This is a genomic window from Vibrio sp. 10N.261.51.A3, from assembly GCF_041471965.1.
Classification (GTDB): Bacteria; Pseudomonadota; Gammaproteobacteria; order Enterobacterales; family Vibrionaceae; genus Vibrio; species Vibrio crassostreae_C.
This window is the reverse complement of record NZ_JBFRPK010000032.1, coordinates 1-57,671: the sequence shown is the minus strand read 5'-3', so window position 1 is coordinate 57,671 and position 57,671 is coordinate 1. Positions and strand designations below refer to the sequence as shown.

The 57,671-nt window shown below is 44.5% G+C and carries 48 protein-coding genes and 2 pseudogenes (1 of these 50 running past the window's edge); 33 read left to right on the top strand and 17 right to left on the bottom strand.

All coding sequences use genetic code 11. From position 1 onward, the window contains the following. Positions 1–777 carry the 3' portion of a CinA family nicotinamide mononucleotide deamidase-related protein gene (locus AB4371_RS09510; RefSeq protein WP_372149532.1) on the top strand. 462 nt of this gene lie to the left of the window's left edge, so the window shows 777 of its 1,239 coding nt (coding positions 463–1,239); its start codon lies beyond the left edge, outside the window; it ends in the stop codon at positions 775–777. A gap of 174 nt (positions 778–951) precedes the next feature. Here the strand turns inward: AB4371_RS09510 and AB4371_RS09505 are convergent, their stop codons facing one another. From AB4371_RS09505 to AB4371_RS09495, 3 genes are read right to left on the bottom strand one after another with little or no spacing between them, the layout of a single operon-like run. Beyond that, the gene (locus tag AB4371_RS09505; protein ID WP_017060997.1) at positions 952–1,797 is read right to left on the bottom strand and encodes a DmsC/YnfH family molybdoenzyme membrane anchor subunit; all 846 of its coding nucleotides are present in this window, start codon (positions 1,795–1,797) and stop codon (positions 952–954) included. Position 1,798: 1 nt separating this feature from the next. Continuing rightward, positions 1,799–2,419 carry a DMSO/selenate family reductase complex B subunit gene (locus tag AB4371_RS09500; protein ID WP_004733360.1) on the bottom strand — a complete coding sequence of 207 codons (621 nt, stop codon included), beginning with the start codon at positions 2,417–2,419 and terminating at the stop codon, positions 1,799–1,801. An 11-nt stretch (positions 2,420–2,430) separates the two neighbouring features. Then, positions 2,431–4,869 (bottom strand): DmsA/YnfE/YnfF family dimethyl sulfoxide reductase, encoded by a 2,439-nt coding sequence (locus AB4371_RS09495; protein WP_372149530.1) that lies wholly within the window; start codon positions 4,867–4,869, stop codon positions 2,431–2,433. Positions 4,870–5,067: 198 nt separating this feature from the next. Between AB4371_RS09495 and AB4371_RS09490 the strand changes: the two genes are divergently transcribed. After that, positions 5,068–5,634: a molecular chaperone TorD family protein gene (locus AB4371_RS09490; protein ID WP_010438111.1), complete on the top strand. Its 567-nt coding sequence runs from the start codon at positions 5,068–5,070 to the stop codon at positions 5,632–5,634. Next, on the top strand, positions 5,634–6,149 hold the full coding sequence (napF, locus tag AB4371_RS09485) for a ferredoxin-type protein NapF (protein WP_010438113.1): 516 nt from the start codon (positions 5,634–5,636) through the stop codon (positions 6,147–6,149). Before AB4371_RS09490 ends, napF begins: the two co-directional genes overlap by 1 nt. 172 nt (positions 6,150–6,321) lie before the next feature. Here the strand turns inward: napF and yfaE are convergent, their stop codons facing one another. The 4 genes from yfaE to ubiG form a co-directional block, all read right to left on the bottom strand. After that, complete coding sequence (gene yfaE, locus AB4371_RS09480) at positions 6,322–6,600, bottom strand: class I ribonucleotide reductase maintenance protein YfaE (RefSeq protein WP_010438115.1); 279 nt, start codon at positions 6,598–6,600, stop codon at positions 6,322–6,324. Then, positions 6,600–7,733 (bottom strand): class Ia ribonucleoside-diphosphate reductase subunit beta, encoded by a 1,134-nt coding sequence (gene nrdB / locus AB4371_RS09475; protein WP_004733365.1) that lies wholly within the window; start codon positions 7,731–7,733, stop codon positions 6,600–6,602. The genes yfaE and nrdB overlap by 1 nt, the downstream gene beginning before the upstream one ends. 103 nt (positions 7,734–7,836) lie before the next feature. After that, a complete protein-coding gene (gene nrdA, locus AB4371_RS09470) occupies positions 7,837–10,119 on the bottom strand; it encodes a class 1a ribonucleoside-diphosphate reductase subunit alpha (RefSeq protein WP_102333640.1) in 2,283 nt (760 codons plus the stop codon). Between the two features lie 508 nt (positions 10,120–10,627). Beyond that, positions 10,628–11,371 carry a bifunctional 2-polyprenyl-6-hydroxyphenol methylase/3-demethylubiquinol 3-O-methyltransferase UbiG gene (gene ubiG / locus AB4371_RS09465; RefSeq protein WP_372149528.1) on the bottom strand — a complete coding sequence of 248 codons (744 nt, stop codon included), beginning with the start codon at positions 11,369–11,371 and terminating at the stop codon, positions 10,628–10,630. A 258-nt stretch (positions 11,372–11,629) separates the two neighbouring features. On the opposite strand from ubiG, the gene gyrA reads away from it, so the two are divergent. Together gyrA and AB4371_RS09455 are read left to right on the top strand one after the other, a co-directional pair. After that, positions 11,630–14,290, top strand: a complete 2,661-nt coding sequence (gyrA, locus tag AB4371_RS09460) for a DNA topoisomerase (ATP-hydrolyzing) subunit A (protein WP_102398204.1) — start codon at positions 11,630–11,632, stop codon at positions 14,288–14,290. Between the two features lie 174 nt (positions 14,291–14,464). Next, on the top strand, positions 14,465–15,094 hold the full coding sequence (locus AB4371_RS09455; protein ID WP_372138468.1) for a tetratricopeptide repeat protein: 630 nt from the start codon (positions 14,465–14,467) through the stop codon (positions 15,092–15,094). Between the two features lie 25 nt (positions 15,095–15,119). On the opposite strand, the gene AB4371_RS09450 is transcribed toward AB4371_RS09455, so the two are convergent. Together AB4371_RS09450 and nrfA are read right to left on the bottom strand one after the other, a co-directional pair. Beyond that, the gene (locus tag AB4371_RS09450) at positions 15,120–15,464 is read right to left on the bottom strand and encodes a rhodanese-like domain-containing protein (protein ID WP_017063559.1); all 345 of its coding nucleotides are present in this window, start codon (positions 15,462–15,464) and stop codon (positions 15,120–15,122) included. Between the two features lie 125 nt (positions 15,465–15,589). Next, a complete protein-coding gene (nrfA, locus tag AB4371_RS09445; RefSeq protein WP_372149524.1) occupies positions 15,590–17,020 on the bottom strand; it encodes an ammonia-forming nitrite reductase cytochrome c552 subunit in 1,431 nt (476 codons plus the stop codon). A gap of 481 nt (positions 17,021–17,501) precedes the next feature. Between nrfA and nrfB the strand changes: the two genes are divergently transcribed. The 15 genes from nrfB to AB4371_RS09370 all read left to right on the top strand — a co-directional run bounded on the left by nrfB (position 17,502) and on the right by AB4371_RS09370 (position 32,341). After that, positions 17,502–18,086, top strand: a complete 585-nt coding sequence (gene nrfB / locus AB4371_RS09440) for a cytochrome c nitrite reductase pentaheme subunit (protein WP_372149522.1) — start codon at positions 17,502–17,504, stop codon at positions 18,084–18,086. Between the two features lie 3 nt (positions 18,087–18,089). Beyond that, positions 18,090–18,776, top strand: coding sequence for a cytochrome c nitrite reductase Fe-S protein (nrfC, locus tag AB4371_RS09435; protein ID WP_048613593.1), 687 nt, complete (start codon positions 18,090–18,092; stop codon positions 18,774–18,776). 2 nt (positions 18,777–18,778) lie between these two features. Then, the gene (gene nrfD, locus AB4371_RS09430) at positions 18,779–19,753 is read left to right on the top strand and encodes a cytochrome c nitrite reductase subunit NrfD (RefSeq protein WP_372149520.1); all 975 of its coding nucleotides are present in this window, start codon (positions 18,779–18,781) and stop codon (positions 19,751–19,753) included. A 128-nt stretch (positions 19,754–19,881) separates the two neighbouring features. Next, positions 19,882–21,786, top strand: coding sequence for a heme lyase CcmF/NrfE family subunit (locus AB4371_RS09425; RefSeq protein ID WP_372149518.1), 1,905 nt, complete (start codon positions 19,882–19,884; stop codon positions 21,784–21,786). Next, a complete protein-coding gene (locus AB4371_RS09420; RefSeq protein ID WP_372149516.1) occupies positions 21,779–22,333 on the top strand; it encodes a DsbE family thiol:disulfide interchange protein in 555 nt (184 codons plus the stop codon). The genes AB4371_RS09425 and AB4371_RS09420 overlap by 8 nt, the downstream gene beginning before the upstream one ends. Beyond that, positions 22,330–22,770 carry a heme lyase NrfEFG subunit NrfF gene (nrfF, locus tag AB4371_RS09415; protein ID WP_017060981.1) on the top strand — a complete coding sequence of 147 codons (441 nt, stop codon included), beginning with the start codon at positions 22,330–22,332 and terminating at the stop codon, positions 22,768–22,770. Before AB4371_RS09420 ends, nrfF begins: the two co-directional genes overlap by 4 nt. A gap of 89 nt (positions 22,771–22,859) precedes the next feature. Continuing rightward, the gene (locus AB4371_RS09410) at positions 22,860–23,036 is read left to right on the top strand and encodes a hypothetical protein (RefSeq protein ID WP_017063565.1); all 177 of its coding nucleotides are present in this window, start codon (positions 22,860–22,862) and stop codon (positions 23,034–23,036) included. 249 nt (positions 23,037–23,285) lie between these two features. Next, positions 23,286–23,882 (top strand): GTP cyclohydrolase II, encoded by a 597-nt coding sequence (ribA, locus tag AB4371_RS09405; RefSeq protein WP_009848836.1) that lies wholly within the window; start codon positions 23,286–23,288, stop codon positions 23,880–23,882. A 176-nt stretch (positions 23,883–24,058) separates the two neighbouring features. After that, positions 24,059–25,318 carry an imelysin family protein gene (locus tag AB4371_RS09400; protein ID WP_372149514.1) on the top strand — a complete coding sequence of 420 codons (1,260 nt, stop codon included), beginning with the start codon at positions 24,059–24,061 and terminating at the stop codon, positions 25,316–25,318. 111 nt (positions 25,319–25,429) lie between these two features. Beyond that, positions 25,430–26,818 (top strand): di-heme oxidoredictase family protein, encoded by a 1,389-nt coding sequence (locus AB4371_RS09395; protein WP_372149512.1) that lies wholly within the window; start codon positions 25,430–25,432, stop codon positions 26,816–26,818. A 158-nt stretch (positions 26,819–26,976) separates the two neighbouring features. Beyond that, positions 26,977–28,038: an imelysin family protein gene (locus AB4371_RS09390; RefSeq protein ID WP_372149511.1), complete on the top strand. Its 1,062-nt coding sequence runs from the start codon at positions 26,977–26,979 to the stop codon at positions 28,036–28,038. Continuing rightward, the gene (locus tag AB4371_RS09385) at positions 28,028–29,116 is read left to right on the top strand and encodes a DUF1513 domain-containing protein (RefSeq protein WP_372149509.1); all 1,089 of its coding nucleotides are present in this window, start codon (positions 28,028–28,030) and stop codon (positions 29,114–29,116) included. Before AB4371_RS09390 ends, AB4371_RS09385 begins: the two co-directional genes overlap by 11 nt. Positions 29,117–29,196: 80 nt before the next feature. Further along, the gene (locus tag AB4371_RS09380; protein WP_017066831.1) at positions 29,197–30,735 is read left to right on the top strand and encodes a murein L,D-transpeptidase; all 1,539 of its coding nucleotides are present in this window, start codon (positions 29,197–29,199) and stop codon (positions 30,733–30,735) included. A 198-nt stretch (positions 30,736–30,933) separates the two neighbouring features. After that, a complete protein-coding gene (locus AB4371_RS09375; protein ID WP_017060953.1) occupies positions 30,934–31,482 on the top strand; it encodes a YcbK family protein in 549 nt (182 codons plus the stop codon). A gap of 205 nt (positions 31,483–31,687) precedes the next feature. Continuing rightward, entirely contained in the window at positions 31,688–32,341 is a 654-nt protein-coding gene (locus AB4371_RS09370; RefSeq protein ID WP_017060954.1) for an MBL fold metallo-hydrolase, read from the top strand. A gap of 114 nt (positions 32,342–32,455) precedes the next feature. On the opposite strand, the pseudogene AB4371_RS09365 reads toward AB4371_RS09370, so the two are convergent. After that, positions 32,456–33,253, bottom strand: a pseudogene (locus AB4371_RS09365) (DUF2982 domain-containing protein); the annotation flags it as partial. 220 nt (positions 33,254–33,473) lie between these two features. On the opposite strand from AB4371_RS09365, the gene AB4371_RS09360 reads away from it, so the two are divergent. From AB4371_RS09360 to AB4371_RS09325, 8 genes are all read left to right on the top strand, one after another. Then, on the top strand, positions 33,474–33,866 hold the full coding sequence (locus AB4371_RS09360; RefSeq protein WP_017063571.1) for a hypothetical protein: 393 nt from the start codon (positions 33,474–33,476) through the stop codon (positions 33,864–33,866). A 553-nt stretch (positions 33,867–34,419) separates the two neighbouring features. Next, positions 34,420–35,514: a TRAP transporter substrate-binding protein gene (locus tag AB4371_RS09355; protein ID WP_017060957.1), complete on the top strand. Its 1,095-nt coding sequence runs from the start codon at positions 34,420–34,422 to the stop codon at positions 35,512–35,514. Positions 35,515–35,711: 197 nt separating this feature from the next. After that, positions 35,712–36,257, top strand: a complete 546-nt coding sequence (locus tag AB4371_RS09350) for a TRAP transporter small permease subunit (RefSeq protein WP_372106116.1) — start codon at positions 35,712–35,714, stop codon at positions 36,255–36,257. Between the two features lie 9 nt (positions 36,258–36,266). Then, the gene (locus AB4371_RS09345) at positions 36,267–37,550 is read left to right on the top strand and encodes a TRAP transporter large permease subunit (protein WP_372149507.1); all 1,284 of its coding nucleotides are present in this window, start codon (positions 36,267–36,269) and stop codon (positions 37,548–37,550) included. Between the two features lie 104 nt (positions 37,551–37,654). Beyond that, positions 37,655–39,010, top strand: a complete 1,356-nt coding sequence (locus AB4371_RS09340) for a cache domain-containing protein (protein WP_372149505.1) — start codon at positions 37,655–37,657, stop codon at positions 39,008–39,010. Continuing rightward, positions 39,003–39,641 carry a response regulator gene (locus AB4371_RS09335; RefSeq protein WP_372149504.1) on the top strand — a complete coding sequence of 213 codons (639 nt, stop codon included), beginning with the start codon at positions 39,003–39,005 and terminating at the stop codon, positions 39,639–39,641. The genes AB4371_RS09340 and AB4371_RS09335 overlap by 8 nt, the downstream gene beginning before the upstream one ends. Positions 39,642–40,065: 424 nt before the next feature. After that, positions 40,066–41,637: a BCCT family transporter gene (locus AB4371_RS09330; protein WP_017060963.1), complete on the top strand. Its 1,572-nt coding sequence runs from the start codon at positions 40,066–40,068 to the stop codon at positions 41,635–41,637. Positions 41,638–41,960: 323 nt separating this feature from the next. Beyond that, a complete protein-coding gene (locus AB4371_RS09325; protein ID WP_017070254.1) occupies positions 41,961–43,844 on the top strand; it encodes a methyl-accepting chemotaxis protein in 1,884 nt (627 codons plus the stop codon). 71 nt (positions 43,845–43,915) lie between these two features. On the opposite strand, the gene azu is transcribed toward AB4371_RS09325, so the two are convergent. The 4 genes from azu to trxB all read right to left on the bottom strand — a co-directional run bounded on the left by azu (position 43,916) and on the right by trxB (position 49,261). Continuing rightward, complete coding sequence (gene azu, locus AB4371_RS09320; RefSeq protein ID WP_372097763.1) at positions 43,916–44,368, bottom strand: azurin; 453 nt, start codon at positions 44,366–44,368, stop codon at positions 43,916–43,918. A gap of 273 nt (positions 44,369–44,641) precedes the next feature. Further along, positions 44,642–46,363, bottom strand: coding sequence for a heme ABC transporter ATP-binding protein/permease CydC (cydC, locus tag AB4371_RS09315; protein ID WP_372058016.1), 1,722 nt, complete (start codon positions 46,361–46,363; stop codon positions 44,642–44,644). Beyond that, a complete protein-coding gene (gene cydD / locus AB4371_RS09310) occupies positions 46,356–48,140 on the bottom strand; it encodes a heme ABC transporter permease/ATP-binding protein CydD (protein ID WP_017063579.1) in 1,785 nt (594 codons plus the stop codon). The genes cydC and cydD overlap by 8 nt, the downstream gene beginning before the upstream one ends. A gap of 161 nt (positions 48,141–48,301) precedes the next feature. After that, positions 48,302–49,261: a thioredoxin-disulfide reductase gene (gene trxB, locus AB4371_RS09305; RefSeq protein ID WP_372149502.1), complete on the bottom strand. Its 960-nt coding sequence runs from the start codon at positions 49,259–49,261 to the stop codon at positions 48,302–48,304. 278 nt (positions 49,262–49,539) lie between these two features. Here trxB and AB4371_RS09300 point away from each other — a divergent pair. After that, positions 49,540–49,614, top strand: a pseudogene (locus tag AB4371_RS09300) (regulator); the annotation flags it as partial. Positions 49,615–49,825: 211 nt separating this feature from the next. Here the strand turns inward: AB4371_RS09300 and AB4371_RS09295 are convergent. Continuing rightward, complete coding sequence (locus AB4371_RS09295; RefSeq protein WP_372125607.1) at positions 49,826–50,419, bottom strand: hypothetical protein; 594 nt, start codon at positions 50,417–50,419, stop codon at positions 49,826–49,828. 123 nt (positions 50,420–50,542) lie between these two features. Beyond that, positions 50,543–51,226, bottom strand: a complete 684-nt coding sequence (locus AB4371_RS09290; RefSeq protein ID WP_372149500.1) for a hypothetical protein — start codon at positions 51,224–51,226, stop codon at positions 50,543–50,545. A gap of 949 nt (positions 51,227–52,175) precedes the next feature. Here AB4371_RS09290 and AB4371_RS09285 point away from each other — a divergent pair. Both AB4371_RS09285 and AB4371_RS09280 read left to right on the top strand, forming a co-directional pair. Beyond that, the gene (locus tag AB4371_RS09285) at positions 52,176–52,832 is read left to right on the top strand and encodes a 2OG-Fe dioxygenase family protein (RefSeq protein WP_372102927.1); all 657 of its coding nucleotides are present in this window, start codon (positions 52,176–52,178) and stop codon (positions 52,830–52,832) included. Beyond that, on the top strand, positions 52,816–54,051 hold the full coding sequence (locus AB4371_RS09280) for a cysteine desulfurase-like protein (protein ID WP_372102892.1): 1,236 nt from the start codon (positions 52,816–52,818) through the stop codon (positions 54,049–54,051). The genes AB4371_RS09285 and AB4371_RS09280 overlap by 17 nt, the downstream gene beginning before the upstream one ends. 155 nt (positions 54,052–54,206) lie before the next feature. Here AB4371_RS09280 and AB4371_RS09275 read toward each other — a convergent pair whose 3' ends face one another. Further along, on the bottom strand, positions 54,207–54,878 hold the full coding sequence (locus tag AB4371_RS09275) for a type 1 glutamine amidotransferase domain-containing protein (RefSeq protein ID WP_372149497.1): 672 nt from the start codon (positions 54,876–54,878) through the stop codon (positions 54,207–54,209). 215 nt (positions 54,879–55,093) lie between these two features. Between AB4371_RS09275 and AB4371_RS09270 the strand changes: the two genes are divergently transcribed. Together AB4371_RS09270 and AB4371_RS09265 are read left to right on the top strand one after the other, a co-directional pair. Further along, on the top strand, positions 55,094–55,978 hold the full coding sequence (locus tag AB4371_RS09270; RefSeq protein WP_372102888.1) for a LysR family transcriptional regulator: 885 nt from the start codon (positions 55,094–55,096) through the stop codon (positions 55,976–55,978). Positions 55,979–56,282: 304 nt separating this feature from the next. Further along, on the top strand, positions 56,283–57,575 hold the full coding sequence (locus AB4371_RS09265; protein ID WP_372149495.1) for a diguanylate cyclase: 1,293 nt from the start codon (positions 56,283–56,285) through the stop codon (positions 57,573–57,575). The last annotated feature ends 96 nt before the right edge of the window (positions 57,576–57,671 follow it).

Here is a 57,671-nt window from a genome sequence, read left to right as displayed (position 1 = left end):
AGTGAATTCAAGCGCATGGTGACGTTTGAGATTCTTCCTGACTTGTCGTGTACCTACCCTCAAGTGGTTGCCTCTGAATGCAGTCGACTGTTTACGTTTGGTTTGTCTGAGTCCGGTATCTCTGATGTTTTGGATCAACTAAAGCTGCCAGAAGGTTATGAACTTGGTTATCGCTCTTATCTGCCGTTCATTGAGGTCAAACTGTTTGGTCCTAAGGCAGACTTAGAAACTCGCGTTAAGCTTCTGCAGATGGTTTACAAGCTGCTAGAGAGTAATGTCGTTAGTGTTGATGAGCCGATGATTGACCATATTGGACACATCATGGCGGAAAAAAAGAAGACGTTATCTGTGTCTGAAGTGTCGACCAAAGGTTCACTGTCAGCGTGGCTGCAATTGAATGAGCAGATAGAAGATTGCTTCGGACACTCATGGGTGATGGCTGAGCCAAAAGAGAGCGAACTTGAAAAGAGCGATCCATTAGCCGCGACCTTTGCGCTGGCTGGAGCAACAAGAGATAAGTGTGGAACTGAATTGGCTTTGGTGACTGGTAAGCTGGAAGGCAACACATTCAGCGTTGCATTGTCGACTGAAGCAGGCGAGTGGGGGCAGGTACTTGAGTTTTATCGTCAGTACTCGCGTGAAGACCAACGCAACGTGATTAAGACCGTTGCCGCCGATATGCTGAGAAGGCATTTAGATAACAAACCGATGTTTGGTACTTATTCTTCGGTTAAGCGATTAAAAGACATGTTTATTCCAGCGGCTATCATTAAGTAGCTATGTAAGCTAACGATGTAAGCGAACTCGCTAAGTCTGTATTAAAAACGCTAGAAAAAACGAAATAAAAAGGCCCAACATCTAAATAGGTGTTGGGCCTTTTGTTTATCTAGCCTTCTAGATAACCAAACAAGCAGCGATGTTTACACGCAACTCATGTCTGTAATAACTCGATTACAAACCGCTTGTCATATGTAGGCTGTAGAACAAACCACGGCCGATTAACTCTGAAGCCAAGAACAATACTAGTGCTAAGCCAAGGTTAACTGGGTTCACTTTTGCTTTGTTCAGCATAGGTAGAATCCAAATCAACAAGCTTGCCATTAGCAGTGCCACTTGAAGAATCACATAGCTACCTAAACCATCGACTAACTCAGACGCTTTTGCCGCTGAAGTTTGGATGTCTCCGATTAGGTTCAGTTTTCCTACTGTCACAAGCAAGCTGATAGCAACAGCGATAACAGCCAACATGGTGATGTTACGGTCAACCGTAAAGCGGCTGTCGTTTGCGAATACAATCACGAACTGAGATAACAGCAAGCCACCCACAACCATCGTCATGATGAAGCTCAGTGGTGTGTAGATGTTGTCCCACGTCGGTACTGTGTTGATCATGTATACGTTGATCATCGCGTACATGAAGATAACACCCAGTACCATCGCGCCAACCATCAGTGCTTTCTGGATAGCAACGCCACCTTTCTTGACTACCGACAGTAACCATTGCAGGCCACCGACAGCGAAGAATGCCGCACCGAAGAACACTTCGTTAGACAACCAAGCCGAACCTAGCTGATTAAAAGCGTTAAACGCGCGCAGTGGAGAGCCAAGGTGCGTTGTCGAGAACATGAAGCCAAGCCCCATCAGTACCCATAGGATAAACATTGGAACCTTGTAGCTGTTCAGCTTCTCTTCGTCATGACCAAGTACCAGTGCACGTGCGCCAATCAGTAAGTAACCACCAACCGCAGTTTGCGCCAGCACCGTAAAGAAGATTAAAGACCACTCATGAAAAATCATCTTACACCTCCTTCGGGTTTGCTAGGTGACCGCTGGTATCGCCAGTCGGCTTCGCGTTTTTGTTCAGCTTAATCACGATGTTTGGTAGCGTTTCTGTTGAAGATGGCAGTGGAGCCACATCCGCACCAGAGCCGTACTTCTCGCGAAGTGTATTGATTTCACCAAACTCCAATGCACGAAGTGGGCAAGACTCAACACAGATAGGCTGTTTGCCTTCAGAAACACGTTGGTAACAACCATCGCATTTCGTCATATGACCTTTCTTAGCATTGTATTGTGGTGCGCCGTAAGGACACGCATTGCTACAGTGCTGACAACCAATACATACGCTCTCATCAACCACAACCAAACCGTCTTCATCACGTTTGTGCATTGCGCCCGAAGGACACACTTTCACACACGCTGGGTTGGTACAGTGGTTACAAGCGATAGAAAGGTAGTAAGAAAAGACATCTTTCTGAACCCAGGTATCGCCATCTTGAGTGAAGCCACCACCGGCATATTCGTATACGCGACGGTAGTTCGTTTTGATGTCTAGATCGTTATAATCTTTACAAGCAAGCTGACAGGTTTTACAACCCGTGCATTTACTTGAATCAATGTAAAAGCCGTATTGTTTCATTCCAACCTACCTTATGCTTTCTTTAGCGCTTTGATTTGAACTAGGTTTGTATGCTGAGGGTTACCCTTAGCAAGTGGGCTCGGGCGCTGAGTCGTCAGCACGTTGATAGAGCCTGCATGGTCGATCTTCTGACCATCTGGTGCGTACCATGCACCTTCGCCTAGTGCGACAACTCGAGGAAGAATCCTAGGTGTCACTTTCGCTGGAATATGTACTTCGCCACGGTCGTTGAAAATACTCACCATGTCGCCGCTTTCAATACCACGTTCTTTTGCATCGATTGGGTTGATCCACAACTCTTGCGGTGCTGCTGCTTTGATTTCTGCAACGTTGCCGTAAGTCGAGTGAGTACGAGCCTTGTAGTGGAAACCGGTTAGCTGAAGTGGGTACTTCTCTGCTAGTGGGTCGTTATGACCTTCGAAAGAGTCCGCGTAAATCGGAAGTGGGTGAATCACTTCGTCTTCTTTCAGCTTCCAAGTCTTCGCGATATCAGCCAGTTGCTCTGAGTAGATCTCGATCTTGCCACTTGGTGTGGTCAGTGGGTTCGCTTCAGGATCTTTACGGAAATCTTCATAAGCGATGTAGTGGTGGTCGTAGCTACGTTTGTAGATACCCAGCTCTTTCATCTCTTCGAAGGTTGGCAGTGTTGGATCGTTCTTACGAGTTTCTGCGTAAAGGTGCTCAATCCATTGCTCTTGAGTACGGCCTTCGGTGAACTCTTTTTCTACGCCCATTCGTTTCGCAAGCTGAGTACACATCTCGTAGATAGATTTCGCTTCAAACTGAGGCTCAATCGCTTTCTGCGCGTAGATGAAGTAAGGCATGTTCGCCGCTTTACCGTCCATACACCAGTCGTCTTGCTCAGACGTTGTTAAGTCTGGCAGGATGATATCGGCGTACTTCGCTGAAGACGTCATATGGTTATCAACCACGACAATCATTTCACACGCACTTTCATCTTGAAGAATCGCGTGAGTCTTGTTGATGTCTGAGTGTTGGTTAATGATGCAGTTACCTGCGTAGTTCCAGATCATCTTGATTGGGTTCTTAAGGCGCTCTGCACCGCGAACACCATCAGTGATGTCGGTCATTTCATGGTGACGGTAAATCGCGTCTGTCCACATGAACATTGAAATAGACGTTTCAACTGGGTTTGGCACAGTAGGGAAGCGGACAAATGGAATGTTGATGTCGCTTTCACGAGCGCCTGTTGAACCGCCTGATACGCCCACAGAGCCAGTGAGCAGTGACAGCATCGCGATTGCACGACACGCTAGTTCACCGTTCGCAGTGCGTTGTAAGCCCCAACCTTGGTGAATCGCACATGGTTTCGCTGTGCCCATTTCACGGCCAAGCTTAACTATGGTGTCAACTGGAATACCCGTGATCTTAGAAGCCCATTCTGGTGTCTTCTCTACGCCATCTTCACCTAAACCTAGGATGTAAGATTTGTAGTCGCTGTTTTTAGGCGCTGATGCAGGAAGGGTCTTCTCATTGTAACCTACGCAGTATTTGTCTAGGAACGGTTGGTCGACAAGGTCTTCAGTGATCATCACGTGTGCAAGACCCGCTACCAATGCCGCATCTGTAGAAGGACGAATTGGGATCCATTGATCTTCACGGCCACCGGCAGTATCGGTGTAGCGAGGGTCGATGATGATCGTTCTTGCGTTTGATTTGTTTTTGCTTTCAACGTAGTGGTGGATCTGGCCGCCACCAGACATACGCGTCTCAGCAGGGTTATTACCAAACTGAATATTAAGTTTAGTGTTCTCTAAATCAGAGAAAGAGTTGTTGTTTGCCCAACCGCCGTAGGTGTAGCTCAAGCCTTTCGTGATTTGCGCTGTTGAGTAGTCACCGTAATGGTTTAAGTAACCACCACTTAGGTTCATTAGACGAGCAATCAGCGTTTGAGCTGGTGGCCAAGACTTAGTTACCGTACCACCAAGCGTACCTGTGCCGTAGTTTAGGTAGATAGTGTCGTTACCGTAATCTTTGATAAGGCGTTGCATAGTGCCAGCGACTTCATCAAAAGCCTCTTCCCAGCTAATACGCTTAAACTTACCTTCACCACGTTTACCCACACGTTTCATTGGGTATTTCAGGCGATCTGGGTTGTAAACACGGCGGCGCATAGAGCGACCACGTAGACATGCACGCACTTGGTGATGACCGTATTCGTCAGTACCCGTGTTATCTGTTTCTACGTATTTGATTTCACCGTTTTGTACATGCATACGTAGTGGACAGCGAGAGCCGCAGTTTACTGTACATGCACTCCATACGATTTTCTCATCCACATTCTCAGCAACCGCAGCCGCTACTGGTTTGGATTTGAAAGGTAAAGCGATACCGCCCGCAAGTGCGGCTGCACTACCTACTGCAGAAGAAGCTTTCATGAAGCCTCTTCGAGTAAGGTTCATTACCCCAGATTCTTTCTTATTCGTCATTCTAAGATGCCTTTTGCTATTGATGGCTAGTACTTTATAGGTAGTTTGTTCTTTATTTTTTTATTTTGGATTGTTGATTGATTGGCATCAAATAAGAGCGAAATTTAAATCTTATGAATCGAATGTATAAAATAGATCAAAGAATTAAATCGTCTTATTTATATAATTATCTTTAAACCTATAACGGTATAAATAATAATGATTATCGATACGCATAAATTATTGGGTTCGCTATTTTATCAAGCGACAAGTAAAGAACAGTTGGTCACCATTGTTGAAGCTTTGGTTGAGAGCGAAGTGCTCTCTGAAGAATGCTTGCAGGCATTGAGAAGTGAAGATGAAGATGCGCTCGCAGCAGAGTTCAGCCGCTTGTTCGAAGGTGTGGGAGACATGCCAGCTCCGCCTTGGGGGTCTGTGTACCTAGATAAAGACCGTGTGGTGTTTGGTGCATCGACTGTGGAATATCGACAGTTTCTAGAATTAAACCAAATTGAATTGGATACAGGTTTAAGAGAGCCAGAAGATCAATTTGGTTTAATGTTATTCGCTCATGCGTATTTGTTAGAAAATAATAATATTAATTCAGCTCGTGAATTGCTTGAGTGTCACTTATTACCTTGGTCTTCTACTTATTTAGATAAATTAAATACAGCATCAGATTTATCATTTTATAAGAAGCTATCAAGTGATGTAATAAATTGGCTTAATCAATTAACATCTGAATATAATTTAAACGTTGCCACTAAAAAGTTATATATCGACTAATGTCTGAGCAAATAAATTCGAATAGGCGTGGTTTCTTAACTCGACTCTCTAAGCCAGTTAAAGCTGCTGCAAGTTATGAAGAGAAATCACAGCGCTTACATGCTAGACCACCTAGGGCTGTCGATGAGGTGCTGTTTGAGCGTCTTTGCGACAGTTGTGGACTGTGTGAGCAAGCGTGTCCGAATAGCGTGATTGAGACGCTAGAGGGTAGTGCGCTGTTGAATTTGGATTACAACAGTTGTTCTATGTGTAACAAATGCACTGAAGTGTGCCTAACTGGCGCACTTCATCCAACGGTCACGCCTTATATCGACCTCAAGCCGAGCTTTGCTGATAGCTGCAATAATTACATGCAAATGGACTGTTCAGCATGCCAAACTGCGTGTTCAGCAGGTGTGATACACATTGAAGTAGGAGAGTTGCCTACAGTGGACAAAGATAAGTGTAACGGCTGTGGAGAGTGCCGAAGCGCTTGTTATATTGGCTCTGTGACTCTTAACCTGACTCAGCAATAAACGTTTGGTTTTGTATGACACAAGCGAACAGGAAGATTTTGGTTGAGTGATAGACGAGTTGTTTCAGATACCTAAAGACATAAACAGAAAAGGGTCCGCACTCCTAAAGGAAGCGGACCCTTTTTAATTCTTATTGACGATATTCGAACAAAGCGACCTAAAGCCAGTTGGCTTATGCGCGTTTTTGCTTGTTTCTGTGAATAACGTTACTCAGCGATAGCTCAGTCTTTGCTTTACAGATACAAGGTAATATTTCATTACCTTGCGTGTAAGCCATAGCAAAACCAACGTACTCGACTTCCCCAGAATCCAACGTGCAACGACAAGCGCCACAATGCCCATCTCGGCAGTTGTATTCTGGCTCTAACCCAGCTTGTTCCATTGTTTCCAATAGAGTGTTTGAAGGGTTAGATTCAATCGAAGTCAGCTTGTTGATTTTGATTGTTGGCATTACAGCTCGAATCCTTCAAAGTCGTCAGCTTTTACTTCGTTGTCGATCTGACCAACTAGGTAAGAACTGATTTCAGCTTCTTGTGGAGCAACTTGTACGTTATCTGAAGATAACCATGCGTTGATCCATGGGATTGGGTTCGACGTTGCTTCTGGGTAAGCAGTACCTAAACCAACCGCTTGCATACGGATGTTAGTGATGTACTCAACGTATTGGCAAAGAATGTCTTTGTTCAGACCAATCATAGAGCCATCTTTGAATAGGTATTCTGCCCACTCTTTTTCTTGCTCTGCTGCTTCTTTGAATAGGTCGAAACACTCTTGCTTACACTCTTCAGCGATTTGCATGAATTCGAAGTCATCTTGGCCATTACGCAGTAAGTTAATCATGTGCTGTGTACCAGTAAGGTGAAGAGCTTCATCACGAGCGATTAGCTTGATGATCTTCGCGTTACCTTCCATTAGCTCACGTTCAGCGAATGCGAATGAACATGCAAAACTCACGTAGAAACGAATCGCTTCTAGTGCGTTTACAGACATTAGACATACGTAAAGCTTCTTCTTCAGGTCGTGAAGTGAAATCTTAACGTCTTCGCCGTTAATGTTGTGGTTGCCTTCGCCGTAGCGGTGGTAGTCAGCCGTCAGCTTGATTAAATCATCGTAGTAAAACGCGATGTCTTTCGCACGCTTCAGGATCTCTTCGTTTTCAACGATGTCGTCGAATACTACACCTGGATCATTGACGATGTTACGGATGATATGTGTGTAAGAACGAGAGTGAATCGTTTCAGAGAAAGACCAAGTCTCAATCCAAGTTTCAACTTCTGGTAGAGATACCAGTGGAAGTAGGGCAACGTTAGGGCTGCGGCCTTGGATAGAATCTAGAAGCGTTTGGTACTTCAAGTTAGAGATGAAAATGTGCTTTTCATGCTCAGGAAGCTTGTTGTAGTCGATACGGTCGCTAGATACGTCTACTTCTTCTGGACGCCAGAAGAAAGAAAGCTGCTTCTCGATCAACTTTTCGAAGATTTCGAATTTTTGTTGGTCGTAACGTGCAACGTTTACCGACTGACCCAAGAACATTGGTTCTTTTAGTTGGTCATTTTTTTGCTGAGAAAAAGTACTGTAAGCCATAAATGCCTCAAATCCTTTAAAGACCCGTAATAAAACGGGCCCTGTTAATGCTTTAAACCCAGAGAAGATAACTCTTCTCTGGGGTCTTAATGTTTATTGCGGTTTAGATCTTACAACCGCCGCCTTCACAATCTTCTTCCGGCACTTGAACTGCATCGCCTTGGTCGTCTTTAGCACCATCACGAGTGTTATGGTAGTAAAGCGTCTTAACACCGTACTTGTACGCTGTAAGTAGGTCTTGAAGCAGCTTCTTCATTGGTACTTTACCGCTGTCGTAAACACTTGGATCATAGTTAGTGTTTGCAGAGATAGCTTGGTCAACGAATTTTTGCATGATACCCACTAGGTGCAGGTAACCATCGTTCGAACCAATGTTCCAAAGTAGCTCGTAGTTCTCTTTAAGATTTAAGAAGTCAGGAACCACTTGCTTAAGGATGCCGTCTTTCGATGCTTTCACTGATACGTAACCACGTGGTGGCTCGATACCGTTAGTTGCGTTCGAGATTTGAGACGAAGTCTCAGAAGGCATAAGCGCTGTTAGCGTAGAGTTACGCAGACCGTGCTCCATGATCTCTTCGCGTAGCGTGTCCCAATCGTAGTGCAGTGGCTCTTCACATACTAAGTCGATATCTTTCTTGTAAGTATCGATTGGCAGTAGGCCTTTCGCGTAGTTGGTCTCGTGGAAAGATGGGCAACGGCCTTGTTCTTTCGCCAGTTCAACAGACGCTTTTAACAAGTGGTATTGAATTGCTTCAAAAGTACGGTGAGTCAGACTGTTTGCGCTGCCATCAGAGTACTTCACGCCGTTTTTCGCTAGGTAGTATGCGTAGTTGATGACACCCACACCTAGAGTACGACGGTTCATTGTCGACTTGCGTGCTGCTGGAAGTGGGTAGTCTTGGTAATCAAGCAATGCATCAAGTGCACGAACAACCAGTTCAGAAAGCTCAGCAAGGTCGTCTAGCTCGTTGATTGCGCCTAGGTTAAACGCTGAAAGCGTACATAGTGCAATTTCACCTTCGTCATCTTCTACGTTAGAAAGTGGCTTAGTTGGTAGCGCGATTTCTAGACATAGGTTCGACTGACGAACAGGAGCCACTTCAGAATCAAACGGGCTGTGTGTATTACAGTGGTCAACGTTCTGAATGTAGATACGACCAGTAGAAGCACGCTCTTGCATTAGCAGAGAGAAAAGCTCAACGGCTTTAACCGTTTCACGCTTCACTGAAGGATCGTTTTCGTACTTAACGTATAGCTCTTCAAAACGGTCTTGGTTTTCGAAGAACGCATCGTAAAGGCCAGGTACGTCTGAAGGTGAGAACAGGCTGATGTTGCCACCCTGAACTAGGCGAGAGTACATAAGCTTGTTCAGCTGTACGCCGTAATCCATGTGACGAACTCGGTTCTCTTCAACGCCGCGGTTGTTTTTCAGTACTAATAGAGACTGAACTTCACCGTGCCATAGTGGGTAGAATACCGTTGCTGCACCGCCACGAACACCACCTTGAGAACAACATTTTACTGCTGTTTGGAAGTATTTGTAGAAAGGGATACAGCCCGTGTGGAACGCTTCACCATTACGGATTTCAGAACCAAGCGCACGGATACGACCTGCGTTGATACCAATACCAGCACGTTGAGATACGTAACGAACAATTGAGCTTGCTGTCGCGTTGATAGAATCAAGGCTGTCACCACACTCGATCAGTACACAAGAACTGAATTGACGAGTAGGCGTACGTACACCAGACATGATCGGTGTAGGTAGAGAAATCTTAAACGTAGACGATGCGTCGTAAAAACGTTTGATGTAGTCAAGACGAGTCGATTTCGGGTATTTAGCGAATAGACACGCAGCAACTAAAATGTAAAGGAACTGAGCACTCTCGTAGATTTCTTTCGTTACACGGTTTTGCACGAAGTATTTACCTTCGAGCTGCTTAACCGCTGCGTAAGAGAAGTCTAAGTCACGTTTGTGGTCGATGTACTCGTCAAGCTCTTCGAATTCAGCTTTCGTGTAGTCTTCCATAAGGTGGCTATCGTATTTACCCATATCAACCAGTTTTGCAACGTGGTCATACAGTGCAGGCGGCTCGTATTCGCCGTACGCTTTTTTACGTAGGTGGAATACAGACAGACGTGCTGCTAGATATTGGTAATCAGGAGTCTCTTCAGAGATTAAATCCGCTGCTGACTTGATGATAGTTTCATGAATGTCAGTAGTGGTGATGCCATCGTAAAACTGAATGTGAGCTTTCAATTCTACTTGTGATACAGAAACATTGTGCAAGCCTTCAGCTGCCCATGTAATCACGCGATGGATCTTCTCTAGATCGATCGTTTCTTTGCGCCCGTTACGCTTGGTAACAGTAAGTTGTTGGTTCATTCTGCTTAATTTCCCTAACAAAACTGAACAAGGCCGTGTTTTTGTGTATTTCTGTGTAATTTTTGTAAATTACGTTTCGGCTTTGTGATCTTGGTCTACCCATACATTGTAGTTCAAACACAACATATAGGGGTCATTTGTTTGTTGGGTTACAAGATAGTGCTACAACTGATATTTTTCAAGGTAAAGAAATGGGGTTGCTTGTGGATAAGTGGTGGATTGAAAAAAAACTGTAAGTGACCACTAACTGATGAGGTTATATGTGACTTGATTGTATAAAAGTCGGCTTTTAATGATGCTTTATTTTTGCACGCCCATAAAAAAAAATTCCTTGATCTTTGGCCAAAATGGGCGATTGATTTTAGGCGATTAAATTTAAATCGAGGTGGTCAAAATGGAAGCTAGCGCACGAAATTTAGACTGAAAAAAGTCGCAAAGTTATGGTAATTGCAACTCTTTTCATTCGTCCTTTTTACAAAAGGTTTTACGGTAGGGCTACCGATATTTTTTAGCCAAAGTTTTGCGTGTGGACGATGTAGTTTACGTCTACATTTGTGCCTAAACGATAAGTGTCCGTAAGAGGATTGTAGTGCAGCCCTGTAATCCCTAGTTCTTGCAGCGGAGTGTTATCGACCATCTTGATAAGTTCAGCAGGGCGAATGAACTTCTCGTGTTCATGAGTGCCTTCTGGAACGATCCTCAATAGCTTCTCTGCACCAACAATCGCAAACAAGTAAGATTTGAAGTTACGGTTCAAGGTAGAGAAGAACACGTGACCACCCGGTTTCACTAATTTTGAACATGCACTAATCACAGATTGTGGATCAGGAACGTGCTCTAGCATTTCCATACATGTCACCACATCGTAAGTTTGTGGATTCTGTTCTGCATGGTCTTCGATGGTGCTCTGGATATAATCGAGCTTGGTGCCAGTTTCCAATGCGTGAAGACGTGCCACTTCTAGCGGTTCTTTACCCATATCTAGGCCAGTGACTACTGCGCCCTCAACAGCCATGCTTTCAGCCAAAATGCCGCCACCGCAGCCAACATCGAGGACTTTCTTACCAAATAAACCTTCGGTCTTTTCTAGCACGTAATTTAGGCGCAGTGGGTTGATTTGATGTAGAGGCTTAAACTCGCCTTCCAGATCCCACCAGCGCGACGCCATGTCTTCGAATTTCTTGATTTCTGCTGGGTCTACGTTCTGTGATTTAGTCATAATCGGCATTTCCAAGTTAAATAATGCATCCATGAAATTGCAGGCATTATAACTTGCCTTTTCGCGCTGACCAGAAGATCTACAATTTTGCTAGTTTATTGGATGTAAAGTGACCATGTTTCAGCAAGATATGATGCGGAGGTGCAATTTCTCATCAATTGATTGGCTACAAGGGTCACAAGATGGTAAAAGGAGAGGGAAAGTGATGCCTCCGTAGGTAAATTTGTGTTATATTTTTCGGTCTTATACGTATTCAAAAATACGATCTGACTATAGAGGGAAAATGGCTCTATGAGCGATCTAGCGAAAGAGATCACGCCCGTAAATATTGAAGATGAGCTTAGAGGTTCATACCTAGACTACGCGATGTCCGTCATCGTTGGTCGTGCCCTTCCAGATGTGCGTGATGGCCTAAAACCTGTACACCGCCGCGTTTTGTTCGCGATGAATGTACTAGGTAATGATTGGAACAAACCATATAAAAAGTCTGCTCGTGTAGTAGGTGATGTAATCGGTAAATACCACCCACATGGTGATAGTGCTGTATACGATACTATTGTTCGTATGGCGCAACCGTTCTCACTGCGTTACATGCTAGTTGATGGCCAAGGTAACTTTGGTTCTATCGATGGCGACTCCGCGGCTGCAATGCGTTATACCGAAGTTCGTATGGCGAAAATTGCTCACGAGCTCCTGGCTGACCTTGATAAGGAAACTGTGGATTACGTACCGAACTACGATGGTACAGAACAAATTCCAGCAGTACTTCCTACAAAAATTCCTAACCTATTGGTAAACGGTGCTTCTGGTATCGCAGTAGGTATGGCTACCAACATCCCACCACATAACCTTGGTGAAGTTGTTGATGGCTGTTTAGCATTTATCAATAATGAAGATATCACTATTGATGAGCTAATGGACTATATCCCTGGTCCTGACTTCCCAACAGCAGCACTTATCAGTGGTCGTAAAGGCATCGTAGATGCTTACAAGACTGGCCGCGGTAAGGTTTACATGCGTTCAAAAGCGGATATCGAAGTAGAGAAGAATGGTAAAGAAACCATTATCGTTACTGAGATCCCCTACCAAGTAAACAAAGCTCGTTTGATCGAGAAGATTGCTGAACTGGTTAAAGATAAGAAAGTAGAAGGCATCAGTGCACTGCGTGACGAGTCTGATAAAGACGGTATGCGTATTGTTATTGAATGTAAGCGTGATGCAGTAGGCGAAGTGGTTCTTAACAACCTATACGCTCAAACTCAACTGCAAACGACTTTCGGTATCAACATGGTTGCGTTGAATAACGGTCAACCACAGTTGTTCAACATCAAAGACATGCTTAAGTGCTTCGTAGACCACCGTCGCGAAGTTGTGACTCGTCGTACTATCTTCGAATTGAAGAAAGCACGCGACCGTGCACACATCCTTGAAGCATTGTCTCTAGCACTTGCTAACATTGATGAAATCATTGAACTGATCAAGAGCGCGCCAACACCAGCAGAAGCTAAAGTTGGTTTAGTGTCTCGTGGTTGGGATCTTGGTAACGTTGCTTCAATGCTTGAGCGTGCAGGTACTGATGCGGCTCGTCCTGATTGGTTAGAAGACCAATACGGCATCCGCGATGGTCAATACTTCCTAACGGAAACACAAGCACAAGCAATTCTAGAACTTCGTCTTCACCGCCTAACAGGCCTTGAGCACGAGAAGATTCTAGACGAGTACAAAGCCCTTTTAGAAGAAATCGCTGAGCTAATGCACATTCTTGCAAGCACTGAGCGTTTGATGGAAGTTATCCGTGAAGAACTTGAAGCAGTACGTGAAATCTATGGCGACGAGCGTCGTACAGAAATCACAGCGGCAGTTCATGACATCGACATGGAAGAGCTGATTGCTCAAGAAGACGTTGTAGTAACGCTTTCTAACGCAGGTTACGTTAAGTACCAAATCCTAAGCGACTACGAAGCTCAGCGTCGTGGTGGTAAAGGTAAGAGTGCAACTAAGATGAAAGATGAGGATTACATTGAGCGTCTGCTTGTTGCTAATACTCACGATAACATCCTATGTTTCTCTACTCGTGGTAAGACATACCGTCTGAAAGTTTACCAACTACCATTAGCAAGTCGTACTGCTCGTGGTAAGCCTATCGTGAACATTCTTCCTCTAGAAGAAGGTGAACGTATTACGGCTATCCTGCCTGTTTCTGAGTTCTCTAACGAGAAATTCATCTTCATGGCAACGGGTGACGGTACAGTTAAGAAGACATCACTGGATCAATTCGCAAACGTACGCGCTAACGGCCTAATCGCAGTTAACCTACGTGACGACGATTCACTGATTGGCGTTGACATCACTAACGGTGATAGCGACATCATGCTGTTCTCTAAATCGGGCAAAGTTGTTCGCTTTAACGAGGACAAAGTACGTGCAATGGGCCGTACTGCCTCTGGTGTTCGTGGTATGAAGCTTCCAGAAGACGATCAAGTGGTTTCACTGATTGTTCCTTCTAACGAAGGCGATATCTTAACTGTGACTCAAAACGGTTACGGTAAGCGTACTGAGCTAGCTGAATACCCAACAAAAGGCCGTGCAACGCAAGGTGTAGTATCTATCAAAGTCTCTGAACGTAATGGCCCAGTCGTTGGCGCTGTTCAAGTTGAAGAAGGCGATGAAATGATGATGATCACCGACGCAGGTACACTAGTACGTACTCGCGTAGCGGAAGTAAGCCAAGTTGGTCGTAACACTCAAGGTGTAACACTGATTCGTACTGCTGAAGACGAGAACGTTGTAGGTCTACAACGTATCGACGAAGTAGAAGAAGCTGAGATTGTAGAAGGCGAAGCTGAAGAGGCTGGTGCTGAAACTATTAACGCTGACGTTGCTGAATCAAGCGAAGAGCAAGCATCAGATGCTTCTGACTCTGAAAGTGATAGCGAGCAAGACACTGAGTAATCTCGATTACGCTAAGTAATTAAGCTTATCATTGAAAAAACCGAGCCTAAGTGCTCGGTTTTTTATTGCCTGTGGTTTGTGGAAAATCGTTAAATGCCAATAGCTATAACTTGATCAAGTTTGCTTTGTGGTGAAAGAGGTAGAGTGAATGGGCGGATAAAAAGGGAGAGTAAAATGGATATCTGGTTACTGGTTGCTTTGTTATTGATGAGCCTATTTTTGGTGGTGATTGTCGTTGCATCAAACAAAAACAGTCGTAGCCTTAAGGGGAACCTTCTTATATCACTCACCGCAGTGCTACTCAGTGGTATTATCTGGTTTCAAATGAAGCAAGAGCTGCCTCAGCCTCCTTCCAATGACAACGAAAATTACACCACAACAGATTTCGAAGATGAGCTGCAGCAAAGACTCAAGCAAGATCCGAATCAATCCGACTTGTGGTTTAAGCTTGGTGGTGTGTATATGCAGAAAGGGGAGTTTGATGCAGCGTTCACCTGCTATGACTACGCGATTCGATTAGATCCTCAAGCACCTTCCGGGCTTTATGCTGCCAAAGCAACTGCACTTTACTATCTTAGCTCTCAAGCTATGAGCGATGACGTGAATGCGTTATTGGATCACTCAATGCAGCTTGATCACAATGATCGTACGGCATTGATGCTGATTGCGACCGATCACTTCATCAGCATGCGCTACCAACAAGCGATCGATGCTTGGACTCAAATTCTCGATTCTAACCAGAAAGGCATTGATCGTGTCTCTATCATCCATTCGATCAACCAAGCTAAGCAAATGATCCGTTAAACGGGCACTATCTGTAATTTCGAGATTATTTGCTTTCTTGCATCTCAATTAAACCGCCAGCGTTGTGGATCTGTGTAAACCCTTGAGCTTTCAAATACTGGTAAGCTTGTCCTGAGCGGTTACCACTGCGGCAATACAAAACGATAGGTTGAGCTTTGTCTATGCTGGCAAAGTGCGTAGCGACTTCAGAAAGAGGGTAGTTAATCGCATTGTCCAGATGACCTTGCTTGAACTCTCCTGGTGTCCTGACATCAACGACCAGCGCACCTTCCTCAATCATTTCCCACCCTGTTTCTGCTCGTTCTGAGGCGTGAAGTCCTGAACTTGTTAATGCGATGCATAATGCCGAAAGCGAAAGTAAGTGCTTCATTCTTTGTTCCTTGAATTAGCTAAAAGGTAATGTGAAATTGGGACGGTTGAGTGCGCCCAAATCTAAAAAACCAGCCACACCTTTACAGTGTGACTGGTTTTATCTTATTGGTCTATTTGAAGGAACTAGTATTCGTAGTTAGCTTCACGCTTTTCAGCTTGCTCTTCCCATTTAGGAACAACCGTGTCTAAGAAGTGTTGTTTCTCAGCGTTCATCTTATCCATGTCCATTCCAAGCGCTTTTTGAGCCGCTTCTTTGGTCGAGATGTCTGGAATCTCGATTGGATCAGTGATGCCTTTCTTCGCTAGTAGACGAATAATCTTCGTACGAGCATCGGCTGCGCGGTCAACGGCAGTACCTAGCACTTCTAGAGCGATTTCAGGAGCGTGCATATGAACGCCATGAGACGCAATAGCGTAGTCCCAACGCCATTGAGCGTGACGGATATCCAGTAGGATAGGTTCCATCTCTTGCTCGGTTGCACCAGCCTCCCATGCCGCGCCTGCTTCAAAGTGAGCGGCAACGATTTGTTTCTCAGCGGTCAGCTTCATGTTTAGCACTTGCGCTTTACGGCTTGAAACGATGTTACGCATGGTTTCTTTAGATTGAGTGTGACAGTTTGCACACGTATCTTCGAAGCGGTCGAATGGGTTACCCACTTTATGGTCGGTATAAACGGTGCCATCTTCTTTGGTCACTTTCGGCATATGACAGTCAACACAAGCAACTTTGTTTTTGCCGTGAATGCCTTCACGCCACGTTTCATAGCCAGGGTGCTGTGCTTTTAGCATTGGCGCTTTAGATACTTTGTGCGTCCAATCTTTAAAGCCGATTCCATCGTAATACTCTTCCATTTGCTCAACACGAGTCCCTTTGTCCCAAGGGAATTTCACGCCTTTTGTTGGCCCTGTGAAGTAGTATTCCACATGACATTGAGCACAAACGGAAGCTTGTTGATCTAAGCGACCTTGGTCTTCAAACTTCTTACCAATCGCATCGAACGCACGTTCAACATAAGGACGCGTCACCTTCAGTGCTGGCTCACCATTTTTAAAGCCTTCGCTTTGGGTATCGTGACAGTCTGCACAGCCAATAGGATTCACAATCTCGTTGCCAAGACGTGCCCATTTACCTTCAAAGTAACCGTCTTCGCCACGCTCTTCGATAACACGTGCTACGTCTGGGCTTTTACAGCTCCAACACGCCATTGGCATTGGACCTGAGCTTTCGTCGGTCGGACCGCCAGTACGCAAGGTTTGTCTTACATCGTCAATCGCATAGAAGTGGCCGCGCGCTTTGTTGTAGTCTTTTGCGAACCCGTAGCCAGCCCACATGATAACCATGTTGGGATCTTCTTTTAGTGCGTCTTCAATGGTTTCGCTTTCTGAAGTTTGTCTCCATGAATGATATTGATCTGGGTGGTTTTGCTCGAACTGATCGTTACGAGGATCGCCAATTTCTTTTTGTTCAGACGCAGCAAAACTGGTCGCGCTTGCTAATGACGCGCTAACCATTAATAGTGCTGTGACCGAATTACGTATCCAATGCTTTTTCACAGTGATATCTCCAATATACTGATTTTTATACCAAGCGTTGTGAGTTTGCTATTCAAATTAAGAACTGGAGAATTCCTGTTTATATTAATTCATAAACAAACACATTTTGTTACGTGTTGGATATAGATTGTCCCAGATCAATTAATGGCAGTGACCTTAGTCACGTTGAAGTTTATATAACCCTAAAGTGGTATTGGTGGTTAGTTTAATTAGAATTTAACTGAGAATTATTATCATATATAACAATCAATTACCTAAATTGACCATGATATAAATAGGGTGATTGCGTTCACAGATTAACCTATCGAAATTTCGTATTACCCAATTAGAGGTATATTCTAACTATAGAAAGCGTTGTGGCTTATCCAAAATAAGAATTGATATCATTTAAACGGTAATAATATCGTTTAAGGGTACTTTTGTTTAACCGGAATATTATTTAGTTGAGAGTTAAATAATGCCGGTATAAGGAAAGGATAAAATGGGCAATATTAAATTGGCCATAGTCATAATGCTTAAATCCCTTCTAGCATTCTGCCTCTATGGTTATTCCATTCATGCTGTTGCTGAGCCTGCTGTTACGCCAGTAGGGGAATCAACAAGACATGAAGTCGAATTAATCCGTGACAAAGACTACAAGTGTGTTCAGTGCCATAAAGATTCAAAAGAAACGGTATTGGGTTCACATGGTGAAAGTGCACACGCTTTGCTTGGCCGTGAAGTAAATTGTACCGACTGTCATAGTTCTATTAGCCCCGACCACCGCGAAGGCGCGCCTAAAGTGGTGAAGTATCGTGAGGCTCAATCACAACCAGGTACCGACAAGGTTTACCTAGATCCTAGCTTAATTTTAGATGCCAATAGCCAGTGTATCGATTGTCACAAGCCTGATGATCTGCGCGAAGCGAGCTGGACCCACGACGTTCATACGCAAAACTTAACGTGTTCAAACTGCCATGATGTTCATGCGACAGAAGCAAAGGTGTTGGGCTTAGATAAGAAGCAAACCATCAAGCTGTGTGTGGATTGCCATTCAGACTTCAACCAGAAGAAAGAAGGGGAGTAATCTATGAGCTGCTCAAGAAGAAACTTTTTAGCTGGCGCAGGTGCCGTTATTTTTACCACAGGTGTTGCGGGAACGGCGGCGGTGACAAGTCGTAAAACGTTGGCCAATGTTCAAGAGGATGGGGCTAAACGTTATGGAATGATTCATGACGAGACCGCGTGTATTGGTTGTACCGCTTGTACAGAAGCTTGTCGTGAAGTGAACAAAGTGCCTGAAGGCGTATCGCGCTTAGAGATTATTAAGAGCGAACCCCAAGGCGAATATCCAAATGTTGATTACCGTTTTACTCGTAACTCTTGCCAACATTGTGATAACGCGCCCTGCGTGATGGTTTGCCCAACAGGGGCGGCCTACAAAGATGAAAAAACCGGCATTGTCGATGTTCATCAAGAGAAGTGTGTCGGTTGTGGTTATTGCTTATTAGCTTGTCCGTATCAAGTGCGCTTTTTCCATCCAGAGAACAAATCCGCAGATAAATGTAACTTCTGCCGTGATACCAATCTTGCACAAGGGAAGTTACCGGCTTGTGTCGAATCTTGCCCGACCAATGCGTTAGTATTTGGCGATCTAAATGACCCTAAGAGTGAGATAAATCAGGTGCTTAAATCTGAGGTGGTTTACAGAGATAAAGCTTATCTCGGTACTCAGCCAAAACTCTATAAAGTGCCACACCAAAAAGGGGAGATCTGATTATGAGTGCATGGGACACAGCTTTTCAGTCTGGTACCGTGGTATGGGACTGGATTATAGCTATCTATCTATTTCTCGCGGGGATGTCGGCGGGTGCCGTAATGATCTCCATTTACCTAAAACGTAAGGTCATTGAAGGCGATCCTGCTCATAATGGTGTGTTAAAGGCGACCGCTTTTCTTGCGCCATTTGGGATCATTTCAGGCCTACTGATCTTGGTTTTCCACCTGACAAAACCGTTATCCTTTTGGAAGATCATGATCTTCTATAATCCGACGTCTGTGATGTCGATGGGTGTGATCTTATTCCAAGTGTATATGGTGATCTTATTTCTTTGGATCGGCATTATATTTAGAGATCAAATCGTCGTATTTTTAAATGACCAAACATGGTTAAAAGGACGACTCGATTTCGTCGGTAACTGGATTGGCAAATTAGAAGTGTTTGAGAGTGCTTTGGAAATATTCTTAGCTGTTCTTGCTCTAATGCTTGCCGCTTATACCGGATTCTTGCTTTCAGCTTTAAATACCTTCCCACTGTTGAATAACCCAGTGTTGCCGATTTTGTTCTTATTCTCGAGCTTATCTTCGGGAGCGGCGGCGTGTATTTTATTTGGTGTGTTGGTCTTTAAAGAATCACCTCATAGCCCGAGTATTTCATGGATCCATGGGTTCGAACGTCCGGTCGTGATGTTTGAGTTGTTTGTTCTGATTACTTTCTTTACTGGGCTTATCTTCGCTGGTGGTCAAAGTGAGCAAGCCGTATGGAACGCCATCGGCAGTGGTTTCTGGGCGAGTTGGTTCTGGTATGGAGTTATCGGTGTTGGCATGGTTTTACCGTTGTTGCTGAATGCCGTTACACCAACCTCGATCCGCCATAGCTCGGTGTATATTTTCTCGGTGACTTCACTAAGCCTAATGGGCGTATTAATGCTGCGAACTTTTGTCCTTTATGCAGGGCAGTTAACGATAGCTTAATTTCGCTCAAGTTTATTAGTGAGCAGATGTTGGATACTAAATATCTGCTTATTAATGAACATGTTCTTAATAAACATGAGATGGGTGTTCAGATCGGCTCTGCTCAAGCGGAGCCTTATTGAGGTGATATGGTCGGTTCTTTGGGGCTGTTTAGTTTGGTGTTGGTTGCTGTACTCAGCAGCATTATTGGTGTGCATTCGTTTTACCAAATGCTAAATAAACGGACGCAAAATCTAGGTTTAATCCGCAGTTTCTCTCTTTCAAGCGCGCTGTTTTCTCTCACTTCTGTCGCGTTGCTTGGCTATGCCTTTATCAGTGATGACTTCTCTATCTTATATGTAGCTGAGCATTCAAATACTCAATTACCCTCATTTTTTAAGTTAGCAGCCGTATGGGCAGGCCATGAAGGCTCCTTGTTATTTTGGGTACTGACACTCAGCGTCTGGTCTGCCGTTATCGCCTTACAAAAACAGTATTCGAATGAATACCAAAGCCGAGTGCTATGGGTGATGAATCTACTGCTCGCGATATTTGCTTGGTTCACCTTATTCGCATCAAATCCGTTTGAAATGAACACGACATTGCCGCTAGAAGGGCGTGACCTTAACCCAATGCTGCAAGATGTCGGTCTGATTTTTCACCCTCCATTGCTTTACCTTGGCTATGTCGGCTTTTCTGTGGTGCTGGCATTTGCTGTCGCGGCTTTGCTTGTTGATCCTATTGAGTTTGATTGGGTTGCCCATTGTCGCAGTTGGTGTTTAGTTGCTTGGATCTTTTTAACTGCAGGGATCATTCTTGGTTCTTGGTGGGCGTATTACGAATTAGGTTGGGGCGGCTGGTGGTTCTGGGATCCGGTTGAAAATGCCAGCTTGTTGCCGTGGCTTACTTCGACCGCTTTACTGCACAGCCTAGGCGTTGCTAAGGGCAAACAACAGTTACTGAAATGGTCTCTCAGTCTCGCTTTCATTACGTTTTGTTTGAGTATCTTAGGCACCTTCATTGTTCGTTCTGGTGTACTCACATCGGTACACGCTTTTGCCGTCGACCCAACCAAAGGTATCGCACTGCTTCTTATATTAGTTCTGGTACTGGTGAGTTCATTTTCTCTGCTTATCGTCAGAGGGGAATCTTTTGAATCAAGCCCGATTACCAGCTTCGCCAGCAAAAGCTTTTTGAGCTTAGTTGCGGTACTCATCTTTGTATTGGCCACAATCGTGGTTGTGTTCGGCACGTTTTATCCCATGATATTTGAACTGCTTGGACTGGGAAATATCTCGGTCGGTGCGCCTTACTTTAACCTCTTGATTGCACCTTTGGCTTTGCTTGCGTTGGCTGTCGTCGGCCTTGCCCCATTGCTGAGTATTAAGCCTCAAGCATCGAAAGGCGTTATTACGTTGATCGCTCTAGCATCTATTGGTCTCGGGTTCGCCTGTTACGTTTTGCAAGTAGAGAAGATTCAAGTGATGGCTCTGATGACATGGTCACTCGCATTTTGGGTTTTACTCACTCATGTGTATGGCTTGGTGGTAACACGCAGTTCCAAGTTCCAACGCAAAGTCTGGGTGATGACCTTTGCCCATGTTGGGGTTTCAGTGTTAGCGGTAGGTGCCGCGATGAATAGCTACCACTCGTTTGAGCGCAGCTATAAGTTAAGCCCGGGTGTAGAAGTCGAATTCATGGATTGGACGCTTTCTCATCGTGATACGGAGTTGTATGTCGCTTCAAACTTTACTGCAGAAAAAGCGATACTCAGCCTAGAGTCTGGCGAGCAGTGCTTTCCTATTTCGCCGGAAAGAAGACACTACCAAGTTCGAGTTATGAACATGAGTGAGCCCGCAATGAAATGGTTCTGGCATGGTGATGTTTATATCACCATGGGCGAGAAAGTCGATTCCACCGCTTACGCATTTCGTGTTCAGTATAAGGCGTATGCGCGCTGGATCTGGTTTGGTGGGCTGTTCTCCATTATCGGCGCTTTGCTCTCATTGACTCATCGTAAAAAGAAAACCGTTAAGGCGTCACAGTATGCATAACAGCGTTCGTAACAAGCTAATTACTCTAATTGCCTTAGCATTGATTGTGGTGCTGGGATTTGTCTTTGCGCTTGATAATAAGCAGCAATCGACCATGGTGTCTGAACAACAAAGGGCATTTCCAGAATTTACATCGAGTGCGTTAGTGAATAGTGAAGGCGTCAGTGGTCAGCAGGACATTACGCTCACTGATGTCACGCAACATCCTTATCAACTTGTTAATGTGTGGGCTTCTTGGTGCGGGATATGTAAAACCGAACACGCATTTTTGCTTCAACTTCACGATAAAGGTATTCCAATCGTCGGGCTCAATTATCGAGATAACTCTGGGGCTGCGATTAACGTGTTATCGAACGATGGCAACCCGTACTCAACCGTGATCAGTGACCCTCAAGGCAAGTTAGCGTTAGAGTTGGGCGTAATCGGCACACCTGAAACGTATTTGGTTGATGCCAATGGCCAGATCATTAAGAAGCTATTGGGCGTTATTAATGAAACGGTATGGAAAGATGAGCTTGCGATGTATTTTGATGGTGTGAATGGATGATGAAGTCTCTAATACAAACGTTGTTTATGCTGTCAGCGCTTTTAGTGATTAGCCTTCCGACTATGGCTGAAGATCTTTTTACTGCCAGTAATAAAGAGACGAGTATTCAAGTTGAACTGTTTGAGTTTGATAATCCAGAACAACAGCAACGTGCTATCAGCTTGGCGAAAACGTTACGCTGCCCACAATGTCAAAACCAAAATCTGATTGAATCCAACTCACCAATAGCAAAAGACTTACGTCTTGTTGTGTTCAATATGGTGAAAGCAGGGAAGAGTAATAGTGAAATTACTCAATATATGACGGAAAGATTTGGTGAGTTTGTACTTTATAAACCGGCAATGACGGCTTCAAATCTATTACTTTGGTTGCTACCGAGCCTATTACTTCTCTTATTTATATATTTATCAGTAAAAAGTGTTAGGAAGAGCTCATAAAAATTGTGTATTACTGTTTACCAACTGACCTGTATTTTGTAACATTAACCGATTATAAAGGCTAAGCACTGCTATATAAGGATGTATCTGTGGATAACGTAATCTCAAATTTAAAGAAAGAGTTCCATACTCATGTCCGATCTGATAAATGGGCAGAAAAATACAGTGCAAAGTCGAGCATTTCTACGCTTACTCAAGAAGAGTTAACCGAATTAGAGAACGCTTGGGTTCAGCTTGTCATCTGGAAGCAAACTCAAGTAAGTTGATCGTTCTGTAAAAAATCGTAGTCTTAGCCGCAACTGATTAATTTATAACCCCATGTTGGTCATCCCAATGTGGGGTTTTTTCTTATGTGAAAAATAATTGTTATATTATAACAATTTGTACGAGGTCGACCTTGAAAAAAATTGTTAACAGCCTCATAGTGTCTATCATTAGATAGTTAGCTACAAAATATTGCCTAGACATATAATGTAGTGTTGTTAAATACATCGAATTTTCAAGTGAGTATAGCTATGGCGGAAGTGCGTGCCAGAATAGATTTCAAAGTAGGGGTAACAAGCAGTATAGATGCTGAACTTCTGTCTTTTCATGGATTGAAAACAGATAAAGAGCATGTTGCTGTGATATTTAAATCAGCAGACAAGACACAAGACATACCTCTTGTTCGTATGCACTCTGAGTGCCTGACTGGTGATGTTTTCCATTCTTCTCGCTGTGACTGTGGCGAGCAGTTAGACGAAACCATTAGAATTATGGGTGAGACGGGTGGGGTGATCCTTTATCTTCGCCAAGAAGGTCGTGGTATTGGCTTGTACAACAAAATCGATGCGTACCGTCTGCAAAGCGAAGGCATGAACACCTATGAAGCCAACAACCACCTAGGTTTTGGCGATGATCTACGCGATTTTACTGAAGCTGCTGAAATGCTACGCGCCTTAGGTACTACAAAAATCCGCTTAGTCACCAACAACCCTAAGAAGATCAATGAGCTAAAATCTTTTGGTATTGAGATTGAAGAAGTGGTGAATACCTCTGCTCATATCAAATCGGGTAATGAAAGCTACCTGAAGGCAAAAGTCTCACACGGTAAGCATAATCTGGATATCTGATTAGCCTCTTTGTTACGCTTAACATAAAAATGTTTAAAGACCTCACATATGTGAGGTTTTTTTGTATTTATCTTGCAATAAAATTGTAAGTTTGTATTATTTCAATCCGTAGTGCAAATGATAATGGTTTGCACTATTACTACGAATAATAATTTAAAGCTCAACAAGGATGCTTCATGACCATTAAATCTTTAGTGACAAAAGCCGTAACTTCGTCACTCATTTTTGCCTCTGCTTCTTCTTTCGCAGCAGTAACTCAAGATCAAGTTGTAGAACATTACGCAGATATTGCGCATGCAGTGTTTGCAGATTCAGTAATTACAGCAAAAGCGTTGAACTCTTCTATTGATACCTTCTTAGCTTCTCCTTCTGCTGGCAACTTCGAACAAGTAAAACAAGCTTGGCTTGAGTCTCGCGTACCATACCAACAGTCAGAAGTTTTCCGCTTCGGCAACGCTGTTGTTGATGATTGGGAAGGCCAACTGAACGCATGGCCACTAGATGAAGGCCTGATTGATTATGTTTCGACTGATTACCAATATGAACTTGGTAACGAAGGCGCTAGCGCAAACATCGTGGCTAACAAGACTTTCCAAATTGGTCAGACTACCGTTGATGCAACCAACATCACCCCTGAGCTAATCGCAGACTTGAACGAGATCGGTGGTTCTGAAGCGAACGTAGCGTCTGGCTACCACGCAATTGAATTCCTACTTTGGGGCCAAGATTTAAACGGTACAAACAGCGGTGCAGGTGAGCGTGCTTACACTGATTTCGTTGTTGGCGCTGAGTGTACTAACGGCAACTGTGACCGTCGTGGCGCATACCTAAAAGCATCTGCTGAGCTACTTATCCAAGACCTAGAATGGATGGAAAAGCAGTGGGCTGAAGGCGAGAAAGGCAACTACCGTCAAGAGCTTCTTTCAGAATCTAGCGAGAATGGTCTTCGTAAAATGCTGTTTGGCATGGGTTCACTGTCTCTAGGTGAGCTAGCGGGTGAGCGTATGAAGGTTGCACTAGAAGCAAACTCTACTGAAGACGAGCACGATTGTTTCTCTGATAACACGCACAACTCTCACTACTACAACGAGCAAGGCATCTACAACGTTTACACGGGTCTATACAAGCGTGAAGACGGTACTCTGCTTTCCGGCCCAAGCCTGTTCGACCTAGTAGAGCAAAAAGATGAGCAAGCTGCGAAAGAGATTCAAAAGCAGTTTGACCTAGCACGTGCACAAGTAGGCGAATTAGTAACGTCTGCAGAGAAAAACAACCAGCACTTCGATCAGCTAATCGCTGCTGACAACGCTGCGGGTAATGCACTAGTAAACAAAACAATTGTTGCGCTAGTGTTTCAAACAGCGGCTATTGAGCGTGCTGCGGGTGTGATTGGCATTGATAGCCTAAACCCAGACACAGCGGATCATGAGTTCTAAGAACCCGAGCCGACACAAATGTAAGGGCTCTGATTGAGCCCTTAATTGTTTGATCCTCAAGAAAGCCACACCCACATAAAAACTAAAATCAAAAACACAGCAAGGCAATGTATGAAGTCGTATCTCTCAGCCTCACTATTAACCGCACTGTTTTTCGTATCTCCATTACACGCTCATGAAACCTACTCTGGCGGCAAAACGACCGTGAAGAAAGAAGGAGCGAACGCTTTTTCCCTTCCCGCAGCCAATCTACCAATGAGTAAGCGCTTGGATTTCAGCGTAGGTAATAGCTTCTTTAGAAACCCTTGGGTTCCTGCACCGTCATCAACCGATGCTCGTGATGGGTTAGGACCACTATTTAATACTAACGGCTGTCAAAACTGCCACATCAAAGATGGTCGTGGTCACGCGCCAGAAGAAGGAGATGAGAACGCAGTATCCATGTTGGTTCGTTTAAGCATTCCGGCTGAAACGCCTGAGCAGCGACAAGCCTTCATTCGAGATGGTGGAATTCCAGAGCCGACGTACGGCGGTCAGCTACAAGATTTTGCGCTTCAAGGTGTAAAACCAGAGGGCAAAGTGAACATTAGCTACACGGATGTTCCTGTTGAATTCAAAGACGGCACCGTCGTTACTCTGCGTAAACCCACTTTAAATATTACTGAACTTGCTTTCGGCGAGATGCATCCTAAGACCGAGTTTTCAGCTCGAGTGGCGCCGCCAATGATTGGTCTTGGTCTGCTTGAAAGTATCCCACAAGAAACGATTCTAGGATTTGCAGAGCAGCAATTTGCTGACAAGCAAGGTGTGTCGGGTAAAGCTAACTATGTTCTTGATGTTCAAACCAATGAAATGGCGCTAGGTCGTTTTGGTTGGAAAGCCGGGCAGCCAAACTTAATGCAGCAAAACGCGGCGGCATTTAACGGTGACTTAGGCCTGACAAGCCGCTTATTTCCGAATGAAAACTGCACATCAGCGCAATCAACCTGTGATGATTTTCCAAATGGTGGCGAGCCAGAAGTCAGTGACAATATCTTAGATTTTGTTGAGTTCTATTCGCAGCATCTCGCAGTACCTATTCGTCGTAATGTCGATAGCCCAGCTGTCGTACAAGGTAAAAAGCTGTTTAAAGACGCTGGTTGTCAAAGTTGTCACCAAGCTGAATTCCGCACGGCTGAGCGTGAAGGTCTGTCTGCATTATCTAATCAGTTAATTAGCCCATATACCGACATGTTGCTACACGACATGGGTGAAGGCTTAGCGGACAATCGCCCTGAGTATCTTGCGAATGGCCAAGAATGGCGTACAACACCTTTATGGGGATTAGGCTATACCAAAGAAGTGAATGGTCACACCTTCTTACTTCATGATGGTCGTGCGAGAAATGTTATGGAAGCTGTGCTTTGGCATGGTGGTGAAGCAGAAATGGCGAAACAAAACGTTTTAGCTCTTAGTAGCAGCGAGCGTGAAGCGCTATTGGCGTTCTTAAACTCGTTATAGGCTGAGTTGAATTCAGTTTAGTTAACGGCTAGTGACTTAAGAAAGCCGCTATCAAACCACTTAGCACCGCTGAACTTGTAGCAATACGAGGCCAGCGGTCGTTTCGTATTTAATGAACTCATATAATTAAAAGAAAAATTAGGAAGTAAGGTAACAGCATGACACATAAATTTTTGTTAATGCCTTTGTCGGCATTAATTATGGCAGGCTGCCAATCATCGGGTGAGCAAGCCGCTTCATCTGAGGTTAACGGTGTGTATTATCAAGCAGACACGACCGACCACATCAGTCGCAGTGTCTATCAACAAGAGTTTGATTCAGCGGTGCTATTCGCGAAGCAATCGAGCGAATTAGAAGCTCTGATGCAAGGTTACTGTGAAACGGATAACGTTGAGTTAGACGCTTTGAAAGATCAATGGCAGATCACAATGAACAGCTGGATGGCACTACAAGGCCAAGAAAGAGGCCCAACAGCAGCGCTTGAAGAGAGCTGGAATGTTCAATTCTGGCCAGACAAAAAGAACACGACGGGTCTTAAGATGCGTCAGCTAACTCAGCAGAACAAAGCTTGGACTCAAGACGAAATCGCGCAGCAGAGTGTGACCGTTCAAGGGCTAGGTGCGTTGGAATGGTCGCTTTATGACGAGCAATCGCCACTGCTTCAAGATAAAGCGCTAGGTTGCCAATCATCACAAGCGATTACTGAAAACTTAGCGATTAAGTCATCTTCGATTGCACAGGCATGGCAGGTTAACCCTTGGCTAGCGCTAGACGAGACTCGCTGGGAGTCTGAATACATCGCTTTATTGACCAACCAACTTGATTACAGCATGAAAAAACTGAGTCGTCCGATGGCTAAAATTGGTCATCCACGCCCTTACTTCTCGGAATCATGGCGCGCTCAAACCTCAATGACTCAGCTGAAATCGAACGTAGCGGCGCTAGAGAAATTGTACTTAGCAGATGGTAATGGTCTTGATGGTTTATTGAGAGAAAAGGGCTTAAATGACCTTGCCGATCGTGTAGCTGCCCAGTTCACGCTAACCTTAGATACTTGGCCTACAGACTCTAGCTTGTTTACTCTATTACAGAGCAAAGAGGGCTACCGAGAGGTGCTGACTCAATACAACAAACTAGAACGTTTGAAGTACCTGATTCATGAAGAAGTAGCGATAGAGCTTGGCGTGGTAATAGGATTTAATGCTACCGATGGTGACTGATAATACGAAAAGATCGTTACTCAAGGCTGCACTGGGTTGTGCAGCTGTTCCATTGCTTCCGTTTGGGTGTGCGACTCGAAAGGATGGGGTGAGTGCGTCGAACGATCCCCAACTGATTGGCTGTGCGCTTAATGGTCGTGGTCAATATTCTGCAGTTGTGGCTGACGAATTTGGCATGCCACTGAGCCAACTTCCCATCCCCAATCGTGGCCATGGCGTCGCGATTTGCCCAACCTCATCGCATGCGGTGGTTTTTGCTCGTCGTCCTGGTGACTATTTTATGGTGTTTGACTATAAAAACGGTCAGCAGATCAAAATGGTCGTCAAAGGTAACAACCGCCACTTCTATGGTCATGGGGTTTACTCATTAGATGGCAAGTTACTGTATGCCACCGAAGGGAAAACCGACACCAGCCAAGGCGTGATTGGCGTTTACGATGTCGCGCAAGGCTATCGTAAGGTCGAAGAGTTCACTGGTTTCGGTATCGGCCCACATGAAGTGATCATCATGCCGGATGGTAATCTCGCGATCGGCGTTGGTGGCGTTCATACTGATGGTAGAACACCGAAAAACCTCGATTCGATGCTGCCGAGCTTGAGTTATGTTTCTCCTGAAGGTGTGTTACTTGATCAGGTTGAATTGTTGGATAAGAAGCTGAGCATTCGACATTTAGCCCATGATGGTGCTGAAACGGTACTTTGTGGCCAGCAATATCGTGCTGAACCAGATGAGTATCCTTCGCTATTGGCGATGCATACTAAAGGCGGCCAGTTTGAATCACTGAACGCAGAGCCTGAGCAATGGGCAAGGTTCAATCACTATATCGCCAGTATTGCGGCGTCAGACGATTGGATTATTGCGACTTCGCCAAGAGGCAATTGCTACGGTATTTGGTCGAAAGAGACCAAAGAATTAGTAGAACTGTCTGCATTATCTGACGCTTCTGGTGCTGTGCTGTTTGATGGTGAGTTTCGATTAAGCTCTGGGGCGGGCAGTGTGGTTAGCCAGCGCAAGCCTTATGAGAAATCAACTCAGCAATCATCGGTCCAGTGGGATAATCACTGGAGTGCAATTTGATTCATAAATCCCTTAAAAAATAACATGCTTACTCCCGTTTCTTTGCCATACTTATGGAATTGTTGGTGACGGAGTTAAGCATGTTAGCAAAATACTTCTGTGGATTATTGGTGTTAGTTTCCGTGCATGCATGGAGCTATGCGAGTTCTGACGAGAGCCGTTTCATTCCGGCGGAATCAGAACTCTCTTTCATGCTTATATATCCAGAGCTCACACAGAGTATCTATCAAGACACTTCTCTGCCTATCCTTTGGGATTCTCCTGAGCTGGTTAAAGCGTTTGAGTTCCAATTGTCGCTTCTTGAACAAGCGCAAATGGCACCACTCTTCGAGCGACAACTCAAGCAAATCCGTCACTATCAATCCCATGCTCAATGGCAAGAGTTGGACATATTACTTACCGATACTTTTATCTACTACCTGAGCTACGTTGAAAATGCGCCGCTTGCCGGTAAAGATTGGTACTTCTCGGGCAAGTTGCATTCCAAATTACCTGCGCCTTCTCCGCATATTCTGATGAGCTTAAAAAGCAGCGTTGCCAATGATTACTTATTGGAGATGGTGTTGTCTTACGCGCCGCCTGTTGGGGATTTTGACCAATTCAAAGCAACCTATTCGGTGTTAGAAACCGCCTCTGAACTCAATATTGAACGATATAGACAGAAAGGTTTGAAGCGCTTGGGTGACGAGCTTTCAGACAAGACGGTTCTTGTTGAGCGCATTGCTTTGGTTGGTGTTGATACCTCGATGATCGCGGTCGATTTTCCCAAGTTCGATCGAGATCTGCAAAAGGCGATTAAATCTTTCCAACGCATGCACGGTCTTACGGATGATGGGATCATCGGGCCAGACACGATCAAATGGATCAATATGGGCTTTGATGATCGACTTACTTCCCTAGCATTGAACGCCGAGCGTGCCCGCTTATGGCCAAGAAATAGAGACTCACTGATTGTGGTGAATGTACCTAGTTTTGATATGAAGTATTGGGAAGATGGGGAAGAGGTTTTTGAATCTAAAGTTGTGGTTGGGAGAAAATCGAGAAAAACACCACTCTTAGAGATAAAGCTTGATTCGGTTATCTTAAATCCGACTTGGAACGTGCCATGGAAAATCATGGTTAAAGATATCTTGCCTAAAGTAAAAGCCGACGAGAGTTATCTTGAAACACACAATTTTCAAGTGATCGATGGTTGGCGTTCGATGGAAACTGTCGATACTACCGAGATAGATTGGCAAACGATTAACTTTAACTCTTTTCCTTATCGAATGCGCCAGCAAGCAGGCTCTAGTAACGCATTGGGTTTGTATAAGTTCAATACGCCCAACAAGCGAGCCATCTATCTCCATGACACCCCAAGTAAAAGCTTGTTTAACGATGACTTCCGCGCCTATAGCTCTGGTTGTATTCGTGTTGAGCATGCCGAGGAACTCGCGGAGTTGTTATTTGCGACTAAGGTAAAGAAAGTGCCGAATCAGGATGATGAACTTGCGCCCAATACTAAGGTTCGTCTCAAGAAGCGAATTCCAGTGCATATCATTTATCAAACCGTGTTGTTTGAAGAAGGAGGCATACAATACCGCGGTGATATCTACCAATATGATAAAGAGGGCGGTTGATTGAAATATGGTCAAGAAAGGTGATCTTGACTGAAAAATGACAACCAAGCTTCTATTGATAAAATTATAATGAGTATCAATAACTAACCGTGCAAAGGTTACAAATACTAACGTTTTGCACGGTTTTTGTACGTTGACGCAGCAAATTCCATTATGTATCGTGCATTTTTCGTTCGATCTAATTGGTTTTTTTGCTGTATGTCTCAAAGTTTATTTTCACGCCGTCAGTTTCTGACTTACGCTGGTGGTACTGCTGTAGTCGCCTCTCTTACTCCTTCTATCGCTTTCGCTTCATACCCGGATCAACCAAGAACGATTAGCATGAACAATCTTCACACTGGTGAACGATTAGAGACTTGTTATTTCGATGGCACTAACTATGTTGGTGACGAGATGGCACGCCTTAGCAAACTGTGCCGTGACTTCCGCCGCAATGAGATTCATCCAATGGATAAGAACCTGTTTGATCAGATCACTCAGATTCAAAATGTACTGGGTATTCAAAAAGAAGTTCAAATCATCTCTGGCTACCGCTCTCCAGCAACCAACGAAGCGTTGCGCTCTAAGTCGAGTGGTGTCGCTAAAAAGAGCTATCACATGCTTGGTAAAGCGATCGATTTTCGTATCGATGGTGTTGATTTAAAGGAACTGAGAGACGTAGCTAAAAGTCTGCAAGCAGGTGGTGTTGGTTATTACGCTCGTAGTAACTTCATCCACATTGATACTGGTCCAGTTCGCAGCTGGTAGAGCTAAGCTGAGTTATTGAGTGATACGGTAGGCACTTGTCAAAGTAGACATCCAATGTCATAGTTTGCCCAAATTTCAGTTTGTTCTAATAATTCGGTTTATTGCTGCTCAGTTTGTTGCTGTTTAGTTTGTTATTGTTGGGTTTGTTGCCAATAACATAGCGATATTCGAGTTGTTCACCAGATTCGCTCTTTAAGGTTTGTATATGTCTCTTAAGTATCAAGTTGTACCTGTTACCTCTTTTTCTCAGAACTGCTCGATTGTGTGGTGTGATGAAACCATGGAAGGCATCGTTGTCGATCCGGGCGGTGATGTTCAACAACTCGCGGCTATCATTGAAGAACTCGGTGTTAAGGTTGTGAACTTGGTACTGACGCACGGTCACTTAGATCATGTTGGCGGTACGGTACCACTTGCTGAGATCTTGAAGGTTGAAATTGTGGGCCCGCATAAGGCAGACAACTTCTGGCTACAAGGTCTAGAGAATCAAAGTCAGATGTTTGGTTTCCCACTGTGTAAAGCTTTTGAACCAAACACTTGGTTAGAAGAGGGCGACAAAGTCACTTTTGGTAATCAAGTGATTGATGTGATTCACACGCCGGGCCACACGCCAGGTCACGTTGTACTGTTCAGTGAGCAAGCTCGTTTAGCGTTTGTGGGTGATGTGTTGTTTAACGGCGCAATTGGCCGTACTGACTTCCCACAAGGTGACTTCAATACGCTTATCGCTTCAATCAAGACTAAGCTTTGGCCACTAGGCAGTGACGTAACATTCGTTCCGGGCCATGGTCCTGAATCGACATTCGGTCGCGAGCGTGCATCAAACCCGTTCGTCGCAGATGAAATGCCTCTGTACTAATTAAATCTTTGATTTTCCAACCGATTATTTGTGTCGATTGATTGAAAATGAAGCTTAGCTTTTGTCCTGAAAGCTAAGCTTTTTTATTGTGTGTGAACTTACTGGTAAACCTTCATCAGAAAGACGTTCAGCGGCAGCCAAGTAGCGTCGAGCCAGCCCCACAAACTCTTCTCCACTCATATTCAAATCATGGGTTGATATGAAAATGTCATAACCGTGGAAGCCCCTTTGATATTTCATTCTGTTGGCAAGCATCGCCTGCAATCCAGAATAGTTTTTAATCACCGCGTTTGGACTGTTTGTCTCATTCGGTGAATCAAGGTTGTCCTGTGATTGGTTATCGTTGAAATTTACGTTGTCGGTATTCTGCGACTCTTTGTATTGGCTTAGTTCGACACAGCCACTTTCAGTACAACGCGCATGGTAATGCGATGAGTCGAGAACCATATCCTCAAAGTTGGACTCTTTGCCTGCTTGTTTGGCTCCTAAGTACAAAAGTGCTCGTTGGCTGAGCAATAATTCACAAGTTATTTTAGGGCAAATCGAATCGAGGTAGGGCGAGTAATCTTTTACTTTAATTCCGACCCAGGGCAGAGGTTGATGCCAACCATCTTGTTCATAAGTGCAAAGACCAATTTTTTGGATGTTACTCCATTTTAAAACCCAACCCCCTTTGTAAAAGTGCTGCTGAAAATGAGTCGGGGTAAGTGTGAACATCACTCGGCTGCGCAGCATCAAATAGTAGCCAGTTCCCAGAAGCGCAATACTGCAAAAAGCACCCACGATCAGTAACTTTGGATTGTCACTGTAGAGCGAAACGATCAAGCAAATGAAGCCTAAAATAATGGCGAGGATACGGTACGAGCGAGTGAATGAAGGCAAAGAGAAATTACTAAGGTGACGAGTGTCCATAGGTAACACCAAGTTTTCATATTTTTGTCTGGATGGATAACCAGTGTATATGACCCTGAATTGATAAGTCGATGTTTAAATAATAGACGCTAGTAGACAATATCGGTATTTTTCGTCGACTTTCGACGCTTCACTCTACAAATAGCTCCTGTTTTTTGGTATAAATCGCGCTTCAAATTTTCACCACTGCGAAAAGAGCAGTGAACTGGAGAAATATTCAATGAGACTTGCTCATAAGCGTAAGGTGCAGGCTAAACTGCAGAAACGCACTAAAGCGGCTGTAGTTAAAGCAGTGGCAACGCCGAAAAAAGCGAAGCCTGTCGCAGAGAAAGTTGTAGCAGAAAAAACTGTAGCAGCAAAACCAGCGGTAGAGAAATCAGTAGCAGCAACTAAAGAAGTTGCAGTAGCACTGACTCCTAAGCAACAACAAGTTCTAGACATCGTTGTTAGCAATGCTGAAGGCATTAACCCTAAAGGTATCGGCCTAGAAGCTGGTCAAGAAGACGCGAAAGCAGCTTCATGGGCAACAGGCGCATTGAAAAAACTTCTTGAAGAAAACCTAGTAGCGAAAGAGCAGCTAGCAGGTAACAAGGTTATCTACAAAGCTATCTAATCCTGTGGGATTACATTCGCTTCGTTAAGTTTTTAAGCCTCGATTTTCGAGGCTTTTTTGTATCTGGCACATTATGCCAAGTCCGAGCCCAAATCCAAGCCTAAACCTAGGCTCTATAATCTCAATTCCAATTCGATATACGGCTTAACTGATTAGTGTTGTCTCGTGTCAGTGCTTCGAATCAGCAAGCACTAAATTAGGGCGTTAGCTAGGTAGATCAAGAGAGCAAAGCCTTGATTTTTTCCCCTAAAATACAGCAATGAATAGAGCTTCATCACGAAATGGCAATCAATTGTTAAGAGTATTTAATTATTAATACTTAGGTATTTATCAATACGCATTGCCTTGGTGAATATCCAAACTCCTTTGAAATCGACACTATTCAATCATCTCCTACGTAGTTCTACTTAATCCTTTGGTCTAATACGTAACTTTGTTAACGCCATGCGTGCGTGCTCTCCCTGATATCTTGTTGCCTCATCACGGTGCACTCTTATGTTGAATCATAAAAAATGCTCATAGAAAGAGTGTTAACCCAACAAAGGACGTGAACATGAGTCTCATTTCTAACTCCCTCACACGAGTTTTTAAAAACGTTGCAGTAACTGCTGCGGCTTGTTTAGCTTTGGTCGCTACTGGTGCTACAGCCGCTGATAAGGTTTACCGTTTAAAACTTGCGGAAACTTGGGGACCAAACTTCCCAGTTTTCGGTGATGCAACCAAAAACATGGCGGCGATGGCTGAGAAGATGTCGAATGGTCGACTGCAAATCAGAATCGATTCAGCAAACAAACACAAAGCACCTCTTGGCGTTTTTGACATGGTTAAGTCTGGTCAATACGACATGGGTCACTCAGGCTCTTACTACTGGAAAGGTAAAGTTCCAAACACTCTTTACTTCACTTCTATGCCTTTCGGTATGACGCCAGCAGAACAATACGCGTGGTTCTATCACGGTGGTGGTATGGAGTTAATGGAGCAGGTTTACTCTCCACATAACTTGATGTCTTTCCCTGGTGGTAACACGGATATCCAGATGGGGGGTTGGTTTCAAAAAGAGATCAACAGCGTTGAAGATCTACAAGGTCTGAAAATGCGAATCCCGGGCTTTGCAGGCGAGATTCTTGCTGAGCTAGGTGCTAAACCGACGAACATTGCCCCAGGTGAACTTTACACGTCTCTAGAGCGTCGCACGATTGATGCACTAGAGTGGGTAGGTCCATCGCTGGATTTACGAATGGGCTTCCACAAAATCGCGCCTTACTACTACACAGGTTGGCACGAGCCGGGTTCAGAGCTTCAATTCCTAGTGAACAAGCGTACATGGAACAAGCTGCCTGAAGACCTACAAGAAATCTTACGTGTTGCAATGCGTACTGCGGCTTACGACATGTACACACAAGCAACGCACGAAAGTGGTAAGAACTGGGTTTCAATGAAGACAGAATACCCAGATGTACAAGTGAAAGATTTCCCACCAGAGGTTATGTCTGCTCTGAAAGAAGCGAACGATCGCCTACTGGCTGCACATGCTGAGAAAGATGAGCTAGCAAAAGAGATTCAAGCTTCACAAGCAAGCTACCTAGAGCAAGTACGTTCATGGACGGATATTTCACATAGAGCTTATCTAAATAGCCAAGCGAAATAATCGACAGTTGTTGAACTGAATCTAAATGAACCCGAAGCTTTTCTTATTGAGTATTTAAGAGTGAATAAGCCGAGGGTTCATTTAAAACATAATAACTAAGCAGGATAAATCCTGTATTACGCTCAAGAACCTTTTCTACGTCCTACAGCTCGTTACCTCAGCTGCGCGATGTCTTTTCAAATTCCATGGAGTCGGGAATGCGAAGTCTAATTTATATTGAACGCCTGTTTAATCGTATCGGTGACGCACTGGGATGGCTTTCCAGTATGTTGTTTATTTTACTTATCGCCAACGTCGTGTATGACGTTGTCATGAGATATGCCTTCAACGATGTCTCTATCGCCTTCCAAGAGATGGAATGGCACCTCTTCTCAGCCGTTTTCCTACTCGGTGTTCCTTATGCCATCAAGGCTGGTGGCCATGTTCGAGTTGACGTGTTCTATGAGCAACTGAGCTTTAAAGCACAAGCGATTATTGACCTGCTTGGCACGCTTATCTTTCTACTTCCGTTTTGCCTGCTGGTGGCTTGGTTTGGTATCGATGTTGCCAAAGAGAGTTATGAACTGGGTGAAACCTCAGGCGATCCCGGTGGCTTGCCATATCGCTGGATCATCAAAGCTATGATCCCGCTGTCATTCTTCTTAATGGCACTCAGTGGCGTAGGTTTAATCCTGCATTCGCTGAACAAGATTTTTAATCCGCACCTTATCCATGCAAACAATACTCATACAAAGAATAAGTAGAGGCTGAACATGATTGGAATAGTAATGTTTTTCGTAGCCTTGTTTGCGCTTTTACTTGGCTTCCCAGTGGCGTTTACCTTTGGTGGTATCGCGTTAATCTTTGGTGTTTGGGCTGAGGGCATTGAAATGTTTGCCTTCATGCCATATCGAATTCAATCCATTATGGAAAACACGGTTCTGATGGCCGTTCCATTGTTTGTTTTTATGGGGCTCGTTCTACAAAAGACCAAGCTTGCTGAGCAGTTGCTTGAGTCTATGGGGCGACTGTTTGGCGGCGTTCGTGGTGGTATCGCGATTTCAACCGTATTAGTAGGTTCACTACTTGCGGCTTCTACTGGCGTGGTTGGTGCTTCTGTTGTTGCTATGGGACTTATCTCCCTACCTGTAATGCTCAAGTACAATTACGACAAAGGCTTAGCCTGCGGCACTATTTGTGCGTCTGGTACGCTAGGGCAGATCATTCCACCCTCCATCGTATTGATTCTATTGGGTGATGTTCTAGGTGTTCCTGTAGGCGACTTGTTCCAAGCGGCGATTTGGCCGGGCGTGATGCTGGTCGGCGCGTACATCGTTTATATCTTGATATACGCAAAGCTACACCCTAAAGCGGCTCAACCTATTGAACGTGATGACTCCATCAGCCGTAAGCAGGAAGTGTTTAATGCACTGAAAGCGATTCTTCCGCCTCTAGCGTTAATCATTGTTGTACTGGGCTCTATCTTCGCAGGTGTTGCTACGCCAACAGAGTCAGCCGCATTAGGTGGCGCGGGTGCGATGATACTTGCACTGCTTTACGGTCAATTTAGTTGGTCGATGGTGTACGAGGCGTCGAAAGAGACGGTGAAAGTAACGGCGATGGTATTTGCTATCTTGTTGGGTGCAACGGCATTCTCAATGGCGTTTACCTACACTGGTGGCGACTATCTGGTTGAAGAGTGGATGCTACAACTGCCAGGTGAAAAATGGGGCTTCCTGATCATTACCATGCTGGTGATTCTGATTCTGGGTTTCTTCATCGACTTCGTAGAGATCTGTTTCATCATCGTGCCGATCATTGCGCCAGTTGCTGAACTGATGGGCATCAACATGACATGGTTCGCTATCCTTATTGCGATGAACCTACAAACTTCCTTCTTAACGCCGCCATTTGGTTTTAGTTTGTTCTATTTAAAAGGCGTAGCACCGAAAGGCGTGACGACTAAGGACATCTACCGAGGTGTGATGCCGTTCATTCTGATTCAAATCCTCGTACTTGGATCACTTCTCGCTTTCCCATCTTTCTATGGAATGTGAGTGAAGCCAAGAATGTGAATGATATGTTTCAACGGCTATCGATAAATTGCTAAAGTAAAACGGCTTATTGATGTTCAGTAAGCCGTTTTTTGTGAGGGAAAGGAATGCCTCTAAAAGCCAAGCTGATTTTGCTGACGTTGCTCCCGTTGCTGCTGGTAACGGCGAGTATTAGTTGGATCTCGCTGCACCAGACTAAGACGTTAGGCGCTAAAGAAGTCGAGATCTTTAGAGACAGCCTAATCAAGTCGCGTGAAAACGCCCTCAAAGACACGGTTGATCTCGCGTTCGACGCCATAGAACACGTCTATAACGATCCAAATATCCAAGAAGCCCAAGCCAAAAAAAAAGTTCGAACCATATTGTCTAAACTTAGATATGGCTCTGACGGGTACTTCTTCGCATACGATCGCCTCGGGACCAACTTGGTTCATCCAATTCAGCCAGAATTGATAGGCCAAAACCTACTCCAACTGCAAGATGAAGATGGCGATTTTCTGATAGAGGCTCTGTTAAGAGAAGCGCAAACCGGAGGCGGGTTTCACCAGTATTTGTGGCAAAAGCCTTCGACGGGTGAGGTGGTGTCTAAGCTGAGCTACGCCGCTTGGTTAGAGCGTTGGGACTGGATGATTGGCACCGGCTTGTATATTGAAGACGTACACCAAGAAGTGGCTTCGATGCAGGCTGCGATTAACAACAATATTGAAACCACGTTCTTTTCGATTGTGGTGATTTTGAGCGTAACGGTCGCGGTCATCATCGTGCTGACCTTGGCTATTAACATGCATGAACATCGGATTGCTGATAACAACCTAAAGGAACTGGCGCATAAGACGGTGATGTTCCAAGAAGACGAGAAGAAGCATCTAGCGCGTGAGTTGCATGATGGTATTAACCAATTATTAGTGTCGAGTCGTTGCCATTTGGAACTGCTCGGTAATAAGCTACAAAATGAAGACCTTAAAGCACATTTGAATAAGTCGCAGCATTCACTGATGCGAGCGATCGAAGAAGTGAGGCACATCTCGCATCAACTTCGTCCAAGTTCATTGGATGACATAGGCTTAGAAGCGGCATTGTCTTCATTACTGTTAGATTTTCAGGCGCACTCGGGCATAGAAGTCGAGACCATGTTTGCTACTCAACCTGGTAAGTTAAAGTCAGAGGCGGCGACGACCCTATATCGAGTCGTGCAAGAGTCGCTGAATAATATCGAGAAACATGCACAAGCGACCAAAGTAACGGTTATCGCTCAGCAAATTGGTAATGTGTTGCAACTACTGATTCAAGATAACGGTGTCGGTTTCAACACCTATAAAGCGATGGAAAAACGAGGGATCGGGCTGCGTAACATGAGAGAGCGAGTGGAGTTCATCGGTGGTGACTTTGAATTGATGAGTGAGATTGGCCTCGGAACGGAAATTACAGTGTTACTGACACTAGAGGGATTAATGAATGAGTGAAGTTATTCGAGTTGTGATTGCTGATGATCACCAAGTGGTACTGGATGGCTTTATGGCGAGATTGGAACTCGAGCCAGATATTAGCGTGATAGGTACGGCCAGCAATGGACTAGAAGCCGTAGAGGTCGTTAAGTCTCTGCGCCCTGATGTGGTGTTGATGGATATCAGCATGCCTATCATGAATGGCATTGATGCCACCCATCTGATTAAAGAAGAAGACTCAGAAGCCAAGGTCCTGATGCTGACCATGCATAACAACCGTGAATACATCATGAAGGTGATGCAGTCGGGTGCTGTCGGTTACATGTTGAAAGAGATTTCGGCTGAAAAAATGGTACAGGCAATCAAAACGGTCAATCAAGGATCGACCTATTTCTGTGAAAAAGTGACTCAAAACTTGTTCACCCAGCCAATTACTCCGACGCCATCGGTGAAGAATCCACTGAGTCGACGTGAGGAAGCTGTACTGAAATTAGTGGCGAAAGGCGAGAGCAGTAAAGAGGTGGCGAAGGCGCTGAATATTAGCTATCGAACTGTCGAAACCCATCGACAAAACATTAAGCATAAACTCGACATTCACTCTACCGCAGAGCTTGCCAAGTACGCTGTCAATTGTGGGCTTGTGGATTGATCTTTCCTTTGAAGTAAATAGTCAGCTCAAAGCAAGCCTATGAGTCTTAATGGTGCATAGGTTAGGTGATTATGATTGCTTATGTGCCTAAGCTTATTGCTAGGTTTACGAACTGAAAATCAATTGGTTAAGCACCAAAATGCTTTGAGTTAAAAGTATTTTTGATAAAAAGGTCGACAGGGTCGACCTTTTTATCGTCATAAACTTGAGTAATTACGTGAATATTGTTTGAAATTCCATCGAACCGATTCTAGTTTACTGAAAACAACAAGTTAACCTGCTAAACTTCAGACATCCAAGTATTTGAATTATTGTGACAACAGCTTGTACTACTTGGATCGTAGGTTCGAGTTTGTAATTAAGTCGCAGGTAAGTAAGGAATACGAGGTCAATAGACCCTAATAGAATTCCGTAGAGAGGGATAATGACTAAAGGTATAGATAAATACAGTATCGACAGTACGGATTACACTGTCGGTCAAGATAACGTCCAAAAATGGGGTTTTGATGTTCATAACCCAGTATTTGGTATTAGTGCGGGACTTATCGCTTTGTTCCTGATCGGTGTTCTTATTACAGATACCGCTTCAGCAAAGGCTGCGCTAGATGGCGTTAAAGGCCAGATTATCAATTCGTTTGATTGGCTTTTCATCTGGTCGGGTAATATTTTCGTAATTTTCTGCTTAGGTTTGATTGTTTCTCCGTACGGCAAAATCCGCCTTGGTGGTGTTGATGCGACGGCAGATTACTCATTCTTCTCTTGGCTATCGATGCTGTTTGCCGCAGGTATGGGTATCGGCTTGATGTTCTGGAGTGTGGCAGAGCCAGCGGCTTACTTCACGGGTTGGTTTGAAACTCCGTTAGGTGTTGAACCAAACACACCAGAAGCTGCAAAACTGGCATTGGGCGCAACCATGTATCACTGGGGTCTACACCCTTGGGCGATTTATGGCGTAGTAGCACTGTCACTTGCGTTTTTCTCTTACAACAAGGGATTGCCTCTTTCTATCCGTTCTATCTTTTACCCAATTTTAGGTGATAGAGCTTGGGGCTGGGCAGGTCACATTGTTGATATTCTTGCTGTACTTGCAACGCTATTTGGTCTGGCGACATCGTTAGGTCTTGGTGCACAACAAGCGGCAAGTGGTATTCAGCATGTATTCGGCATTGAAGCGGGCCTAGGTCTGCAAGTTATTGTGATTACAGCGGTGACTTTATTGGCGGTAGTATCAGTACTTCGTGGTATTGATGGTGGCGTTAAAGTTATCAGTAACATCAACATGTTGGTGGCTTTCCTACTGCTTATCTTAGTGGCTCTAATCGGCTACGCGGTGACTTTAGGTTCTATCCCAACGACATTGATGGCATACATTGAAAACATCATTCCGTTGAGTAACCCTCACGGTCGTGAAGATGAAACGTGGATGCACGGTTGGACTGTATTCTACTGGGCTTGGTGGATCTCATGGTCTCCATTCGTAGGTATGTTTATCGCACGTGTTTCTAAAGGTCGTACGGTTCGTGAGTTCATCACAGCAGTACTGATTGTACCGACTACAGTGACTATCATTTGGATGTCAGTATTCGGTGGCATGGCGATTGACCAAATCGTGAATAACGTTGGTATTCTTGGTCAAGACGGCCTAACAGATGTATCACTAGCAATGTTCCAAATGTTTGATGCACTGCCGTTCGGGACTCTGCTTTCAATCATTGCGGTTGTATTGGTTCTAGTATTCTTCATTACATCGTCTGACTCAGGCTCTCTAGTAATCGACAGCATCACCGCGGGTGGTAAAGTTGATACGCCTGTGCCTCAACGTGTGTTCTGGGCGTTCCTAGAAGGTGCGATTGCTGTGGCTCTATTGTGGGTTGGTGGTACTGAAGCAGTACAAGCTCTACAAGCGGGTGCAATCTCTACAGCATTGCCATTCACCATCATTCTATTACTGATGTGTGTGAGCTTGCTAATGGGTATGCGTACAGAAAAACGCTAGGCTTTGTAAGCTGAAATCTACTGCAATTTATACGCAGTAGAGTGGTAAATAATATGAAGGCAGAAGAGGAAACTCTTCTGCCTTTTTTGTTTCTTCTTTACCGTGTTTTCTTGTCTCTTTTTAACATGTGAAGTGCGATAAAAATACTAATAACCGTAGAGATAATGCCGCCTTAAATTTGGCGACAAGCCAAGGAATTGACATTAGGTAAGCTTATGGTTTGCTTAAAATTATATTCCGATATTAAATTATAAAATTGCTCGAATTTAATACTGATATTGGGTAGTATGCGCGAGATTTCCCACCACTCGTGAAACTTTGACATGAAACTAACACTAAAGCAGAAGTTGATAGGCGCTAGCCTATCTGCTGTTGTCGTTATGGCTACAGCGTTGACTTGGTTGTCAGCAAACCAATTATTTGAACAGACTCGTAATGGCGTATACCTACGAGCTGAAAGCGTATCTGAAGCAGCATCTGAAGGTATTAAAAACTGGATTGATATCCGTACTGATATCGCATCAGCATTTAATGACTTTTCACGAGAGGATGATGTTGTTCCTTTCCTTAGACAAGCTCGTGTAGCGGGTGGCTTTGACGATATCTTTTTAGGTACTCCAGAAGGTGGAATGTACCGTTCACATCCTGAACGTAATCGTGCAGATTACGATCCTCGTCAACGTCCTTGGTACCAAGAAGCAAACGCTGCAGGTAAGCAAATCATTACTACGGCTTACCAAGATGCAATCACCAAAGCACTTCTAGTAACGATCGCAGAACCTGTTCGCCACAACGGCCAACTTGTTGGTGTTGTTGGTGCAGACGTACTGATCGACCAGTTGGTTAACGATGTAATCAGCCTTGATGTTGGTGACAACGCTTACGCAATGCTAATTGATGCCTCTGACGGCACATTCCTAGCACACCCAGATTCAGCACTAAGCTTGAAGCCGGTAAGCCAACTTTCAAACGATATCTCTATGCCTATCATCGAAAACGCAGTGCGTACGGGTAGCATCGAGATCATCAAAGAGCGCGGCGCAGACAAGCTGCTTTACTTCACGAAGGTGCCTAACACTAACTGGATCTTCGCGGTTCAGATGGACAAAGCAACAGAAGAAGCGAACCACTCAACGCTACTTACTCAGTTGATCATCACTGCTGTCGTTATTACGCTCATCGTAATCGTACTCGTGTCTTGGTTAGTAAGCTTCCTATTCCGCGACCTAAACCGCGTTTCAGCAGCACTTGAAGAAATTGCTTCAGGTGAGGGCGATCTTACTCAACGCCTTGAGCCTAAGAGCGACGACGAAATTGGTCAGCTTGCAGCAAACTTCAACCGCTTTGTGGGTAACATGCACACCATGGTGATCAAGCTAAGCGAAGTATCTGCTGCGCTAGGCAACCAAGCACGTCAAACGGCTTCTCAAGCTGAAGAACGTAGTGCTCGCATCCAGATGCAACAAGACGAAATCAACATGGTAGCGACAGCTGTTAACGAAATGGCTGCGGCAACACAAGAGATCGCGGGTAACGCTGACCACACGGCACAGAATTCATCTGAAGCGGTTGGTGCGTGTGAGCACGGTACTGGTCAAGTGACACAGACTCAAAGCTCAATCCAAAACCTTGCTCAAGAAGTTCAAATCGCAACAAACGTGATTCTAGAACTTGAAGAGCACGGCAACAGCATCAACGCTATCTTGTCGAACATTCAAGGTATCGCAGAACAAACTAACTTACTTGCACTTAACGCGGCGATTGAAGCAGCACGTGCCGGTGAGCAAGGTCGTGGTTTCGCAGTAGTAGCGGATGAAGTTCGAGTTCTGAGCCAACGTACACACGGTTCAACGCAAGAAATTCAACAAACGATTGAGTTGCTGCAAGGTACAACAGGCAAAGCGGTTAACATCATGAACGATAGCCGTACACTTGCTGAAACCAGTGTTGATGACGCGAACTCAGCGGCTGCAAGCCTAACGCAAATCCATGCTGCTGTTGAACGCATCAGTGACATGGCAACACAGATTGCTTCTGCTGCAGAAGAGCAAGCGTCAGTAACGTCTGAGATTACTCGTAACACTGAAGGAATCCGTGACGTATCTAACGAGCTAGCAGACGAAGCACACCAAGCTGCAGAGCAAGCTGCGCAGCTTTCTGAACTGTCTCACGAGCTAGAAAGCGAAATCAGCCGCTTCAAGCTGTAATCGAAGCCAATATAACAAAGCCCTGACTTAGGTTGGGGCTTTGATGTATCTGTACAATCTAGACTAACGAGTTATTTAAACTCAAACTTGCCCTTCATGATTGCCCAGTGGCCCGGGAATGAACATAGGAAAGAGTAGTCGCCACCGGCTGTCATTTTCTCTGTGCTGAAAGTGATTGAGGTTGACTCGCCACCACCGATAACACGAGTGAAGGCGTAAATGCGGCTGTCGTCAGGTTTTACGTAGTTATTGTCGATACCTGCCGACATACCATCGATGCCTACTGCTTGTAGCGACGCAGTGTCTGTTATAACGACGTTGTGACCCATTGATTGGGCTGGCATAGAACCAGTATGGTTTAGCGTCAGCTTCGCTTCTTTACAGCTCGCTGGAACGCTTAATGTGTCAGTTGAAAATTTCATTTGATCACTAGCATCAATCGATACTTCACATTCCGAGCTCGCTTGAGCGGTAAAGCTAGCACCTACAAGCGCTATCGTTGTTGCGATTAATCGTAAAGACATACACTGTTCTCCATTATTTTAGGGGGAGGTTATTCCATGAGATTGATCAATACGTATTATCCTAGAAAGATGATCATAGTAATGTGCTACGACTTGAATTATGCGCAACTCGTTACTTATAAATGGTAAGTTTTTGTAGGAAAGGGCAAAACTAATCAGCGCATGAACAACCGTTTAGGGGGGAATGGTTGCTCGATACTAGAATTACAGACAACAAAAAGCCCGAGTATGAACTCGGGCTTTGAATGGTTTTCTTTATAACTTATGAAGGAGCTAGATTGCCTGACGAAGTTGGAAGTAACGTCCTTCTTCGTTTAACAGCTTCTCGTGAGAGCCGTTTTCAACAATCTCGCCTTGTTCAATCAGAACGATAGAATCCATCGACTCTAGACCAATCAAACGGTGTGTAATGAAGATAACCGTCTTGCCTTCGAAGTGTTTCTCGAACAGCGTCATGATGCTTTGCTCTGTTTGCTTATCTAAGCCTTCTGTTGGCTCATCGAGAAGCAGGATAGGGGCATCATGAAGGATTGCACGTGCAATACCAATACGGCGCTTCTCACCACCAGACAGTTGACGACCACCGTCACCCAACCAGCTATCAAGCGCGTTATTCTCCAGCAGCTTTTCTAGACCAACATCTTTTAGGATATTCGCTAAGTGATCATCGGTCGCTTCTGGTCTTGCAATCAACAAGTTGTCACGCAAAGTACCATTTAGAATGTCGACACGTTGGCTTACCACACTGATTGATTCACGAAGCTGTGATTCATTCCACTGCGTCAGTTCAATGCCCGCGATTGAGATGTAACCCTTCTTAGGATCCCAGTAGCGAGTCAGAAGCTGAATCAGAGTCGATTTACCAGAACCCGTTTGACCCACAATCGCAACCTTGTGCGTGGCAGGGATCGTTAGGTCGACAGCGTTCAGAACACTGCGCTCAGAGTCAGGGTAGTTGAACGTCACGTTTGAGAACGTAATATCCAGTGGCTTGTTGATGTCGAGCTTCTCTTCAGCAAACTGAACTTCAGGCTCAGACAGAATAACTTCGTTCAAGCGACGAGCTGAAGACAAAGTTTGACCTAAATGCTGGAATGCACCTGCAATTGGCATTAATAGCTCGAAGCTTGCCATGGTTGCGAATGCCATTAGCGCGATGAACGGGTCTGGTGCATTACCACCCACGCCGTCAGCCGCAAGCCAAAGCATAAGAACCAGCGTCAAACCGTTGAACAGCATTAGCGCTGCTGAAGCCATACCGGTTAGGTTAGCGTTCACAAACTGATTCGCCATCAGCTTGCGTTGCGTTTCTAGAATTGCATTGCGGTAACGCTCTTCAGCACCGAACAGAGTTAGCTCGCTGTAGCCTTCAATCCAATCTAGCGTTGTCACACGAAGATCCGCTTTGTTCTGTGTCAGCTCACCACCGTTACGTTTACCCAATTTGTAGAACAAGATTGGCCAAACCAACAGCATGATCAGAAGGATAGAACCTAAGATTAAACCTAGTGAGCTATCGAACCACATTAAGAACAGAGTCAGGAAGAAAATCCCGAACACACCCACCGTCACAGGGCTTACTAAGCGCAAGTACACGTGATCCATCGCGTCGACATCAGCAACCAAGCGGTTCAGAAGATCAGCATCACGAAGGTTTGAAATACGACCTGGGATCAGCGGAGCCAGCTTCTTGAAGAAGAAGATACGCAGATCAGTTAACAATTTGAATGTTGCATTGTGGCTGACAACACGTTCACCCCAACGACCCGCAGTACGGCTCATTGCCAAACCACGTACACCACCACCCGGTAGCATGTAGTTGAAGGTTTCACGTGCAATCGTAAGGCCAGCAACCGCAGAAGCTGAAATGAACCAGCCTGATAGCGTTAACAAGCCAATAGAAGCCGACAGAGTAGCAAAAGCCAATAGCATGCCTAGCGATAGGCCAAACCAATGCTTTTTATAGAGTTTCAGGTAAGGCAGTAAATCACGCATCTAAATTACCCTTATTATCTTGTTGAGCTAAGTTCGCGTTCAGCATCTCTTCAAACAAACCACCCGCAGTCGAAAGCTGAGAGTAATGACCTTGTTCAACCAGACCACCATCGCGCATAACCAGAATGTTATCGACCGATTGAAGCGGAGCGAGTTGGTGCGTCACAAGTAGGGCAGTGCGGCTTTCGATATTGCTATTGATGCCTTTCATTACCAACTGTTCGCTACGAGTATCTAAGCTGGCAGTGGGTTCATCGAGCAACCAGAACTGACCGTCTTGAATCATTGCGCGAGCTAGAGCCAAACGCTGAGATTGACCCACAGACAGACCGCCAGAGCGATCAGAAATCATGTAATCCAAGCCGTGCTCATTTACGAATTCGTTAGCAAAAGACTGCTCAAGTGCATTCTCGACAACTTGGTCAGTGATATCGTGCTTACCTAGAGTAACGTTGTCACGAATTGTGCCGTGCAGTAGCAACGGGTTTTGACCAACCCAACTAATCGTTTTACGCCAAGAGGCTAAGTCTAGGTCACGCAGTTCAATGCCATTGATTTTCAAGCTTCCTTCATAAGGCATGAAACCAAGAATGGCGTTGATCAAACTTGTTTTACCCGCACCACTTGGACCAACTAACGCAGTCGATTGGCGAGTATTCAGTGCAAACGAGATAGGGCCAACCAGTTGAACACCTTCAGGGCTTAACACTTTGAGATCTTGAGCTTCAATATTGATGCCTTGAGCCGGATCAAGCTGAGTGTCGCCTGATTTAACCTTAGTGATGTCGGTTTCTAGGAACTCGACAATACTTTCAGCTGCGCCAACCGCTTGTTGCTTCGCGTGGTAGAAAGTACCTAAATCACGCAGAGGTTGGTAAAACTCTGGCGCCAAGATAAGGATAAACAAACCTGCGAATAGCGTAATGCCAACGCCGTAGTGGCCGAAGTTAAGCTCGCCGATGTAAGTGAAACCAAAGTAAACCGCCGTCATCGCAATCGAGATAGACGTGAAGAACTCAAGTACTGCAGACGACAAGAAAGCGATCTTCAATACATCCATGGTGCGCGTTCTGAACACCTCAGATGCACCTTTCAATACTTCTGTTTCAGCGTTTGTGCGGTCAAATAGACGGATGGTTGTCATTGACTGCAAACGGTCGTAAAAGTGACCAGAAAGACGTTGCAGTGCTTTGAAGTTTTTACGGTTTGCATCGGCTGCTTTCATGCCAACCAATGCCATGAACATCGGCACCAGTGGCGCAGTCAGCAAGAAGATAAGGCCAGCTGCCCAGTTTACAGGGAATACCACGACCAAAATAATGAATGGAATCATTACCGACAAAGACATCTGAGGTAAGTAACGAGAGAAGAAGTCCTGCATGTCTTCTACTTGTTCTAGCAACAGGGTTGCCCACGTACCGGCAGGTTTGCCTTTGATATAAGCAGGGCCTAACTCACGTAACTTATCAAGGATGAGTTGCCTGATGTAAACACGGATCTGTTCACCACAGCGATAACCTGCGATCTCACGTCCCCATGTACAGCCAGCACGGCCAACGACCGATAATGCCAAGCCTGCGAAATGACCAACCAGTTCAGATTTATCGACATTCTCGATGATCAGCTGGTGAAGAATAGAGGCGAGAAGAGCTGCTTGAGCAATTAAAAACACGCTTGAAAGTACGCCAAGGCTAATCGCAATCATAAGCCAGCGTTTCGCTAACTTACTCTGTTGCTTAAGCCACTTATTCAAGCTGCGTTGTTTTTTCTTATCCATTATGAAGGCTTAATGATAATTATTATTTGTTGAGGGCGGGTAGTATACAAAAGAAAGCCCAGTGGATATACCGCTGGGCTCTAGGGATTTACAACAAATTGTGATGATGCCCTGCATCTACTGAGGCGAGAGTTCAGATAATCAAATCTGCAATCTCAGATTTACTTATCGTTAAGACCATCTAGGAAGCGTTCAGCATCCAATGCAGCCATACAACCCGTGCCTGCAGAAGTAATTGCTTGACGGTAGTTGTGGTCCATTACATCACCCGCAGCGAACACGCCTGGGATGCTGGTTTGTGTCGCGTTACCTTCAAGGCCAGACTGAACGATGATGTAGTCATCTTTCATATCCACTTGGCCTTTGAAGATGTCAGTGTTTGGTTGGTGACCGATAGCAATGAATGCGCCCATTACTTCGATATCTTCTGTCTTATCAGACTGAGTATCTTTAATACGAACGCCAGTCACGCCCATGTCGTCGCCTATAACTTCGTCTAGCGTGCGATCAGTGTGAAGAACAATGTTGCCGTTCTCTACTTTGTCCATTAAACGCTTCACAAGAATCTTTTCAGCGCGGAACGTGTCACGACGGTGAACTAGATGAACTTCAGACGCGATGTTAGACAGGTAAAGTGCTTCTTCAACCGCCGTGTTACCACCACCCACAACCGCTACTTTCTGGTTGCGGTAGAAGAAACCATCACACGTTGCACAAGCAGAAACGCCGCGGCCTTTGAATGCTTCTTCAGACTCTAAACCTAGGTACTTAGCTGATGCACCTGTTGAGATGATCAACGCATCACACGTGTACTCGCCAGAATCGCCTTTAAGACGGAAAGGGCGGTTTGAAAGGTCTACTTCGTTAATGTGGTCGAACAGGATCTCTGTTTCAAAGCGCTCTGCGTGCTCTTTCATGCGATCCATCAGTGCTGGACCCGTTAAACCTTCAGCATCTCCCGGCCAGTTTTCCACTTCTGTTGTGGTTGTAAGCTGACCACCTTGCTGCATACCCGTAACAAGTACTGGGTTTAGGTTTGCACGAGCAGCGTAAACTGCAGCTGTATAGCCAGCAGGGCCAGAACCAAGAATCAATAAATTACAGTGCTTTACGTCGCTCATGAGGACTCCGAAATTGAAATTGTTTTTATTTATAATCGCTTAGGATTGTATGGAAAATATGGAGGCAATAAAAGGTTAAACAAGGGCTGAAGTGTAATTAATCGTTATAGTTTAGAACTTAATGGAGACAAACGTTTCCGTGGCTGGAAGATCGGTGAAAGCACCTAAAGGCTTTGCGGGAAGGGGTTGTGGCGTGTTTAGTAAGCTAAACGAGAAATTAATAATTGTAATTTTTATGCTAGCAAGCCAACGAAATGAGTTGGGGTGAGGAAAATCCTATTCAGCTTGAGTTAGAGATTAAGACTTCCACACATTTACTTGGTCTCGCTAGGGCAATAGCAAAAATCAAGTAACAAAAAAGCTCCGTGAAGGAGCCTTTCTAATTTTATTTGGTCTTTTTCGGCGCTGATGGTATTCCATCTTTCACGAATCTAACTCCCGAAGGTGGCTTCGGTGGAGGAGGTGGAGAAGCGGGTTTTTTTTCAGTCATTCCTTTACTTTCCTTTAGGGGATTGTGGCGGATTCTTTGCAGAAAACGGCTTTTCTACATTACTTTTTACACTCCTAATACCTGACGGTTTTGGGGGCGGAGATGGTTTCTGTGTTTGTGGCGTTGAGTCGCTCGACATAATTATAGGCTCCAGTGAGATTTTTCTCTTCGATTAAAATAGGTTTTGTAGGGTGTGTTAGATCCAGCTTGAAATACACAAAAATGATAAAAGCTATAACGAATGGAACGAATGAAATAACCATCCATTTCGTTGATTCGAAAGACTTCTGTGAGCGAGCATCATTTAACAATGCATTATGGTGCGTAGAATTTATCAGGTTTTCTTTAATGAATTTATTAAGTTCAAGTTCAGCTGGATTATCACCGTCATGATACTTCTCATAGTAGGTATGCATTTCCTGATAGTAATCATCAAAAACCTTTGGGGTTTCTATGTATTGATATACGTTCCCATAAAAGCTAAAAACTGAATACCTGAGGCTCATACCAAGAAGAAAAAGGTAAATAGCAACAAAAAAATAATAAGAGTATGAAACGAGAAGATCACCACTATCATCGACTACTTGAACCATGTATGAGGTTAAGTTTAACCAAGCAAACGCAAAGACAATTAATGCTTGTAGTTTAAGGTCTATTTTTTGTTTCATGTCCAATTCGTGATAGTACTGCTTCTCATAAAAAACAAATTTATTATCATTATACATATGCAAGTAAAGCCTTAGATAGACTCCGAGTAGAGCCTGTTTTTCTCTTCGAATTACCTATCCAAATTATGAAAAATAGGTCGCCAAATTGCTAATGATCGGAGTTCCTACAGTAACAATGCCAGAAGTAACATTGAGCCATTTTACTAAAGCTGATTGGGATATTTTGTCGATTACAGTTTGGCTATCTTTAGTGCTGTCATCGCGAACGATTTTAGCAACTTCAAGAAGCAACTCTTGAGGTGTGTCTTTTGGTAATCCAAGCTTTGATAAGTCCGACTCAGAAATGTAAAAATCGAAACCAATTTTTATATCCTCAAAATCACAATTATCTACATCAACCATCATTTTTTCGGGTGCTCTAACGGCAGTATCAACTCGTTTAAAATTGCTATTTTTTATGTTTAGCGGCATTTCTATTTCCTCGTTAGCATTACTTTTTACGTTAATTCCCATATTACAATTCGTGACAGCAAGATGATCGATATCAATAGAGGAAGCAGAGTCCATATCTACTGCTGTACCACAGTTTGTTATTTGGCAATCTTTGATACTAATAGTACTGCTTCTTGAAACTATGCCTTTTGATTGCGTTCTTCTTAATAGTGACTCAACAAAGTGGATAACTTCGACCTTGTTTAAATAGTGGGTCAAGACATCACATAGACAACCGGGAGGCGGGCGTCTCTTGGTTACTTCGTAGAGAGTTAAATAGCAACGAACAGCGTAACAAATAGGTGTAACTTTCATCGTATTCCTTTCTAAATTCACACCTAAACAGTATGATGTTTAGGTGATCTATTAGCAACAGGTGGCATAAAGGATTTTATCGATTTAGCTCACAATATAAGTTGATATGTCACATATAGTGAGGTTAACTCGTCACTGATAGTTCTGTCGAATTTACCCCCTTGATACAAAACGAAGGCTCACAACGAACAGCATTAGAAGAATGGACAACTTTTAGTAGGGGAAAAGCCTATGAACAGGGTGTGAATGAGTATAAGCACTAAGTGAAAGTGGGGCATAAACGTGTTAGTGAAGAGTCTCTAACATTTGTGAATACCTACTAATGTTCTTGGCTGTCAAAAAACACTAACTAAACTCTCTTCTCAATATTCCACTTCAAACACTTTCTAGGCTAAAAGAGCAATCAACTCGCTCCCTAAAAAGAAGTAAACCATTTGGGGCGGCCGAGTTCCCCCCGAACTCGACCTGTTCCAGACGCGCAAGCAAAGGCGTTTGGTTTCTGGCGTACTCATAAATTAACCAATTTCAGTTTGTTGTGTAAATAATCAATAGTTTGGCAATTGATAGGTAGGTCGTATTTCGCGGTGCAAAAGCATAGAAATGAATGATGGCGAGTGTGATGCCTGAACTCAGGCAAGGAGGCTGGCGTATTAAAGGGAAAGGGCTGACACAATATGAAACATAGCTTGCTAGTTTATAATATCGTTAAATTTAAATTTGCAGGGATTTATAACTAGCTAGTGGAGTGTGCTAGTTTTAAGAGTTGGTCATCTTTTATTCTGGTGTTATGCACTGCTTTTGAATTTAAAGTTAGTTTTACTATCTGAATTATTATTTCTGACGGGATAAATGATTGTTTAATGTTGATTTGACAAGATCTTCAAGTATCCTTTATGTAAACAAAACGTTAAATATCGAAAGTAAATTAACAATCATTAAGGAGTCGATGATGTTACATGCTCACGAAAATACCCTACATATTACCCACCTCAGTAACCACGCGGTTGAGGAGTTGTCACCTTCATTCTCTAAGCTACCAAGTACAGAGCATGCGGATGGCCAGTTTCGATTGAGAAGGTACTCGGTGGTTCAATTCAGTAATGGACAAGTCGTTGAGCTAGACAAACATAACTTTGTTCAGTCTGAAAACATTAATCACTTTCAAGGTGATGTTGTTCGTCAGTTCGAGCCGATTGAAGCACCAATTCTAAGCAGCCAAGGCATGCAAGAGATGTGTGAACTGTTTATTGAAACCAACGGGCTTGAAGACGGACAAGAAATCGAAATCCACCAAATTCGTATCGCTGCCATTTATGAAGAGACGCAGGTTGCGCCAGAAGGCGTGCACCAAGATGGCTTCGACCACATCGCGTTAATTGGTGTGAACCGTCATAACATTGTGGGTGGCGAGATCATGCTGTACCAAGATTCTCATGAAGCACCGTTCTTTAGAAAAGTGCTTGAAGACGGCGAAGTTGCAATGCTTGCAGACAGTAAGCTATGGCACAACGCACAGCCAATTCGCACCATAGAGCACGACGAGATGGGTTACATGGATGTGTTTGTTCTAACGGCTAAGGATGCGCGCAATGTCCTTCACTCTTAATGATGTGCGCCAGCAGTTTAGCGCGCTAGGCCAATACCATAACGGTAAGCCGGTGACCTTTTTTGATGGGCCGGGTGGCTCTCAGGTTCCTGAAAATGTTTTAGCATCCATGACGGAATACCTTGGGCACTTTAATTCAAACCTAGGCGGTCATTACTTTTCTAGCCAGAAGACCACAGGTTTAATGCAGCAAGCGAGAGAAGCGGCACAAGCGCTACTCCATGCTGAGTCTTCTGGCAACGTTGTGTTCGGTGCGAACATGACCTCGCTGACCTTCCAACTTAGCCGAGCGATCAGCCGCGATTGGAAAGAGGGCGATGAAGTTATCGTCACGGCGCTAGACCACTACTCGAACGTATCGAGCTGGCAGCAAGCGGCAGACGACAAAGGCGCGATAGTTCGCCAGGTTCGTGTCGACGAGTCAGATTGCAGTTTGGATATGGCGCATTTTGAGTCACTGTTGAACGAGAAAACCAAGCTTGTCGCGGTGACGTTTGCTTCGAACACGACTGGCTCTATTGTCGACATGGCAAAAGTTATTGAGCTTGCACATCAGCATGGTGCGCAGGTTTATGTCGATGCCGTTCATTACGCGCCACATCACTTGATCGATGTTCAGCAGCTGAATTGTGATTTCTTAGCGTGTTCAGCGTATAAATTCTTCGGCCCGCATGTGGGCATTGCTTATGTTGCACCTCAATGGCTACACACGTTAAAGCCTTACAAGGTTGAGCCTGCAACCAATATCGGCCCAGGCCGTTTTGAAACCGGAACACAAAGCTTTGAAGGCCTTGCAGGTGTGATTGCGGCGGTAGATTACTTGGCGCAATTCGGTGAGCCAACCGACTCATTGCGTTCTCGTTTAGAGCAAAGCTACGCGCTTTATAATAAGCATGAAAGCCAGCTCAGTGAGTACTTCCTTAAACGCTTGTCTGATCTTGAAGGGGCAAAGCTTTACGGGAAAACAGAGTTTGATTCGAACCTAAGAACGCCAACCTTTGCGGTTACCTTTGAAAACCATTCTCCAGAGTTCATCGCCAAGAAGCTGGGTGAACATAATATCTGTGTGTGGAACGGACATTTCTACGCATTAGGTTTGGTGAAACAGTTGGGTATTGAAGAGCAGGGCGTGGTGCGTATTGGTTGTATGCATTACAACTCGATTGAAGAGATCGACTTGCTGTTCAATGTGCTTGAAGGGATCTTGCGAAGCCATTAGTAGAAGTAATTAGCAAGAAGTCACGAGCACTTAATAGCGACAGAATTAGAAAAGAGCATACTTCTCTCATGAATAGTGAGTAGGAAATATGCTCTTTTTCGTTTCAGCGCGCTTATTTAGTTATCGCCTGTGACCTAATCAATACAGCGATTCGACTAAGAAAGCTGCTCAACAATTGCTACACCCACTGCGTGTGCGCTAGTTGGGTTCTGGCCAGTAATTACTCGCTCATCAACAATCACAAGTTCTTGCCACGGTTGAACCTTGTTGAAACGCGCTGCGCCACGAGCAAGCGACTCTTCCAGTAGGAATGGAATGTCGTTGATCGTACCAAAGTCGATCTCTTCTTCACGTGTAAAGCCAGTCACCGATTTAGAGCTTAGTAGCTTCTCGCCGTTGCTCAGAACAATCGGAAGCAGCGCCGCAGGGCCGTGACATACTGCCGCGACAATACCACCATCTTCATAATGCTTTGCTGCGATGCTAGCGAACTGTTCATTGGTTGCTAAATCTGAAAGCAAACCGAATCCACCTGGGTAGAAGATAGCATCGTAGCTTTCAGTATTGATTTGGCTTACTGGAATCGTATTGTTGATGCGGTTCTGGAAGTCATCATCCGCCAAGATATCAGCGTTAACCACATCTCCTTCAATATCCGTTCCGTAGAGTGGGGCTTTGCCACCATTGATAGAAGCGATGTCGTACTCAAAACCCGCAGCAATGATCTCTTTGAGAGCATGAGTCAGTTCAGGCGCATAAGTACCATTCGCTTGATCTGTATCGCCTAGTGTTGCGTGGTTAGTTACAGGTATTAGTATTTTTTTCATGATTCGTCCCTTTGAGCTGCTGTTTTTTTTATTTAGGTGCTGACGCTTTTCGTTAAGCACTGAAGCTTTTCGTTAGGCGCTAGGTATCGCGTTGTTACTTAGCTATCGCCGCCTTGTTGTATCTAATACTAGTTCCAAACTGATTAGGTGATAATATACGAAACAGGCAAAACATTGTTGCTATATAGCAAAGATAAGATACGGGTAGATTAAGTATGGACAGCTTTGAAGGTATTAATGAGTTTGTTGCGGTAGCCGAGTGTCACGGCTTTTCTGCAGCAGCAAAACAGTTGGGTTGCAGTACTAGTCATGTCAGTCGCCAAGTTTCAAGGTTGGAAGAGAGAGTTGGCGTGGCGTTGCTTGCGCGTTCAACACGGATGGTGAGCCTGACCGAATCGGGTCATACCTATTATCAGCAGTGCAAAGACTTGGTCATTGGGCTGCAACAAGCGAATGAACAAGTCACGTCTCAACAAACTCAGCTTAGCGGTACATTACGTGTTAGTGCTGCAGGCGCGTTTGCAGAAAATCATGTCGCAGCGGCGCTGATGGAGTTTGCTAAAGATCATCCTGAGCTCACCATAGAAATGAATTTCAATACCAAGATGGTTAACTTCATCGAAGATGGCATCGATTTCGCGATTCGTTATGGTCGATTGGACGATTCAGGATTGGTGGCAAGAAAGCTGGTTGATCGCCCGATGGCAGCGGCAGCAAGCAAAGATTACATTGCTGAGTTTGGTGCTCCAGCGAATCCAGAACAACTCAAGCTGCACAGCTGTATTATCGCCAACAGTGACCAGTGGTTGTTCGAGAACGATGGAAATCCGCTAACCGCAGTCAGAGTTCATGGCCGTTGGAAAAGCAACAATTCAAGCGCTGTACTGAAAGCTTGCGAAGAGGGGCTTGGCATCGTTTATCTTCCTAAAAGCAGTTTCAATGGCAGTCTTAGCAATGGAAAACTCGTCCCTGTGTTAGAAGAGTATTGGGGAGCGGGCACAAGCAGTTGGATTGTTTATCAGAACCGTCGTTTTCTTCCACAGAGAGCACGGTTAGCTATCGACTTCTTAGTCTCATATTTCTCTGATTGGAATGAATAGTTCGTAGGTTTAAAGAATAGTGCGCAGGTTTAAAAGAATAGCGAACAGGATTTGAAGTGGTTGGGAGCGGATTCTTTCATCAGTTCAAGGCCAAAAGTAGAAAAAGATAATGGTTACATTGGTATAGGTTATCTATTTCTGTTTTTTGACGCGAATAATGGGATTGAGATGCTTGTCTACTTTTACTAACTCGTGTTGGCAATTGAGTTGTAGAGAAGGCCGCAACAGTACGATATACTAGATGGCATATTAATGTCCCTAGCGCGTGATAGATTGTGTGGAAGCGTTGGCAGGATGTGTTGTTATGCTCCAGTTCGTGAAGTATAGCTATAATGCGGAGTTGGCAATGTCTTCAATAAATTTCGAATCCACGTACGGTGTAATAACTATTCAAGATATGAATGTAGTTAGTGTTGACGCTAATTATGCTCGTATTTATGGATACCAATCACCCGAAGAACTACTTTCTAATATCGATAGCTTTCTAGATTTAATCTCAGAAGATTACCATGTTTTAGCTTATCAAAATTACCTTGAAACGGTCAGCGGTCAACGAGATCCTCAGGTTCATACTTATACCAATGTTGATCGTAACGGTAGAGAGTTCACAGTGTTTTCTATCGACCATGTTACGGAGTGGCAGGGAAGACCTGCACTGCAAGTTACAGTGATCGATCTTTCCCCTGCGATTCAGCTGCAAAATGCGGTGCGTGAGCAAGATAAGATGTATCACGACATGATCATGCAATCTGGGCAGGGCATCTTGGTTCACCGAGATTTCAAGCCGCTGATGGTTAATCAATCTTGGGTCAACATGCAAGGCGCGGCTTCCATCGAGCAAGTATTAGAGCTGGACTCTATCCTTGAACTGGTACCAAAACAGAATGCCGATGGCATCAGCAAGCACTATCACGCGATCGTATCAGGGGAGTTGTCAGGTACTAGTACCGTGGTTGAAAACATTGGCTTTGACGGCGTTCATCGGTTCTTCAATATTTACGACAATGCGATTACTTGGAAAGGTCAGCCAGCCGTTCAGGTTGTGCTCGAAGATGTGACTCAAAAGGTGATGCTGGAAAAGCAGTTGGTACACCAAGCGAATTACGATGAAATGACGGATTTGCTTAACCGTAGGGCGATTTATGAGTGGCTGAGAGAGCACCTTGTCTCTGAGACTCACTTAGTGTGTATGCTGCTTGATATCGATGACTTCAAATCGATCAATGATACCTACGGGCACATGGTGGGTGACGAGGTAATTTGCGCATTGGCTGATATTACTAAGCGTAATGTTGAGGCTGTGGGCGGTGTCGCAGGTCGATGGGGCGGTGAAGAGTTCATTGTATTTATCCCTAATGCGTCGCCTCAGATTTCGCGTCAAGTGTCTGATCAGATCCGAGAGCAGTTTAATCAAACCGAATTTAAGATTGATGAACAGTTACGATTTAATTCGAGTGTCAGTATCGGAATCAGTGATAGCCAAGCCTGTGAAGACGGTGTCACGATTGATGCACTCGTGAATTTAACCGATCAATCTCTCTATCGCGCGAAAGCCAACGGCAAGAATTGTGTAGACGGAGATGTGGTTGCGCTCTAACGCCTAAAATCGTCATCGAAAGCGAATAGGATCGACAACGAAAAATGCCCTCAAGTCATCACTTGAGGGCATTTTATTTGTGCGCCGAGCATGGCG

Coding starts and splice junctions, on each gene's coding strand:
- AB4371_RS09505 (WP_017060997.1), bottom strand. CDS start 1,797: ATGATTTTTCATGAGTGGTCTTTAATCTTCTTTACGGTGCTGGCGCAA.
- AB4371_RS09500 (WP_004733360.1), bottom strand. CDS start 2,419: ATGAAACAATACGGCTTTTACATTGATTCAAGTAAATGCACGGGTTGT.
- AB4371_RS09495 (WP_372149530.1), bottom strand. CDS start 4,869: ATGACGAATAAGAAAGAATCTGGGGTAATGAACCTTACTCGAAGAGGC.
- AB4371_RS09490 (WP_010438111.1), top strand. CDS start 5,068: ATGATTATCGATACGCATAAATTATTGGGTTCGCTATTTTATCAAGCG.
- napF (WP_010438113.1), top strand. CDS start 5,634: ATGTCTGAGCAAATAAATTCGAATAGGCGTGGTTTCTTAACTCGACTC.
- yfaE (WP_010438115.1), bottom strand. CDS start 6,600: ATGCCAACAATCAAAATCAACAAGCTGACTTCGATTGAATCTAACCCT.
- nrdB (WP_004733365.1), bottom strand. CDS start 7,733: ATGGCTTACAGTACTTTTTCTCAGCAAAAAAATGACCAACTAAAAGAA.
- nrdA (WP_102333640.1), bottom strand. CDS start 10,119: ATGAACCAACAACTTACTGTTACCAAGCGTAACGGGCGCAAAGAAACG.
- ubiG (WP_372149528.1), bottom strand. CDS start 11,371: ATGGATGCATTATTTAACTTGGAAATGCCGATTATGACTAAATCACAG.
- gyrA (WP_102398204.1), top strand. CDS start 11,630: ATGAGCGATCTAGCGAAAGAGATCACGCCCGTAAATATTGAAGATGAG.
- AB4371_RS09455 (WP_372138468.1), top strand. CDS start 14,465: ATGGATATCTGGTTACTGGTTGCTTTGTTATTGATGAGCCTATTTTTG.
- AB4371_RS09450 (WP_017063559.1), bottom strand. CDS start 15,464: ATGAAGCACTTACTTTCGCTTTCGGCATTATGCATCGCATTAACAAGT.
- nrfB (WP_372149522.1), top strand. CDS start 17,502: ATGGGCAATATTAAATTGGCCATAGTCATAATGCTTAAATCCCTTCTA.
- nrfC (WP_048613593.1), top strand. CDS start 18,090: ATGAGCTGCTCAAGAAGAAACTTTTTAGCTGGCGCAGGTGCCGTTATT.
- nrfD (WP_372149520.1), top strand. CDS start 18,779: ATGAGTGCATGGGACACAGCTTTTCAGTCTGGTACCGTGGTATGGGAC.
- AB4371_RS09425 (WP_372149518.1), top strand. CDS start 19,882: ATGGTCGGTTCTTTGGGGCTGTTTAGTTTGGTGTTGGTTGCTGTACTC.
- AB4371_RS09420 (WP_372149516.1), top strand. CDS start 21,779: ATGCATAACAGCGTTCGTAACAAGCTAATTACTCTAATTGCCTTAGCA.
- nrfF (WP_017060981.1), top strand. CDS start 22,330: ATGATGAAGTCTCTAATACAAACGTTGTTTATGCTGTCAGCGCTTTTA.
- ribA (WP_009848836.1), top strand. CDS start 23,286: ATGGCGGAAGTGCGTGCCAGAATAGATTTCAAAGTAGGGGTAACAAGC.
- AB4371_RS09400 (WP_372149514.1), top strand. CDS start 24,059: ATGACCATTAAATCTTTAGTGACAAAAGCCGTAACTTCGTCACTCATT.
- AB4371_RS09395 (WP_372149512.1), top strand. CDS start 25,430: ATGAAGTCGTATCTCTCAGCCTCACTATTAACCGCACTGTTTTTCGTA.
- AB4371_RS09390 (WP_372149511.1), top strand. CDS start 26,977: ATGACACATAAATTTTTGTTAATGCCTTTGTCGGCATTAATTATGGCA.
- AB4371_RS09385 (WP_372149509.1), top strand. CDS start 28,028: ATGGTGACTGATAATACGAAAAGATCGTTACTCAAGGCTGCACTGGGT.
- AB4371_RS09380 (WP_017066831.1), top strand. CDS start 29,197: ATGTTAGCAAAATACTTCTGTGGATTATTGGTGTTAGTTTCCGTGCAT.
- AB4371_RS09375 (WP_017060953.1), top strand. CDS start 30,934: ATGTCTCAAAGTTTATTTTCACGCCGTCAGTTTCTGACTTACGCTGGT.
- AB4371_RS09370 (WP_017060954.1), top strand. CDS start 31,688: ATGTCTCTTAAGTATCAAGTTGTACCTGTTACCTCTTTTTCTCAGAAC.
- AB4371_RS09360 (WP_017063571.1), top strand. CDS start 33,474: ATGAGACTTGCTCATAAGCGTAAGGTGCAGGCTAAACTGCAGAAACGC.
- AB4371_RS09355 (WP_017060957.1), top strand. CDS start 34,420: ATGAGTCTCATTTCTAACTCCCTCACACGAGTTTTTAAAAACGTTGCA.
- AB4371_RS09350 (WP_372106116.1), top strand. CDS start 35,712: ATGCGAAGTCTAATTTATATTGAACGCCTGTTTAATCGTATCGGTGAC.
- AB4371_RS09345 (WP_372149507.1), top strand. CDS start 36,267: ATGATTGGAATAGTAATGTTTTTCGTAGCCTTGTTTGCGCTTTTACTT.
- AB4371_RS09340 (WP_372149505.1), top strand. CDS start 37,655: ATGCCTCTAAAAGCCAAGCTGATTTTGCTGACGTTGCTCCCGTTGCTG.
- AB4371_RS09335 (WP_372149504.1), top strand. CDS start 39,003: ATGAGTGAAGTTATTCGAGTTGTGATTGCTGATGATCACCAAGTGGTA.
- AB4371_RS09330 (WP_017060963.1), top strand. CDS start 40,066: ATGACTAAAGGTATAGATAAATACAGTATCGACAGTACGGATTACACT.
- AB4371_RS09325 (WP_017070254.1), top strand. CDS start 41,961: ATGAAACTAACACTAAAGCAGAAGTTGATAGGCGCTAGCCTATCTGCT.
- azu (WP_372097763.1), bottom strand. CDS start 44,368: ATGTCTTTACGATTAATCGCAACAACGATAGCGCTTGTAGGTGCTAGC.
- cydC (WP_372058016.1), bottom strand. CDS start 46,363: ATGCGTGATTTACTGCCTTACCTGAAACTCTATAAAAAGCATTGGTTT.
- cydD (WP_017063579.1), bottom strand. CDS start 48,140: ATGGATAAGAAAAAACAACGCAGCTTGAATAAGTGGCTTAAGCAACAG.
- trxB (WP_372149502.1), bottom strand. CDS start 49,261: ATGAGCGACGTAAAGCACTGTAATTTATTGATTCTTGGTTCTGGCCCT.
- AB4371_RS09295 (WP_372125607.1), bottom strand. CDS start 50,419: ATGAAACAAAAAATAGACCTTAAACTACAAGCATTAATTGTCTTTGCG.
- AB4371_RS09290 (WP_372149500.1), bottom strand. CDS start 51,226: ATGAAAGTTACACCTATTTGTTACGCTGTTCGTTGCTATTTAACTCTC.
- AB4371_RS09285 (WP_372102927.1), top strand. CDS start 52,176: ATGTTACATGCTCACGAAAATACCCTACATATTACCCACCTCAGTAAC.
- AB4371_RS09280 (WP_372102892.1), top strand. CDS start 52,816: ATGTCCTTCACTCTTAATGATGTGCGCCAGCAGTTTAGCGCGCTAGGC.
- AB4371_RS09275 (WP_372149497.1), bottom strand. CDS start 54,878: ATGAAAAAAATACTAATACCTGTAACTAACCACGCAACACTAGGCGAT.
- AB4371_RS09270 (WP_372102888.1), top strand. CDS start 55,094: ATGGACAGCTTTGAAGGTATTAATGAGTTTGTTGCGGTAGCCGAGTGT.
- AB4371_RS09265 (WP_372149495.1), top strand. CDS start 56,283: ATGCTCCAGTTCGTGAAGTATAGCTATAATGCGGAGTTGGCAATGTCT.